General features: G+C 68.5%; 34 protein-coding genes and 1 pseudogene. 15 read left to right on the forward strand and 20 right to left on the reverse strand.

Annotated features, from left to right (window positions below; all coding sequences use genetic code 11):
* Positions 1–128: 128 nt before the first annotated feature.
* The 9 genes and pseudogenes from ahcY to cofD form a co-directional block, all read right to left on the reverse strand.
* Complete coding sequence (gene ahcY, locus QH195_RS30115) at positions 129–1,610, reverse strand: adenosylhomocysteinase (protein ID WP_280437866.1); 1,482 nt, start codon at positions 1,608–1,610, stop codon at positions 129–131.
* A 202-nt stretch (positions 1,611–1,812) separates the two neighbouring features.
* Positions 1,813–2,982, reverse strand: coding sequence for an alkane 1-monooxygenase (locus QH195_RS30120; RefSeq protein WP_280424367.1), 1,170 nt, complete (start codon positions 2,980–2,982; stop codon positions 1,813–1,815).
* Positions 2,983–3,197: 215 nt separating this feature from the next.
* Positions 3,198–3,833, reverse strand: a complete 636-nt coding sequence (locus QH195_RS30125) for a TetR/AcrR family transcriptional regulator (RefSeq protein WP_280424366.1) — start codon at positions 3,831–3,833, stop codon at positions 3,198–3,200.
* Between the two features lie 41 nt (positions 3,834–3,874).
* Positions 3,875–4,057 (reverse strand): rubredoxin, encoded by a 183-nt coding sequence (locus QH195_RS30130; RefSeq protein ID WP_280437867.1) that lies wholly within the window; start codon positions 4,055–4,057, stop codon positions 3,875–3,877.
* A gap of 49 nt (positions 4,058–4,106) precedes the next feature.
* Positions 4,107–4,268, reverse strand: a pseudogene (locus tag QH195_RS30135) (rubredoxin); the annotation flags it as partial.
* Positions 4,265–5,500, reverse strand: a complete 1,236-nt coding sequence (locus QH195_RS30140) for an alkane 1-monooxygenase (protein WP_280437868.1) — start codon at positions 5,498–5,500, stop codon at positions 4,265–4,267. The gene QH195_RS30140 and the pseudogene QH195_RS30135, both read right to left, overlap by 4 nt.
* A 576-nt stretch (positions 5,501–6,076) precedes the next feature.
* The gene (locus QH195_RS30145) at positions 6,077–6,598 is read right to left on the reverse strand and encodes an NUDIX hydrolase (protein WP_280437869.1); all 522 of its coding nucleotides are present in this window, start codon (positions 6,596–6,598) and stop codon (positions 6,077–6,079) included.
* Positions 6,595–7,962, reverse strand: a complete 1,368-nt coding sequence (locus QH195_RS30150; protein ID WP_280437870.1) for a coenzyme F420-0:L-glutamate ligase — start codon at positions 7,960–7,962, stop codon at positions 6,595–6,597. Before QH195_RS30150 ends, QH195_RS30145 begins: the two co-directional genes overlap by 4 nt.
* A complete protein-coding gene (cofD, locus tag QH195_RS30155; RefSeq protein ID WP_280437871.1) occupies positions 7,959–8,957 on the reverse strand; it encodes a 2-phospho-L-lactate transferase in 999 nt (332 codons plus the stop codon). The genes QH195_RS30150 and cofD overlap by 4 nt, the downstream gene beginning before the upstream one ends.
* A 512-nt stretch (positions 8,958–9,469) precedes the next feature.
* On the opposite strand from cofD, the gene QH195_RS30160 reads away from it, so the two are divergent.
* From QH195_RS30160 to QH195_RS30190, 7 genes are all read left to right on the forward strand, one after another.
* A complete protein-coding gene (locus QH195_RS30160; protein ID WP_033243613.1) occupies positions 9,470–9,703 on the forward strand; it encodes a WhiB family transcriptional regulator in 234 nt (77 codons plus the stop codon).
* 86 nt (positions 9,704–9,789) lie between these two features.
* On the forward strand, positions 9,790–10,269 hold the full coding sequence (locus tag QH195_RS30165; RefSeq protein WP_280437872.1) for a metallopeptidase family protein: 480 nt from the start codon (positions 9,790–9,792) through the stop codon (positions 10,267–10,269).
* 102 nt (positions 10,270–10,371) lie between these two features.
* Positions 10,372–10,746: a DUF3499 domain-containing protein gene (locus tag QH195_RS30170; RefSeq protein WP_432278404.1), complete on the forward strand. Its 375-nt coding sequence runs from the start codon at positions 10,372–10,374 to the stop codon at positions 10,744–10,746.
* Between the two features lie 421 nt (positions 10,747–11,167).
* Positions 11,168–12,544 carry a phosphomannomutase/phosphoglucomutase gene (locus tag QH195_RS30175; RefSeq protein WP_280437873.1) on the forward strand — a complete coding sequence of 459 codons (1,377 nt, stop codon included), beginning with the start codon at positions 11,168–11,170 and terminating at the stop codon, positions 12,542–12,544.
* 117 nt (positions 12,545–12,661) lie between these two features.
* Positions 12,662–13,861 (forward strand): tobH protein, encoded by a 1,200-nt coding sequence (locus QH195_RS30180; protein WP_280424357.1) that lies wholly within the window; start codon positions 12,662–12,664, stop codon positions 13,859–13,861.
* Positions 13,861–15,069, forward strand: a complete 1,209-nt coding sequence (gene manA / locus QH195_RS30185) for a mannose-6-phosphate isomerase, class I (protein WP_280437874.1) — start codon at positions 13,861–13,863, stop codon at positions 15,067–15,069. Before QH195_RS30180 ends, manA begins: the two co-directional genes overlap by 1 nt.
* A 210-nt stretch (positions 15,070–15,279) precedes the next feature.
* Entirely contained in the window at positions 15,280–16,206 is a 927-nt protein-coding gene (locus QH195_RS30190; protein WP_280437875.1) for a cation diffusion facilitator family transporter, read from the forward strand.
* Here QH195_RS30190 and QH195_RS30195 read toward each other — a convergent pair.
* The 4 genes from QH195_RS30195 to QH195_RS30210 form a co-directional block, all read right to left on the reverse strand.
* Entirely contained in the window at positions 16,203–17,675 is a 1,473-nt protein-coding gene (locus tag QH195_RS30195) for a phytoene desaturase family protein (protein ID WP_280437876.1), read from the reverse strand. The genes QH195_RS30190 and QH195_RS30195 overlap by 4 nt on opposite strands.
* A 309-nt stretch (positions 17,676–17,984) precedes the next feature.
* A complete protein-coding gene (locus QH195_RS30200; RefSeq protein WP_280437877.1) occupies positions 17,985–19,280 on the reverse strand; it encodes a cytochrome P450 in 1,296 nt (431 codons plus the stop codon).
* 115 nt (positions 19,281–19,395) lie between these two features.
* On the reverse strand, positions 19,396–20,115 hold the full coding sequence (locus QH195_RS30205; protein WP_280437878.1) for a TIGR03089 family protein: 720 nt from the start codon (positions 20,113–20,115) through the stop codon (positions 19,396–19,398).
* A 48-nt stretch (positions 20,116–20,163) separates the two neighbouring features.
* A complete protein-coding gene (locus QH195_RS30210; protein ID WP_432278402.1) occupies positions 20,164–21,663 on the reverse strand; it encodes an LCP family protein in 1,500 nt (499 codons plus the stop codon).
* 128 nt (positions 21,664–21,791) lie between these two features.
* Here QH195_RS30210 and rfbD point away from each other — a divergent pair, with 128 nt between their 5' ends.
* The 3 genes from rfbD to QH195_RS30225 are packed head-to-tail and all read left to right on the forward strand — an operon-like array spanning position 21,792 to position 24,710.
* Positions 21,792–22,661, forward strand: a complete 870-nt coding sequence (rfbD, locus tag QH195_RS30215; RefSeq protein ID WP_280437880.1) for a dTDP-4-dehydrorhamnose reductase — start codon at positions 21,792–21,794, stop codon at positions 22,659–22,661.
* Positions 22,662–22,672: 11 nt separating this feature from the next.
* A complete protein-coding gene (locus tag QH195_RS30220) occupies positions 22,673–23,584 on the forward strand; it encodes a glycosyltransferase family 2 protein (RefSeq protein WP_280437881.1) in 912 nt (303 codons plus the stop codon).
* 52 nt (positions 23,585–23,636) lie between these two features.
* Positions 23,637–24,710, forward strand: coding sequence for an NDP-sugar synthase (locus QH195_RS30225; RefSeq protein ID WP_280424348.1), 1,074 nt, complete (start codon positions 23,637–23,639; stop codon positions 24,708–24,710).
* Positions 24,711–24,742: 32 nt separating this feature from the next.
* Here the strand turns inward: QH195_RS30225 and QH195_RS30230 are convergent, their stop codons facing one another.
* Complete coding sequence (locus QH195_RS30230; RefSeq protein WP_280437882.1) at positions 24,743–26,311, reverse strand: carboxylesterase/lipase family protein; 1,569 nt, start codon at positions 26,309–26,311, stop codon at positions 24,743–24,745.
* A 115-nt stretch (positions 26,312–26,426) separates the two neighbouring features.
* Here QH195_RS30230 and QH195_RS30235 point away from each other — a divergent pair, with 115 nt between their 5' ends.
* On the forward strand, positions 26,427–26,648 hold the full coding sequence (locus QH195_RS30235) for an FmdB family zinc ribbon protein (protein WP_280424346.1): 222 nt from the start codon (positions 26,427–26,429) through the stop codon (positions 26,646–26,648).
* Positions 26,649–26,736: 88 nt separating this feature from the next.
* Here QH195_RS30235 and QH195_RS30240 read toward each other — a convergent pair whose 3' ends face one another.
* The 4 genes from QH195_RS30240 to QH195_RS30255 form a co-directional block, all read right to left on the reverse strand.
* The gene (locus QH195_RS30240) at positions 26,737–27,039 is read right to left on the reverse strand and encodes a SelT/SelW/SelH family protein (protein WP_280437889.1); all 303 of its coding nucleotides are present in this window, start codon (positions 27,037–27,039) and stop codon (positions 26,737–26,739) included.
* 55 nt (positions 27,040–27,094) lie between these two features.
* Entirely contained in the window at positions 27,095–27,490 is a 396-nt protein-coding gene (locus tag QH195_RS30245; RefSeq protein ID WP_280437883.1) for a YchJ family protein, read from the reverse strand.
* A 49-nt stretch (positions 27,491–27,539) separates the two neighbouring features.
* Positions 27,540–27,896 carry a hypothetical protein gene (locus QH195_RS30250; RefSeq protein ID WP_280437884.1) on the reverse strand — a complete coding sequence of 119 codons (357 nt, stop codon included), beginning with the start codon at positions 27,894–27,896 and terminating at the stop codon, positions 27,540–27,542.
* 137 nt (positions 27,897–28,033) lie between these two features.
* Positions 28,034–30,412 (reverse strand): AAA family ATPase, encoded by a 2,379-nt coding sequence (locus QH195_RS30255; RefSeq protein WP_432278405.1) that lies wholly within the window; start codon positions 30,410–30,412, stop codon positions 28,034–28,036.
* Between the two features lie 668 nt (positions 30,413–31,080).
* On the opposite strand from QH195_RS30255, the gene QH195_RS30260 reads away from it, so the two are divergent.
* The 4 genes from QH195_RS30260 to QH195_RS30275 all read left to right on the forward strand — a co-directional run bounded on the left by QH195_RS30260 (position 31,081) and on the right by QH195_RS30275 (position 38,652).
* Positions 31,081–33,954, forward strand: coding sequence for a DUF5691 domain-containing protein (locus tag QH195_RS30260; protein ID WP_280437886.1), 2,874 nt, complete (start codon positions 31,081–31,083; stop codon positions 33,952–33,954).
* Positions 33,951–35,057: an ATP-binding protein gene (locus tag QH195_RS30265; protein WP_280424340.1), complete on the forward strand. Its 1,107-nt coding sequence runs from the start codon at positions 33,951–33,953 to the stop codon at positions 35,055–35,057. The genes QH195_RS30260 and QH195_RS30265 overlap by 4 nt, the downstream gene beginning before the upstream one ends.
* Before the next feature lie 74 nt (positions 35,058–35,131).
* The gene (locus QH195_RS30270; RefSeq protein WP_280437887.1) at positions 35,132–37,477 is read left to right on the forward strand and encodes a DUF5682 family protein; all 2,346 of its coding nucleotides are present in this window, start codon (positions 35,132–35,134) and stop codon (positions 37,475–37,477) included.
* Positions 37,474–38,652 carry a VWA domain-containing protein gene (locus QH195_RS30275; RefSeq protein WP_280437888.1) on the forward strand — a complete coding sequence of 393 codons (1,179 nt, stop codon included), beginning with the start codon at positions 37,474–37,476 and terminating at the stop codon, positions 38,650–38,652. The genes QH195_RS30270 and QH195_RS30275 overlap by 4 nt, the downstream gene beginning before the upstream one ends.
* Positions 38,653–38,779: 127 nt before the next feature.
* Here the strand turns inward: QH195_RS30275 and QH195_RS30280 are convergent, their stop codons facing one another.
* Positions 38,780–41,293 (reverse strand): ABC transporter permease, encoded by a 2,514-nt coding sequence (locus QH195_RS30280; RefSeq protein ID WP_280437890.1) that lies wholly within the window; start codon positions 41,291–41,293, stop codon positions 38,780–38,782.
* Positions 41,294–41,381: 88 nt separating this feature from the next.
* Positions 41,382–42,152: an ABC transporter ATP-binding protein gene (locus QH195_RS30285; protein ID WP_280421939.1), complete on the reverse strand. Its 771-nt coding sequence runs from the start codon at positions 42,150–42,152 to the stop codon at positions 41,382–41,384.
* Between the last annotated feature and the right edge of the window lie 309 nt (positions 42,153–42,461).

Raw genomic sequence — 42,461 nt, forward strand, 5'->3', positions numbered from 1 at the left:
CCCCCCCCCCCCCCCCCCCCCCCCCCCCCCCCCCCCCCCCCCCCCCCCCCCCCCCCCCCCCCCCCCCCCCCCCCCCCCCCCCCCCCCCCCCCCCCCCCCCCCCCCCGAGACCGGGAAAGGGCGCCGGGTCAGTAGCGGTAGTGCTCCGGCTTGTACGGGCCTTCGACATCGACATTGATGTATTCGGCCTGGTCCTTGGTGAGCTTGGTCAGTGTGCCGCCGAGGGCTTCCACGTGGATGCGGGCGACCTTCTCGTCGAGCACCTTCGGCAGGCGGTAGACCTCGTTGTCGTACTCCTCCGGCTTGGTCCACAGTTCGATCTGCGCGATCACCTGATTGGAGAAGCTGTTGCTCATCACGAACGACGGGTGACCGGTGGCGTTGCCCAGATTGAGCAGCCGCCCCTCGGACAGCACGATGATGGACTTACCGGAATCACCGAACGTCCACAGGTCGACCTGAGGTTTGATATTCAACTTCGTCGCGCCGGAACGCTCCAGGCCCGCCATATCGATTTCGTTGTCGAAATGGCCGATATTTCCGAGAATGGCCTGGTCCTTCATCGCCCGCATATGGTCGAGGGTGATGATGTCCTTGTTGCCGGTCGAGGTGATGACAATATCGGCGTGCCCGATGGCCTGTTCCACGGTCACCACGTCGTAGCCGTCCATCAGCGCCTGCAGGGCGTTGATGGGGTCGATCTCGGTGACCTGGACCCGGGCCCCCTGGCCGGCCAGCGATTCCGCGCAACCCTTGCCGACGTCACCGTAGCCGCAGATCAGCACCTTCTTACCGCCGATGAGGACATCGGTGCCGCGGTTGATCCCGTCGATCAGCGAATGCCGGGTGCCGTATTTGTTGTCGAACTTGGATTTGGTGACCGAGTCGTTGACATTGATCGCCGGGAAGGACAGCTCACCGGCCGCGGCGAACTGGTACAGCCGCAGGACACCGGTGGTGGTCTCCTCGGTGACACCCTTGACGCTCTCGGCGATGGCGGTCCATTTGCCTTTATCGGTTTCGAACCGCTCGCGCAGCAGGTTGATGAACACCTTGTACTCCGCGGAGTGCTCCTCGTCGGCAGGCGGCACCACACCCGCCTTCTCGAACTGCGCCCCGCGCAGCACCAGCATGGTGGCGTCGCCACCGTCGTCGAGGATCATATTGGCGGGCTCGCCCGGCCAGGTGAGCATCTGTTCGGCCGCCCACCAGTACTCCTCCAGGGTTTCGCCCTTCCAGGCGAATACCGGGGTGCCCTGCGGCTCCTCGACGGTGCCGTGCGGGCCGACCACGACGGCGGCCGCCGCGTGGTCCTGGGTGGAGAAGATATTGCAGGAGGCCCACCGCACCTGAGCGCCCAGTGCGGTGAGGGTTTCGATCAGCACGGCGGTCTGCACGGTCATATGCAGCGAGCCGGAGATCCGGGCACCTTTCAGCGGCGCGACGTCGGCGTATTCGTGGCGCAGGGCCATCAGCCCCGGCATCTCGTGTTCGGCCAGCCGGATCTCCTTGCGGCCGAAATCGGCCAGCGACAGATCCGCGACCTTGTATTCGACGCCGTTGCGGCTATCGGTGCTCAACGATGTGCGAGGCAATTCGGAGGTCGTCATCAGCGTGGATCAGCCTTCTCTCGGTTACGGCGTGAGCGAGTCGGGCCCGGAGGCGGCAGCGGAGCGTCACCACGCAGGGCCCTCGCTCAGGCCCGATAAACACGGTCTCGATCGCAAGGCTAGCCGGTTCGGCGTGGATGCGGCCCGGCTGTATCGGTTGGTGCCGGTACCGGGCGCGCGGCGCGCGGCGCACCTGCGGGACTCAGCCCGCGACCATGCCGGGGCCGGGCGATACGGCGGCCGCGGCCTGTCGTTTGCGGGGTGCGAGGTTGATCCGGGTGAGGTCGCCGTCGTAGTGCGCGAGCACCCGCTTGTCCATGACCCGGCGCCACAGCGGCGGGATCATCGCGAGGACCACCATCGCCGCGTACCCGGCGGGTAGTTGCGGAGCCTCGTCGGAACTGCGCAGCGTCTGGTAGCGCCGGCCGGGATTGGCGTGGTGGTCGCTGTGCCGCTGGAGATGGAACAGGAAGATATTGGTGACGAGGCGATCGCTGTTCCAGCTGTCGCGCGCCGTGCAGCGCCGGTACCGCCCGTTGGGTCGGCGCTCCCGGAGCAACCCGTAGTGCTCGATGTAGTTGACCGTTTCCAGCAGCCCGGCGCCCAGCACCGCCTGCAGCAGGAGGTAGGGCAGGATCTGCCAGCCGAAAACGAGCATCAGCGCCCCGAAGAGCACCACTGTCATCGCCCACGCCTGCAGGATGTGGTTGCGCGGGCTCCACCAGCCGGCTCCCGTCCGGCGCAATCGGTCGCGCTCCAGCCGAAGCGCGGAGCGGAATCCGCCGGCCACACTGCGCGGCAGGAATTCCCACAGACTCTCGCCGAACCGAGCGCTGGCGGGATCCTCCGGTGTCGCGACCCGGGCGTGGTGGCCGCGGTTGTGTTCTACGAAGAAATGGCCGTATCCGGATTGCGCCAGGGCGATCTTGGCCAGCCACCGTTCCAGGCGCTCGACCCGGTGCCCGAGTTCGTGGGCGGCGTTGATGCCGATCCCGGACACCAGGCCGAGGGTGACTGCGAGACCGATCTTGTCGACGATATCGAGTTCACTGCCGGCCCACAGGTATCCGGCCAGGGCGAGACCGATCAGCTGGATCGGCAGGAAGAGATACGTGCACCAGCGGTAGTAGCGGTCGTTGGAGAGGGTTTCGTAGTCCTCGTCGCGGGGGTTGGAACCGTCGTCGCCGACCAGCAGATCGAGCAACGGGATGAGCACCAGGACCATGATCGGCCCGGTCCACCAGAACACCTCGAGGCCGGTGTGCAGCACCAGCTGGGAGGGCAGCAGCGCGGTAGCCGGAGCGATCAGACCGAGGATCCACAGATGGCGTTTGGGATCGGCCGACCCGGCCGACTTGCCAACCAATTGCACGTTTGCCCCGCTATTGAATACCGAACTTCCAGCGGCCTACATATTCGCAGACTCGGTGTCTCCATTGCGTCGTTGTTCGACCCAAACGTGGTGACCGTTACACGCCGGAACCGTACCCTGACGCCGCATCCGGCCGACGAGCAGTCACCGACACAGCCGAAATCCCGGGAAACCGCAGGTGGTGACCCTCGACGTCCGGTAACGGTCGGGCCGGATCACCCCGCGGGGGTCTCCGATACCGCCCGCCCGGCGAGTACCGCGGCCACATAGGGGCCGAAGACCTGGCCGAGTTCGGCCGGTACGTCGTGTTCCGGCCCGGGTGGCGTGGGGATATAGCTGATCGCCAGCCGGACCAGGGCGTGGGCGAAGGTTTCGGCCTGGCCGCGGGTGAAGGCCACCCAGCTGCGCTGCATGACGCCGACGAGCCGTTCGGTGGCGTGCTCGATCAGCGGGCCGGCGTCGAGGGTGATGAGTCGCAGTAGGTCGAGTTTGACCTCGCCGAGCACCAGCGATTGCACCAGCGGGTCCTGGGCGGCGTCGTGGAAATAGCTCGCGAGACCGTCACGGATGGAAGCGTCGGCGTCACCGATATTGGCGGCGAGTGCCGTCTCGACATGGTCGACGAGATCGTCGGCCAAGCGGATGGCATAGGCCTCGGCCAGACCCTGACGCGAACCGAATTCGTTGTAGAGGGTCTGCCGGCTGACCCCGGCGCCGGCCGCCACATCGGTGAGTGTGATCTTGGACCAGTCCCGCTGTCCGAGAAGGTCACGCATCGCGTCCAGGATGGCTGTGCGCAGCAACTCACGCGCAGACCCCTGGACGAAATTCCGGGATCCGGTGCTCGGCATGGCAGCGACACTGACACGAACTACCTGCTCGAGTCAAAGTTTCAAGTTCGTTCGATTTCCACCATGGCGAAATCCGTCTTGGCCGCGCCGCAATCGGGACAGCTCCATTCGTCGGGAATCTCCGACCAGCGCGTACCGGGCGCAATACCGTCATCCGGCCAGCCGAGGGCCTCGTCGTATTCGAAACCGCATTGGACGCAGCGATACAGCTTGTAGTCGGTCATGATGCGATCGGTCCTTCCACCGGCCGCGGCCGCCCGGATGGTCCGGGGGCGGACACGGCTCGAAATCGATCTTCTCCCGGACCGCACAGTCCGGACAGCACCAGCTGTCGGGTACCGCCGACCACGGCGTACCCGGCGGAAACCCCTCCCGTGGCGCACCGACCCGCTCGTCGTAGACGTAGCCGCATACCGGGCAGCGATAGGCGTTCATCCCACTGCCCCCTTCGGGGCCGCGCGGCGCCCGGCGGGCAGCCGCCCGCGGACTTCCGGCCGGTGGTTGACGCGGGTGATGTCACCGCCGTAGAGGGCGAGGACACGTTGGTCCATCACTCGCCGCCACAGCGGCGGAAAATACGCCAGCACGATCATGCCCGCGTACCCGGCGGGCAGTTCCGGGGCCTGCTCCCATTTGCGCAGGGCCTGGTAGCGGCGGGTCGGAAAGGTGTGGTGATCGCTGTGCCGCTGGAGGTGGTAGAGGAAGATATTCGTCACCAGATGGTCGCTGTTCCAGCTGTGCACCGGCGCGGGACGTTCGTATCGGCCCGAGGGGGTGCGCTGCCGGGCCAGCCCGTAGTGCTCCAGATAGTTCACCGCCTCCAGCAGACCCACGCCCATCAGTGCCTGCAGGAGCAGAAAGGGCAGCAGTCCGGGACCGAATGCGGCGGTGAGCGCGGCGAACAACATCACGGTCAGCGACCAGGCGGTGAGCACGTCGTTGTGCCGGCCCCACAGACGCGCCCCCGTTCGCCGCAACCGAGTGCGCTCCAGACCCCAGGCCGAGCGCACACTGCCGAGCACCGAGCGCGGGAGAAAGGCCCAGAAACTCTCGCCGAACCGGGCGCTGGCCGGATCTTCGGGGGTGGCGACGCGGACATGGTGGCCGCGGTTGTGTTCTATGTAGAAGTGACCGTAGGCGGTCTGCGCCAGGGCGATCCTGGACAACCGCCGTTCCATCCCGACCTTCTTGTGCCCCAGTTCGTGCGCGGTATTGATCCCGATCCCGCCGACCACGCCGACGGTGAGCGCCAATCCGATCTTGTCGACCGGCATCAACCCGTCCGCGAGCCCGGGAACCGCCAGCCGGTCGGCGGTGACCAGGAAACAGAACATCACCAGCGTCGCGTACTGGAACGGCAGGTAGAGGTAGGTCAGGTAGCGGTAGTACTTGTCGTTCTCCAGCGCCGTCAGCACCTCGTCGGGCGGGCTGGACCCGTCCTGGCCGCACACCCGGTCCGCGAGCGGTATCACCAGGTACAGCAGCAGCGGGCCGAGCCAGAACAGGACATGGACCGGAGCCTGCCAGCCCAACGAGCCGAATATCCACGTCAGTGGGAGCCCGATGGTGAACAGTCCGGTGGGCGCGAACAGCCCCCAGAGCCACAGATAACGCTTGCGGTCACGCCAGGTTCGCGACGTGTTCGGGGTTCTGGATTCAGTGGTCACCGCCGCCTCGCTTCCTCCCGCCAACTGCTGTGACGCACGTAATATGCGCTACCGACGGTAGGCGCGCGGATGCCCCTGAGTGGATAGGGTTTACGGTTTCGGTAACCAGGCGATTTACGTTGACGCAGTTGTTATTCGGCGCGACCCGCCCCGGCGGAAGTGGGAACGACCGCCTGTTCGCCGCCGGTATCCACTCGCGTGGCCGTAACCAGGCCCGCCCACGGGGCTCGACACCCGGTCGGCGGGCGGCGGTCCGAGAACACACCGTGACAATCCCGGCGTGCCGCACGTGTTCGTGGCCCCGCACTCCTGCGGGGTTTCCGGATGGCAGCCGGCAGAGTGGTCGCGGGAGTGCGTGCTGCGGGTCTCGACCACGGCGCCCGCCGCGCAGGGAAACGCCGTCACGGCGTAACCGCCGACGAGCCGTGGGTCACCCCTGCACGGGGTAAGCCGTGGCCGAAGATTCCGCTTCTCCTGCCAAGAGAACAGTCGCCCGGTGCGTTTACCGGTCCGGCACGCCCACGTTCTCGGAGAAGAGCCCTGCGGGTCACGACGCGACCGACCGGATGGCTGCAATCAGGGCAAGAGCACGACGTCGGCATCCGGCGGCAGGGCATCCACCGGCCACCACCGCAGATCGGTGGATTCGGCACTGCGCACCGGCACCGCTCCCGGCGGGGCGGTGACCCGGAACAGCAGATCCAGATGCCGTGTCGGCACACCGAGGGAGCAGGTGATCGGATGCGCTTGGGCAGCATAGAGTTCCGGCTCGAGATACAACCCTTCGATACCGGATTCCTCGGTGGCCTCGCGGAGTGCGGCCGCCGCTACCGTCTCGTCGCCTTCCTCGCAGTGACCGCCGAGCTGGATCCAGCGCCCGACCCGCGGGTGCAGAGTCAGCAGGACCTCCCGGCCGTCGTGCGAGAAAACCACCGCCGACGCGGTGATATGCCCGGGCGCGTGTTCGCGCAGGCATCCGCGGGGCGCCGACCCGAGAAACGCCAGCATCGCCTCGCGCAGCGAGGCCTCGGGACCGCTGCCCGGTTTCCACCCGGTCAGTAGCTCGGTGGCCGAGGCGTGCAGTGATTCGGCGCTCACCGTTCCACCAGTCCCGCCGCCGGGTCCCGCGGGGGCCGAGGCGTCAACTCCTCGGTGGGATGACCGACGGCTATGGCGCCCAAGGGATTCCAGTCGTCGTCCAGGTCCAGAACCGCACGGGTGACCTCCGGTGCGAAGATGGTCGAACCGATCCAGCAGCTACCCAGCCCCTCGGCGGCCAGCGCAACCAGCAATCCCTGCACCGCGGCGCCCACCGCGACGGTGAACATGGTCTGTTCGGCGGTGCGGCGGCGCTCGTCCGGATAGTCGTGGGCGCCGTCGGGCACGCAGAACGGGATGATCACCTCCGGGGCGTCGAAAAGTATGCGCCCGCGGTTCACCCGGCGCTCCACTCGCTCGGCGTCCAGGCCATCGGCCAGGAGATCGGCCCGCCACTTCTCTGCCATGGCAGTGAGCAGCCGCTCGCGCCGGGCCCGGTCGCGCAACCAGACGAACCGCACCGGACGGGTGTGATGCGGCGCGGGGGCCGTCAACGCGACCGCGGTCGCCGCCCTGATCCGTTCCGGATCCACCGGGTCGGCGGTGAAACTGCGCACCGAACGCCGCAGCAGCACCGCTTCTTCCCGGCCGCGCTGCAGGGCTTCGGCCGTACCGAGCCAGAACAGATCGTCGGTCCCCGCACGAATGAGGTCGGTCGCGGTGGAACCGTCGTCGGTGAGTGTCAGACCGCGCACCACCGCCACCGGGACCGCACCCAGTTTGCCTTTCACCAGATCGGCGGCAGCGGCGAGTTCATCGGCAATCGCGACCTGGGTGACCTGCAGTTCGTTTCCCTGCCCGTCGACCGTGCCCGAATAGTCGTGCAAGACCCGCAATCCCGCCGAGCCGATCGCGACATCGGTCTGACCGTTGCGCCAGGCGCGACCCATCGTGTCGGTGACCACCACCGCCACGTTCACACCGAGCCGGGTGGCCAATGCCGAACGCAGTCCTTTCGCACTGCCGTCGGGGTCGGCGGGAAGCAGAACGAGCTCGCCGCGTTCGACATTGGACCCGTCCACTCCAGCGGCGGCCTGCACGATCCCGAGCCGGTTCTCGGTGATCGAGGTACGGCCGCGGCGGGCCACGATCCGCACCGATTCCTGCTCCACCAGCCGCCGCCGTGCCGCATCGCGCTCCTCCGGATCGGTTGGCGCGGCGACGATCCGCCCTTCCGCCTTGGCGACGATCTTGCTGGTGACCACCAGAATATCGCCGTCGGCCAGCCACGGAGCGCAGGTGGCGATATGTTCGGCGAGATCGTCACCGGGGCGGAATTCCGGTAATCCGGTGATCGGGAGAATTCGTAATTCCGCAGCCGCATGATCGGCAATTACCCCGGCGAACGACTCCGCATCCGTCACGGTTTCACTCCTGCCAGATCGAGGGCCGCACGTACCATTTCGGCGGTGGCCGGCGGGTCGGTCATCAACAGCGGGACACTACGCACCTGCACCCCGGGGACGTCGGCGGTATCGGTGGTGTGGATCAGCCAGCCATCGAGAATGCCGGTGGCCGAACGAGATCCGTAGTGCCGGCCGACCGCCTCCGCGGAGGTCTCCACACCGATCACCGACAGGCATTCGTCGGCCATACCGCGCAGCGGCTTCCCATCGATCACCGGCGATACGCCGATCACCGGAGCCGCGGTGGTCCGCAAGGCGCCCCGAATTCCGGGCACCGAGAGGATGGAACCCACGCTCACAACAGGGTTCGAGGGAGCCAGTAATACGATATCTGCATCGGCTATGAGTTCGATCACATTCGGTGCCGGCTTGGCTTCATCGGCCCCGATTGTGGCGAATCCGTGAGTTGGAACGTCGGCGCGGTACCGAACCCACCACTCCTGAAAATGGATCGCGCGGCGTTCGCTGGGGCTCTCCGGGTCGCTGATAACAACATGCGTTTCGCAGCGATCGTCGGTTGCCGGGATCAGTTCGACGCCCGGTTGCCACCGATTGCACAGCGCCTCGGTAACCGCCGAGAGTGGATAGCCCGCGCGTAACATTTCGGTGCGAACCAGATGTGTGGCGATATCCCGATCCCCCAGCCCGAACCAGTCCGGCTGGGCATGGTATTTCGCCAACTCTTCCTTCGCGTGCCAGGTTTCCCCCAGCCGGCCCCAGCCGCGCTCGGGGTCTATTCCGCCGCCGAGGGTATACATGCAGGTATCGAGGTCGGGGCAGATTCTCAACCCGTGCATCCAGACGTCATCGCCCACATTGACGATGGCCGAAACCTTCGCTTCGGGCAGCAGCTCCCGTACGCCCAACAGGAACCGCGCGCCACCGACTCCGCCGACCAGGACGACGATACGGGGACCATTGGCGGGCCCGATGTCCGCTTGTTGTGAAGTCACATCTGTACACCCTATGCGGCGCGGGAAATAGTGCGTCTTCCGCTATATTTGCCGCTCATTTGCTATTCGGGTCACAAGATCGACTCGGAATGCCGCGCGGGATAGTAACGGAATAGTGACGGTGGCTTGACCATCACACCCGGCGGCGTGTCTAATCACAGACATGTCATTCCGGACGGTGCTGGAAGTTCAAGGCACGAACGGAAACTCGAACAGATGTTCGAATTGGAATGACGGGCTCGGGGAAGTCCGCGAGACAACATCGCGGAGTTAGGCCGTCGATATGCGTGTGGATCGACGGAAAGAAATCATTCTGCGCTAACACACAGTGAGGAGGCGGAGCGATGGCCGAAGAACTGGCCCCGGCCGGCATTCCGGTGGGTGTATCGCGAACCGATTCCACAGCAGGCGCAGCACGAGGCGTCGCTGCTGACAACGGCTGGACCGATCGCGATCGGAGTGAGCGAGAATCGACGCCCCGGCTCAGCCTTATCGTGACCGGTTTCGACGAGATGTTCGACTCCATCGAGGAACAGTGGCAGGAACGCGCATTGTGCGCGGAAACCGATCCGGAGGCGTTCTTCCCGGAGAAGGGCGGATCCACACGCGAAGCCAAACGCATCTGCATGGGATGCGAGGTTCGCGACGAATGTCTGGAATACGCACTCGCACACGATGAACGATTCGGAATCTGGGGCGGCCTGTCGGAGCGGGAGCGCCGGCGCCTCAAGCGCGGTATCGGCTGACGACACCGCTCGCGTCGGTGCGCCCCGGAGCAGGTAGCCGGGGCGGGCCGTCGCGGTCGGCGATCGGTGTGACTAACGTTCGAGTCATGGCACGATCCCGCAATCGCAGACCCCCGACCGCCCGGTCGGTCAGCCGCCGCGGGCGCGGCGTGCGCGGACCCATGCTTCCCCCCACCGTCCCGGCCTGGCGCACCCGCGGCCAGAAATTCGATCGGCTCGTACTCGAGGCGTTCGCGCCGCTGGATACCCGTTGGCACGATCGCCTCACCAAGCTGGATATCGCCGTCGACGATGTCCCGAAAATTCGTCCACTGCACCCTGATTCGGTCACCTGGCCGGACGAGGTGGTCGCCGACGGCCCGGTCCCGCTGTCACGGCTCATCCCCGCCGGGGTGGACCGGCACGGCACTCCCATCCGCGCGCGCGTCGTACTGTTCCGCAAACCTCTCGAACTACGCGCGGGCGACCCGGACGATCTGGTCGACCTGCTGCGTGAAGTACTGGTCCAGCAGATCGCGACCTACCTCGGCGTCGACCCGGACATAATCGACCCGGAACCGGAATAAGGACACAAATCACACCCCGACGCGCCGTGCACAACCGGATCCGTGAGCGTGTCTGCCCCACCTGGCCCCGTGTCGCGGGTTACTCTCATCGACGTGATCTCCATGCGTCGTTGCTGCCGACCCGGCTGCAAGAATCCGGCCGTCGCGACGCTCACCTATGTTTACTCGGACTCCACCGCGGTGGTGGGTCCGCTGGCGACGGTAGCCGAACCCCATTCCTGGGACCTCTGCGGAACACATGCCTCCCGGATCACCGCCCCCAAGGGCTGGGATATGGTCCGGCACGAAGGCGGTTTCACCACAAGTCCCGACGACGACGACCTCACGGCGCTGGCCGAGGCCGTCCGCGAAGCGGGCCTACGCCGCCGCCCGCCCGAACCGGAGCAGCGCGGTTACCGCGAGCACACGCCTCCCCCGCGTCCCACCCGTACGGGGCGCCGCGGACATCTCCGGGTCCTTCCCGATCCACCGAGCTGATATCCGGCGCACCGGATTCCCACCGTGCCCGAACCGGACGGGTCCGACTGCGCCCATTCGACCGACGGATCTGCTCTGCCACACCGAACGCCTTGCTGCTTCGGACCTACACCCTCCGGTGCCACCCTGCGGGGCGCCGAGTCCAGCGGGTACCCGGCACAGCGAACTACCGGGTCGGCCCGCCGGGCGAGTCTCACCTCGGTCGCCCGCCCCAGGTTCTCGACCCGATCAGTGGCCGCGCCGCTGATCGGCGAGGTTCCGACAGGTTTCGGCCCTTTCCTTTGTTCAGCTCGCGAGAGGATTCAGCGCAGTTGCGAGTACCGCGGGCCGAACGCGGAAACCGATGCGGCCGAAAACCTCGGGGAGCCGGAGGCGAAGCCATGTATACAGCGCCGATAATGCACCTACTAGGGTGGTCCCCATGACAGTCGCCCGCCCTGCCGAGTCCGTGAACGCGGTGATCAAGGCCTACGACATCCGCGGCGTCGTCGGGGAACAACTCGATGCCGATTTCGTCCGGGACACCGGCTCCGCGTTCGCTCGGCTCATGCGGGCCGAAAACGCGCGGCGCATCGTGATCGGTCACGATATGCGCGCCTCGTCGCCGGAGCTGGTGGATGCATTCGCCGCGGGCGTCCTGGCCCAGGGGCTGGATGTGGTGCGGATCGGCCTGGCGTCCACCGACCAGCTGTACTTCGCCTCGGGCAAACTCGACTGCCCGGGCGCCATGTTCACCGCCAGCCACAACCCGGCCCGCTACAACGGCATCAAATTGTGCCGGGCACGGGCGTTGCCGGTCGGCCAGGACACCGGTCTCGCCACCATCGCCGAGGAACTCGTCAAAGGTGTGCCGGGTTACGACGGCGCACCGGGTAGCACCACGGAAACCGACCTGCTCGGGGATTACGCGGTGTTCCTGCGCGACCTCGTGGAGCTGGACGGCATCCGGCCGCTGACCGTCGCGGTGGACGCGGGTAACGGGATGGGCGGACATACCGTTCCCGCCGTACTCGGCGCCCTTCCTCAGGTGACGATCGTGCCGCTGTACTTCGAACTGGACGGGTCGTTCCCCAACCACGAGGCCAACCCGCTGGACCCGGCGAACCTGGTGGACCTGCAGAAACTGGTCCGGGAATCAGGGGCCGACATCGGGCTGGCGTTCGACGGTGACGCCGACCGCTGTTTCGTCGTCGACGAGCAGGGTGATCCGGTCTCGCCCTCGGCGATCACCGCGCTGGTCGCCGAGCGGGAACTCGCCAAGGAGCCCGGTGCCACGATCATCCACAATCTGATCACCTCGCGGTCGGTACCGGATCTGGTGACCGAACTGGGCGGCACTCCGGTGCGGTCGCGGGTGGGTCATTCGTTCATCAAACAACTCATGGCGAATACCGGGGCGGTTTTCGGCGGGGAGCATTCCGCGCACTACTACTTCCGCGATTTCTGGGGAGCGGATTCCGGCATGCTGGCCGCATTGCACGTGCTGGCCGCGCTCGGTGAGGACAAACGGCCCGTTTCGGAACTGATGGCGTCGTACACGGGGTATGCCGCCTCGGGCGAGATCAATTCGACCGTCGACGACGCGGCCGAACGCACCGGCGCGGTGCTCGACGCCTTCGCCGGGCGGGCGGTGGCGGTCGACCGCCTCGACGGGGTGACGGTGCAACTTCCCGAGGACGCCTGGTTCAACCTGCGCGCCTCCAATACCGAACCGCTACTGCGGCTCAACGTCGAAGCGCGCTGTCCGGAGGAAGTAGACGCACTCGTGACCGAGATTCTGCGCATCGTCCGCGCCTGACTGGAATAGTGGAAATACACACCGTGGATTCGCCCGTTCCAGGCCCGGTGTCCACGACCCGGGCGGTGGCGGCGGCCGAGACCGAAAACAGCGCGATGAGGGGAGGTGCCACGCCCGATGATCGCTGATACGCCGGTACTCGATCTGGACGATGCCGCAATGCTCGAGGCCGCCGATACCGGCGGCGCCCTCCGTTCCGCCGCATCCGGTGGCGCCCAGGTACGGGCCACCGCAGCGGCCGTGGCCGAGAACGCGCTCGCGGGCCTGGCCGGCCTGCAGCCACGCAGCCTGCTGCTGGTTTCCGGCGCCGGCCGGGCGGGCCGGGCGGCGGCACTGCTGGTGGCCGCGCTCGGCGACCGGGCCGGTTTGCCGCTGGTTCCGGTGAGCACCGTGCCCTCCTGGGCCGGTCCGCTGGATGTAGTGCTCGTCAGCGGTGACGATGCCGGGGACCCCCGGCTGATCGATGCGGTGGACCGGGCGGTGCGCCGCGGCGCCGAGGTGGTCGTGGCGGCACCGAACGAAGGCCCGCTGCGGGCCGCGGCGGCCGGACGTGCCACCGTGCTGGAACCGCGGGTGCCGGTGCTCGACGCCAACCGGCTGCTGCGCTACCTCGCCACCGGGATCGCGGTTCTGCGGACGATCGTCCCCGCCCGGTCGGCAGGCGAACTGCCCGATCTCGCCGATCTCGCCGATGTACTCGATACCGAAGCGCTGCGCGACGGGCCCCAGCACGAGGTGTTCCACAACCCCGCCAAGAACCTGGCCGCCCGCACGCAGCAACGCGGGCTGATCCTGGCCGGCGACAGCCCCGCGACCACCGAACTCGCGGTGCACGCCGCGGAGGTACTGCTGCAGTCCGCGGGCCGGACCGCGACCGCCGTGGACCTGTCGGTCGCCGTGGCCGCGCTGCCCCAACTGGTGGATGCGGCCACCGCCGCCGCACCCGACTACGACCCGCTGTTCCACGATGAGCAGCTCGACGGCCCGCCGCCGGTCGAGAAGAAGCGGGTCTTCCTGTGCAGCACCGATACCGATACCCCGGCCGCACGGCGCAAACTCGCGCTCTTCGGGGGCGCCGGCGGCGGAACCGTCGACGCCGACCTGGTCACGGCCGATATCGAGACGGTCCCGGCGGACCCCTCCCGTGCCGAATCGGGCGAACCGGCCCCGGAACCGCCCGCCCACGCCGGCGGGGAGCTGGAACGCCTTGCGGTACTGGCGCTGCGCTGGGAGATGACGGCTGCCTACCTGCGGCTCATCGGCGGCCGGGCGGTCGCGACCGGCGATCCGGACCGGTACGACGGGGGACACTACTAGTGCACGAACTCGTAGGTGCGCTGCGCTCGTACGCCTGGGGTTCACGCACCGCGCTCGCCGAACTCTGCGGCCGCCCTGTCCCTTCCGCGCATCCGGAAGCCGAGCTGTGGTTCGGCGCCCATCCCGCCGACCCCGCCTATATCCGTACCGAACGAGGTAAACGCTCGCTGCTCGAGGTGGTCTCGGCCGAACCCGGCCGCGAACTCGGCGCCGCCGCGACCCGTTTCGACGGCCGGCTGCCGTTTCTGCTGAAAATCCTGGCCGCCGAGGAACCGCTGTCGCTGCAGGCACATCCGAGCGCGCAGCAGGCGGCAGCCGGTTTCGCCCGGGAGAACCGCACCGGGGTGCCGCTGGATTCGCCCATGCGCAACTATCGCGACGACAGCCACAAGCCCGAACTCGTCGTCGCATTGGAACGTTTCGAGGCACTGGCCGGTTTCCGGGATCCACTGCGCACGGTGCAACTGTTCCGCGCGCTGGACGTTCCCGAGCTCGGGCAATATGCCGATCTACTCGCCGCACAACCCGATTCCGACGGCCTGCGCACCCTGTTCACCAGCTGGATCACCCTGCCGAACACGGTGCTGGACACACTCCTGCCGGCCGTCCTGGACGGTTGCGTGCGCTATCTGTCCAGCCCGGAACGCGAATTCGCGCCGGTCGCCCAGACCACCCTCGAACTCGCCGAAAGCTATCCGGGTGACGCCGGCGTGCTGGCCTCGCTGCTGCTGAACCGGATCACCCTGCAACCCGGGCAGGGCTTGTTCCTCGCCGCCGGCAACCTGCACGCCTACCTGCGCGGCGTCGCGGTCGAGATCATGGCGAACTCGGACAATGTCCTACGCGGTGGGCTCACCCCGAAACACGTCGATGTACCGGAACTGCTGAAAGTCCTGGATTTCGAACCCATCGACCTGCCGCTGGTCCTGCCCGAACCGGCCGGTGACGGTTCGGTGCGCTACCGCACGCCCGCCCCCGAATTCGCATTGCGCCGTTTCGATATCACCGAAGGGTCGGCGCTGGTTCCGCTCACCCATGCCGGTCCCGGCATCGTCCTGTGTACCGCCGGTTCGGCCCACCTGCTCGACGGTGTTTCGGAGGTCCGGCTCGACCGCGGGACCGCCGCGTGGATCTCGGCCACCGACACCGATATCCGCGCCCGCGCGGCCGACGGCCCGGTCACCCTTTTCTGCGCCTGCGTGGGATGAGCCGGGGATCCACCGCGGCCCAGCGGTATACGCTTCGGCCGAATATCGGTCGGCAACGCCGCGCGCGTCGTGCCCACGCCGGCCGGTCGAGACTTACGGAAATGTTCACCGCCCCGGTGCCGAGTTCAGCGGGGCCCTTATAGGGTTGACGCCTGAGGGCCTCAACCCAGCGGCGCCGCAGGCGCCGCCGATCAACACAGAGGGTGGCAGATGTCGGCTGGTGGAAGTAAGAAGGCGATTGTTGCCGCGTTGACGGCAAATGCCGGGATCGCGGTGGCGAAGTTCGTGGGTGCGGGGATCACCGGGTCCGCGTCGATGCTGGCCGAGGGTGTGCACTCCGTCGCCGATACCGCCAATCAGGGGTTGCTGCTGTTCGGGCAGAACCGGGCGCAACAGGAGGCCGACGAGCTGCACCCGTTCGGGTACGGGCGCAGCCGATACTTCTATTCCTTCGTAGTGGCCCTGGTGTTGTTCACCTTGGGTTCGGTGTACGCCCTGTACGAGGGTATTCACAAGATCCAGCATCCCGAGGAACTCAGCTCGCCCATCGTGGCCGTCGTGATCCTCGTGATCGCCATCGGGCTGGAGGTCTACAGTTTCACGACCGCGGTCCGCGAGTCCAAGCCGCTCAAAGGCCGGGCGAGCTGGTGGCAGTTCATCCGTAACTCGCGCAGCCCGGAACTGCCGGTGGTGCTGCTGGAGGATACCGGCGCGCTGGTCGGCCTGGTGCTGGCGCTGGGCGGTGTCGGGCTGACCATGCTGACGGGCGATCCGGTCTGGGACGGTGTCGGGACCCTGGCCATCGGCGCACTGCTCGGAATCATCGCGATCATCCTGATCATCGAGATGCACAGCCTGCTGATCGGTGAAGGTGCGACGGCGGAGGAGGATCGCGCCATCCGCGACAGCATCGCCGACGGTACGACGATAGACCGGCTCATCCATATGAAGACCCAGTACATCGGCCCGGAAGAGTTGCTGGTGGCGGCCAAGGTCGCGGTGGTGCCCGGTCTGGATATCGATCGGATCGCGGCGGGTATCGACGAGGCCGAGGCCCGGATCCGGACCGCGGTTCCGACGGCGCGGGTCATCTACCTGGAACCCGATCTGTACCGGGAGCCCGCCGGTACGGCCTAACCGCCCGGCATGGTTTCGGTATTCGCGCCTGCCAGCTCGAGCGGGTCGGTGCGAATATCGAAAACCGTGCGCAGCGCATGCGCGGCGGCGTGCGTACCGGCCATTCCGTGCACCCCGCCGCCCGGCGGGGTGGCCGAGGAGCACAGGTAGACGCCGGGCAGACCGGTGGTGTGCGGATTCCAGCGGGGGACGGGGCGGAACACGGTCTGCATGAGAGTCATCGCGCCGGCGCCTATATCTCCGCCCACGTAGTTCGCGTTGTATGCGGGTAGTTCGGCGGCCGTGTAGACATGTTTCGCCAGAATCAGGTCCCGGAACCCGGGGGCGAATCGCTCGATCTGGCCGATGATCTGCTCACTGATATCGCGATCCGATCCGTTCGGGACGTGGGCGTAGGCATACAGGGTGTGCTTTCCCGCCGGGGCACGACCGGGGTCGACGACACCGGGCTGGATGACCAGCGTGTACGGCCGGTCGGTATGTATCCCCGCGGCGACCGCGTGCTCGGCGGCCATGACCTCGGCCCGGCTGCCCACCAGGTGCAGGGTGCCCGCTTCGGCGCAGTCAGGCGCCTGCCACGGCACCGGACCGGACAGGGCGAAATCGACCTTGCAGGAGCCCGGGCCGTAGCGCACGTTGCCCAGCAGACGGCGGTATCCGGCGGGCAGCCGGTCACCGCCGATACGTACGAGTTCGGCCGGGGAGGTATCACACAGCACCGCCCGGACCGAACCGAATTCCGCCAGCGAATCCACCCGATGACCGGTGATCACCCGGCCACCCCGGCGGCGTAGTTCCGCGGCGAGCGCGTCCACGATCGCCTGACTACCGCCGCGCGGGACAGGCCAGCCACCGACATGCGCCAGGGTCGCCAACAGCAGCCCGGCGCCGACGGCCGGCAATGCCCGCGGCGGCCGGACCGCATGCGCGGCGACCCCGGTGAACAGGGCCGGAGCGATCTCTCCGGTGAATCGGGTGTTCCAGAACGGCGACCCCTGTTCGAACATGCGCAGACCGAACCGGACCGCCGCCGGGGACAGCGGTACCCGCCGCATATTCGACATCGCGGTATCCACCACGGCCGGCCAGTCGTCGACCAGCGGCCCGAACAGGCTCCGCCAGGCTTTACCGTCGCGCCCGAGCTCGGCCACGGTGCGATCCAGATCCCGCCACGCCACCCCCGCGACCCCGGAATCGAGTGGATGCGCGTACGAAGCGGCGGGGGTGAGCAGTTCCACCCCGTGCGCGGCCAGGTCGAAGGCCCGGAAGAACGGTGACGCATACGCCATGGGATGCGCACCGGCGCAGATATCGTGCCGGAACCCGGGCAAGGTGACCTCGGCGGTCCGGCAACCGCCCCCGACGGTCTCCCCTGCCTCGTGCACCTCGACGTCGAGCCCGGCGCCGGCCAGGATCACCGCCGCCGCAAGCCCGTTGGGTCCGGACCCCACCACGACGACATCAGCCATGACCCGAGTCTATGTTTATCGGCACGCCGACGCGGGCGCCTATCCGATGTCTCGTCGAATCCGTCCACCGGGCGCGTCGGATGCGGTGTACGACCGGCGATTGTGAACAGCACGGTCCGATCGTCGGGTCGACCGCGGCGCCGGCAGGACGTGTGGTGGTGGTTGTTTCCGCCGGCGTATTTGTGGTCGGGTGCTGACCGGCGGAGCGGCGACCTCCGTTGCGGGTGCGGAGCCCGGCCGCAATGGTCGGAACCGCCGGACTGCCCGATATTCGCCGACGCGGTGTTGTGCCCGACCGCCCTGCCCGGTTCAGACCCGGGTGCGGGCCCGGGCACCGGTGTGGGCGGGCAGGTGGGAGTAGCCGTGCAGGGTGAACAGTGGCCGGCGCGTCGGTGGGTCGGTGAGTCGCAGGTCGGGGAATGTTTCGGTGAGCGCGCGCAGAGCGTGGGTGGCTTCCGTCCGGGCCAGGCCGGCGCCGAGGCAGACGTGGATTCCGCTGCTGAAGCCGAGGTGGTTCTTGGCGTTTTCCCGGGTGATATCGAAACGGGCAGGGTCGGGGAAAACGGCAGGGTCACGGTTGGCGCCGGCCAGGGAGAGCACCACTGTCGAGCCCGGGCGCAACCGGCGGCCGGCGATTTCGAGGTCGGTACGGGCGATCCGGGCGGTGGTCTGCACTGGTGCGTCGATGCGCAGGACCTCTTCGACCGCGTTCGGCCAGAGGTCCGGTTCGGCGCGGAGCCGGTCCAGTTGGTCCGGGTGCTGGAGCAGCCAGACGATACCTTTGCCGATGAGGTTGACCGTGGTCTCGAAACCCGCGCCCATGAGCAAGGTGGCCGAAGTGCAGAGTTCGTGGTCGGACAGGTCCCCCGCGGTGACCAGGCTGCTGAGGATATCGTCGCCGGGTCGGGCGCGTAGCCGCTCGATATGGTCGAGCAGATAGGCGTGCACCCGCTCGGAGGCCTTCATTGCCCTGCTGTGCGCCTGCCAGGAGATCCCCAGGTCGAGCAGCGGGCTTATATCGTCGCCCCACTGCAGGAACATCTCGCGATCCGAATCGGGGAAGCCGAGCATTTCGGAGATGATGGCGATCGGCACCTGGGACGCGAACCGGGTCACCAGATCGGTGGGCCCGTTGTCGGGCAGGGCGGCGAGCAGTTCGTCGGTGACGCTCGCGATCCGGTCTTGCAGCCGGGCCACCGCACGCGGGGTGAAGGCGGCGGCGACGGGTTTGCGCATCCGGGTGTGTTCGGGTTGGTCGATCATCAACATGGACGGCGGGTCCACGGGGTTGGGCGGCACCGGCCGACGCTGCAGCAGTTCCCGCACCCGGCCGGGCATGGGGACCAGTTCGGGCATTCCCGTCCCGAAACGATTGTCCCGCAGTATCTCCCGGCACAGGTCGTGGTCGAAGGTGATCCACGCCGAGGTGACCCGATGCAGACCGCCCGCGCCGCGCATCTCCTCGATCAACGCGTACGGGTTCTCGATACCTTCCGGACCGCCGTTGAGCCGGGCGAAGGGATCGCCTTGCCGGAGCTTGACCTTCTTGGCCGCCCGGACCAGTCCGTGATGGTTGACCCACCGATACAGATACTGCGGTTTCATCCGAACCCCTCCGTCGCTGCTCCGTCGCATCCCTGCCGACGTTACGCAGAACACAGTCCCGGCGGTACCTGCCGGAGTCGGATTCCGGCACCTACCGTGGTAGGAGTCCGGACGTTCAGAGAACCCGGGTGACCCGTTCGGTCTCGATGCGCCGATCCCGTTGCGCCGGATCGGGATCGGCGACTTGTACCAGCGACGCGCCCGCGACCAGTACCGCGAGGTACCGGTCGATCAACTCCTCGGCGGTATCCCAGCTACCGGTCGACAGCACCCGGTCGGTTTCCGAGAGTCCCTGCCGGGCCGCGGATTTCCGGGCCAGGGTGAGTACCTCCGGCACCGGCATGCCGTCCAGCGCGACCCCTGTCCCACCGGGGCGGAACTGGTCGCCGTGGACGCGGACCGCCGTCGCGTAGTCGGTGACGCCGAGCGGCAGATCACGCACCGGCGCCCCCATGGGGTCGAGGGAAAGCGCCGCGACCTCGGGGGCATCTTCGGTTTCCGCGAGCCGGTCGGCGGCGGCGAAAACCAGTTCCGCGTCGGGGTCCGGTTGCAGCACCACCTCGGTCCCGGCCCACCAGCAGCCGAGCAGGACCGCCGCGGTCTGCCAGTGGGCGGGTAGCAGGACCGCCACCCGCGCCCCGGGGGTAAGGCCGAATTCGTCGCGGATCAAGTTGGCGGTTTTGGCCGCCCAATTGGCCAGGGTGAGCGCGGACAGCTCGATACGCGCGCCGGTGGCGTCGTCGTACCAGGTGATCCGGGGTGCGGCGGGTTCGCGTTCCAGAATCGGCTCGAGTACCGCTTCGGGGAGGGTCGTGGCCTGCTCTACGTCACGCATCATCTGCTTTCTGCGTCCAATTCCTCAGCGTCCGATTCACACCGGCGTTCAGTTCACACAGGTGGGTCCGTCCTCGGCCGCCGCGATGGGCGGTGCGGGGGGCACCGGGGTGGCCGATGTCGACGTTCCGCCGAAATCGATCACGTCCTCGCTGCCGGATCCGGGGCCAGCGTAGTCGCTTGCCAGCACCACGCTCACCGTCCCCGGCGCCAGCGAGGCGTCCGCGACGACCGGGATACCGCCGAGCGCCGCGGCCACCGCCGCCGCCTCGCGATCTGTCTCGGAGGCGGCGAGCACCTGGCTTTGCCAAGCCGTCCCGTCCGCATAGTTACCCACCTCGCCGGGGAGATAACCGAGCGCCGTGAGTTCCTGCGATACCGCACCGGCCAGACCGGACACCGAGGTCGAATTGAAGACGTCGACCTGCACTGTTCCCGGTTCCGCGGCCTGCGTCGCGGAAGTGGTCGTGCCGGGATCGTCGCTACCGGCTTCCTCGCCGACCAGTCCCGCGACATAGTCCTGCACCTCACCGGGTTCGACCCGCACCACCGATTCCCCGTTCGAGGTGGTGCCGTTGAGGTCGGCGACGGGAATGGTCTCGAAGGTGACCTCGCCGGCGGACAGATCCTGGAGTTGGTTCAGGAACGCCAGCAGATCCCAGTCCTCGTCGAGCACGATGGTGCGGCCCACGGCGTCGCTGAGTTCGCGTAACCGGGTGGGGTTGCTCAAGGTGTCGGTACTGATCACCTGGTGGACGAGCTGGGCCATGAAGACCTGCTGGCGGACGATCCGGTCCAGATCGCCGCGTTCGAGATTGTGCCGCTGCCGGACGAAGCTCAAGGCCTGCGGGCCGTCCAGTTTCTGGCGGCCGGCGGGGAAATACGCACCGGACAGCGGTTCGTCGACCGGTTGGCGCAGGCAGACGTCCACACCGCCGACCGCGTCGGTGAGCAGCACGAACCCGAGCAGACTGACTTCGGCGTAGTGATCGACGGTGATACCGGTGAGCCCCGCCACCGAACTGATCAGCGCCTGCCGGCCGCGCTGCGTGGATTTCTCCTCGGCGGCTTCCGGCGTGGAACCATCGGCGAGCATATCGTCCTGGGCGGCCTGTTTGGTGATCCCGTACGCGGAGTTGATCTTGCCCTTGCCCAGCCCCGGGATATCGACATAGGCATCACGCGGAATCGAGATCGCGGTGGCCGAGCTGCCGTCGTTGGGCACCCGCACCAGCACGATGGTGTCGGTGTTCGTGCCGATCTCGTCACCGGCGTGCAGCATCGCGCGTTCGGCCTCGGTGAGCGGATTACCCTTCGCGTCGGTACGCGAATCCACGCCCACCAGCAGGATGTCCACGGCGCCGTCGCGGTGCCCACCGAGCCCGAGATCGCTGATGCGTTCGATATTCGACACCAGCGAATCCACGCCCCGCCAGGCGAACCCGGTACCCACCAGCACAATCAGAGCAACCGACGCGACGAATACCCGCGCCGGACTCCACAACGTCGGCTCCCCACGCTGCGCCACCTTTGAACTTCCTCTCCCCATACGGACCGGTCGAGGACCCCGATCCACTTCGCGTACGCCGTCGAAACACCTTCCGCTCCACGCAGGCTAACCAACGGCAGCCCGGGTGACACCGATTCGGCCCATCGACGGCGTGCCAGACTGGGCCGGTGAACGATGTCGTACCGCCCGGAACGGACCGCACCGACCGGCTCGTGATCACCGGGGCCGGCGGCCAGGTGGGCCGCGAACTGCTCCGGCTGGTGCCCGCCGCCCGCGCCTATTCGCGCTCCCGGCTCGACATCACCGACCCGGCCGCCGTGGAATCGGTACTGCGCCCGGGCGATATCGTCGTCAATTGTGCCGCGTACACCGCGGTCGATCGGGCCGAATCGGACCCCGAGGCGGCCTTCGCCGGCAATGCGACCGGTCCCGCTGTCCTGGCGGCCGCCTGTGCCCGGGTGGGCGCCCGGCTCATCCATCTCTCCACCGACTATGTGTTCCCCGGCACCGCGACGGCACCGTACGAGCCGGGCGACCCGACCGGACCCGGCACCGTCTACGGCCGCTCCAAACTCGCCGGGGAACACGCGGTACGCGAGCACTGCCCGGATGCCCATATCGTTCGCACGGCCTGGGTGTATCGCGGCGCCGACAGCGATTTCGTCGCCACCATGCGGCGGCTGGAACGGGAACGCGACACGGTGAACGTGGTGACCGACCAGGTCGGTTCCCCCACCTACGCCGCCGATCTCGCCGCCGGTCTGCTCGAACTCGCCGGTCGCCCCGCGGCGCCTGCTGTGCTGCATGCCACGAATTCGGGCCGGGCGAGCTGGTTCGAGGTGGCGCGCGCGGTTTTCGCCGGTATCGGCGCCGACCCCGGGCGCGTGCGGCCCTGCACATCCGCGGAATTCCCCCGGCCCGCACCCCGCCCCGCCTTCTCCGTTCTGTCCGGCGCCGCCTGGCGCGACGCGGGCCTGACCCCATTGCGCCCCTGGGAATCCGCGCTCACCGAGGCATTGACCAGGACCGCCCGTTAGGGTGGGGCGCTGTGAGCGCTTCCGATACCCCGGGTCAACCGCATGACCGGCCACGACTGGCCGTGGTCACGGTCACGTATTCACCGGGCGAACATCTCGAGCATTTCATCAGCACCCTGAGCACGGCGACGGCGGACAAACCACAGGTCATCCTGGCCGACAACGGTTCGACCGACGGCGTCCCGGAACTGGTCGCCGAGGCCAACGCCCATGTGCGTTTCCTATCGACCGGCGGGAACATCGGTTACGGCGGTGCCATCAACCGGGCCGTCGCCGAACTGGACCCCGGCCTCGAATACGTGCTGATCGCCAACCCCGATATCCGCTGGGGCAACGACTCCATCGACATCATGCTCGAAGCCGCCGGGCGCTGGCCCCGCGCGGGCGCCATCGGCCCGCTGGTCCGGGAACCGGACGGCAGCGTCTACCCCTCCGCCCGGTCGGTGCCCGGCCTGCTCGACGGCGCCGGTCACGCGATCCTGGGCGCCATCTGGAAAACCAATCCGTGGACCCGCCGTTACCGGCAGGAGAACGAGGAGATCTCCGAACGGGCGGTCGGCTGGCTGTCCGGATCGTGCCTGCTGGTGCGCCGGGAAGCATTCGACTCCATCGACGGTTTCGACTCCCGCTACTTCATGTACATGGAAGACGTCGACTTCGGCGACCGGATGGGCAAGGCCGGCTGGCACAACGTTTTCGTCCCGGACGCCGAGGTCACCCACGCCAAAGGGCACGCCGCCGGTCGTAACCCGGAGAAGATGCTGCCCGCCCACCACGCCAGCGCCTACCGGTTCCAGGCCGACCGGCATCCGCACTGGTGGCAAGCGCCGCTGCGCTGGGCGTTACGTGCCGGACTTGCGATCCGCTGCCGCATTGCGGTTCGATCCGCACTGCGTGCCCGGCAGCAGGAACTCGCCGGCTGACCGGACCCGCAGCGGCCCGGGTCGCGAGGAACGGATGGAACAAGGGAGCTCCATGGCATCACAAGCAGACGCGGTCATCCTGGTCGGCGGCAAGGGTACGCGGTTGCGGCCGCTGACCCTGTCGGCGCCGAAACCGATGCTGCCGACCGCGGGGGTGCCGTTCCTGACCCATCTGCTGTCCCGTATCGCCGCGGCCGGACTCACCCATGTGGTGCTCGGCACGTCCTACAAGGCGGAGGTCTTCGAGGAGCATTTCGGTGACGGGGCCGATCTCGGTCTGCAGATCGAATACGTCACCGAAACCGAACCGCTGGGCACCGGCGGCGGTATCCGCAATGTGCTGCCCCGGCTCACCGCCGACAACGTGATGGTCTTCAACGGTGACGTGCTGGGCGGCACCGACCTGCGGGCCATTCTGGAGACCCATGAGACCAGCCAGGCCGATGTCACCCTGCATCTCGTGCGGGTGAGCGACCCCCGGGCGTTCGGATGTGTACCCACCGATGCGGACGGACGGGTCACCGCGTTCCTGGAGAAAACCCAGGATCCGCCGACCGACCAGATCAACGCCGGTTGCTACGTGTTCCGGCGCGAATACATCGAGAAGATCCCGGCCGGGCGCCCGGTATCGGTCGAGCGTGAGGTGTTCCCGGCGCTGCTCACCGAGGGCGCCCGGGTGCAGGGCCACGTCGACACCTCGTACTGGCGCGATATGGGAACCCCGGAGGATTTCGTCCGCGGTTCGGCCGACCTGGTGCGCGGTATCGCCCCGTCGCCGGTCCTGCCCGGGCAGCGTGGCGAATCGCTCGTCCACGAGGGCGCCGGGGTGGCACCCGGAGCATTGCTGATCGGCGGTACGGTGGTCGGCCGCGGCGCCGAAGTGGGGGCCGGTGCCCGCCTCGACGGCGCCATCCTGTTCGACGGCGCCAAAGTGGAAGCGGGCGCCACGGTGGAACGCTCGATCATCGGATTCGGCGCCCGCATCGGGCCCCGCGCGCTGATCCGCGACGGGGTCATCGGGGACGGGGCCAGTATCGGGGCGCGGTGTGAACTGCTGCGTGGTGCCCGGGTGTGGCCGGGTGTGGAGATTCCCGACGGCGGTATTCGGTACTCGACGGACGTGTAGCGGCGTTTCGGCAGGGAGTGGACGCCGACAGCTCAGGCGAAACCTACGGCGCGTTCACCCCAGGCGGTGAGCAGCTCACCTTCCGGGTCCGGGACCACGCGATCTACGGTGTCGATGAGCAGCGTTTCCCGGGATTCCGGGTGATAGGGCGGCCAGTGCTTGGAACCGTCGAGCGCGGCGGGCACCCCGTGCGCGGCGAAGGCAAGCCAGCGGCGCATCATCCGGCCCGAGACCTCGGTGGCCTGCCGGCGGCCGCCCAGCCAGAACGTCGGGTCGTGGTCGAAGGTGCCGAAGTTGCCGAAAATGTAGGGCAGCTCCGTGGCGTGGCCGGCGCCGACGCGGGCGGCGCGCAGCATGGGGGTCGCGTGGTCGAAGCGGTACATCCAGGTCCGGGAATGCTGAGCATGGCCGTCGGCCACCCACAGGGCGGGCATCCGGAACGCGGCGTCGGTGGACATGGCCAGGGCGCCGCGCGGCTTGGCGAGGTCGGGGTATACGCGAGTGATCTCCGCGATCCGCTCCGCGGACAGGTCGGGATGACCGGCTTGGACCTGCTCGAGCATGGTGTTCACCGCTTCCGGGGTGACCGGCATGATCGGCGAACGGAACAGCCGGAACAGCGATGCCTCGTCCTTGTTGGTGCCGATGATGAGCGGTACCCGATGCGAGCGGCCGTCACGGAACCGGTCGGTGGGATAACCCGGTAGCAGATCCTCGTCCACCACCGGAGCCGCGGCGAGCGTACCGGGGGCCTGCAACGGAACCTCGTCGATCAGCACCGCGGCCGCCCGCACAATCCGCTCGATCGGGCAGGTGAGCAGTTCGGCCGCGCGTGACCTCGGCAGTTCCGCCAATTCCAGGAAACGTTGCGCCACCCCGGCCGCGCGTTCCCGGCCGTAGACGGCGGTCGCGGGCGGGCTCTGCGCGATGGCGCGCTGGAACAGGCCCGCGGCCCGGGGCGCGGTGAGCAACGCGGTGACACAGCCGGCGCCGGAGGATTCACCGAACAGGGTCACATTTCCGGGGTCGCCGCCGAAACCGGCGATATTGTCGCGGACCCATTCCAAGGCGGCGAGCTGATCGAGCAACCCCAGATTCGGCACGAATTCGTCGTGCAGCGAGGACAGGTCCAGGAAACCGAAGGCCCCGACCCGGTAGTTCACCGTGACGACCACGACATCGCCGGTCGCGGCCAGGTTGGCGCCGTCGTAGACAGCCTGCGCGGCCGAACCCAGGCAGTAGGCCCCGCCGTGCAACCACACCATGACCGGCCGCGGCTCGTCGGCGGTCGCGGCCGGCGCCCAGACGTTCAACCACAGACAGTCCTCACCCATCGACAGCGATCGGTCCATGGGGACGGTGTTGTCCATATCCTGCGGGGCGACCTGCCCGAAGGCCACGCAATCGCGGATCCCGTCCCAGGGATCCGGTGCCCGCGGCGGCCGGAACCGGCGCGGACCCGCGGGCGCGGCGGCATAGGGGATCCCCCGCCAGACCGATACCGCGTCCTCCCGGGTTCCCCGGACCGCACCGAACTCGGTCCGGGCGACCGGCGCGGACCCGTCCACCCCAGGCGTTACCTCGAAGCACTGGACATTCATCACAGACCTCCTCTACCTGTGCATTCGAGGGTACGACCGAAGTGGTTACAACTCGGTTCCAGAATTGTCGCGTTGCGCCGGAAAAACCGATTCGCGGCATCTCTAGAATTCCGGCATGCCGAGTTACGAATTCCGGTGCCGCAGCTGCGGCAATACCTTCGAGGTCAACCGTCCGATGGCACAGGCGTCCGAGCCGGCGGTCTGCCCGGATGGTCACGACGACACCGTGAAACTGCTCACCACATTCGCGACGACCGGCCGGGCCACTGCGCCGGCGGTCTCGGCGCCCGCCCCCGCGGGCGGCGGCGGATGCTGTGGTGGAGGCTGCTGCGCCTGATCCCGGGTCCCACCGAGCTCCCGGCTCCGAGCGCGAACGGGGTCTTCAGCAGTCCCCGCCGGGCCGCGCCGATAGACGGGCCTCCGGCTCAGCCTCCTGGTGTCTCCGTGGTCCCGGCCTGCCCACGGTCGATATGGCCCAGATCGCGCGCCGGAGCGATGCGATCACGGACACGCTGCTTGAGTACCGCGATATCGGGAAAGCCACCGTCGGCTTTGCGCTCCCATACCTGAGCGCCGTCGACGGTGATCCGGAAGACTCCGCCTTCGCCGGGTATCAACGCGACCTCGCCGATATCGGTGCCGAAGGTGGTCAGCAATTCCTGCGCCATCCAGCTCGCCCGTAGCAGCCAGCGGCACTGAGTGCAGTATTCGATGGCGATACGCGGCATGGCGTGCAGACTACCGGTGGCCGAGCGCAGGAGCCGGGCGAGTACGCGGCCGGGCTCATTCGCCGATATCACCGTCGACGTAGCACCACGCTCCGTCGACACGGGTGAACCGGCTGGTCTCGTGCAACCGGCCGCGACCGCCGGGATCGCGGTAATGGGCGGTGAATTCCACCGTTCCGGATTGCTCGAACGGGCCGCCCCCGGTAATCGCGTGGATCTCCAGGAACAGCCAGCGCCGATCGGGATCGAGGTCCAGCCGCTCCGGCCGGGTGCCGGGATACCAGGACCGGCGCAGGTAGGCGGTGTCGCCGAGCGCGAACGCGGTGAACCGGGAACGCATCAGCGCTTCGGCGCTCGGGGCCGGGCGGCCGGCCAGCAGCGGACCGCAGCACTCGGCGAACACCTCGCCGCGGCGACAGGGGCACGGTTTCGAATCGTCCACGCCTGACAATTCTGCGCCGTCCGCGCAGACCGGGGTCCGGGCCGGGTCCACCGGCGGATCAACGGCGGACCGCGGCGAGCTCGGCGGCGATTCGCGCGGTCTCCTCTCGCCACCGGCGCAGTTCCGAGACACCCGGCGCCAGCTCGGCGTCGTGATGATGCGCGGCATGGGACAGGGCGGTCCACAGCGCGGCGGTCCGCGCCGCGCCGGACGGGTCGGCGATGACCCGCAGAGCCAGCAGCTGCGCGCGCATCGGACAGCGCGCGAGGTCGGGCTCGGTTCGCGCCCACAGCTCGTCCACCGATTGTTCGAGCGCGATACGCAGAATCCAGGCAGTCGCCCGGGACCACACCGCTCCGGCGGCGGGTACCGAACCGTCCAGCAATCGGTCGACCACCGCCAGCCGTTCGGCCACTGTGGGCCGCGGGGCCTGGGGTTCGACAGGTCGCCGGCTCGGACCGACCCGCCCCTGGGGATCGGGCTTTCCACCGCGACGATCCCGCCGCCTGACCCGTCGCCGCGACGCGCGCCCGGCGGGCTCTGATCCACTCGTCATCCGGCCAGCCAGTTCACGAAGCGTTCGGTATCGGCGATCAGTTCGGAAAGGTCCCGCGCGATCGGGATATGCGCGCCGGCGGTGGCGTCGCGGACGACCTCGACCGCCCATCTTCCTTCTTTGGCCAGCCGCTTGTTCAGATCCTCGATCCGCCGTCCGGGACCGAGGACCGCGAGCGTGACCATGGCCCGGGTGGACTGGGCGGTATCGATCCGCCGCTGCACCTCACGATGGTCCATACCGTCGGTGAGCAGGATCCGTTTCGCACGCGCCAGGCTGGCCGCCTCGAGAGCCGAGCGGCAACAGCTGGCCACCAGCTCGTCGGATATGGCCCGCGGCAGCTGCGGGGTACGCAGCAGGGCGCGGGCGTCGTCGAGGTAGCGGTGCACCGGATCGCTGGACAACCGGATCTCGACCACCGAACGTTCCCGGCGCTGTACTTCGAGGATCCGGGCGTCGATCTGCATCCGGCGCACTGCCTCGGCGAGCCGGTCGTCGTGGGTGAAGACCACCACCTGCCGTTCCCATGCCACGGTCGCGAGGACGCGGGCCAGACCGTCCACCTTCGCCGGATCCATTGCCTGCACGGGATCGTCGATCACGACGAAACGGAACGGGCTGGCGGCCACGGTGGCCCGGGGCAGAAACAGGGCCAGGCCGAGGGCGTGCAGTTCCCCTTGGCTCATCACGCCGAGGGCGGCCCCGTCCACCTCGTCCACGGTCACGTCGAGCTGGACCCGGCGGGCGGTATTCGCGTTGCCCTGTAACCGGATTCCGCCGAGCTCGACATTGCTCTGCTGCCGCAGGCTCTGCCACACCCACCGAGCGGTACCGGCCAGCGGGGCGAGCCGCTCGTCGCGCACGTGGGCGGTGGCCGATTTCAACCAGACCTCGGCGGCCCGCGCGGTGTGCAGTTCCGCCGCCCGCGCGTGCACGCCCCGGGCGAGTTCGAGCCAACTACGCAGGCGCGGCACCAACGGTGTCCAGGCCTGCTCGAGGCGGTCCAGTTCCTTCGCGGCACGCTGCCGCAGGAAACCGAGTTCACCGTACAACCGCTCGAGTACGGCACCGAGAGCGTCCGGATCCGGGTCGGGGCATTCGGTCAGCCGGCGCCACTGGGCCCAGATCTCGGCCAGGGCCCCGGTTTCGAGGTAGGCCGGTTCCGCCGTGACGAGTTCCGCGGGTGCGCGCCCGATCGCAGCACGCAGTTCGGCCAGCACATCGCTCAGTCCGGCACGAGCGCTTACCAGGTCCGCTGTTCGCTCGGCGAGTTCGCTGACGGCAGCGGCCGTTTCGGACAACCACCGCCGGTCCAGGCTCCCGCGGCCGCACACCGGGCAGGGGCATGCACTGCCGGACGCGAGCGCCGGATCGGATACTCCGCCGATGCGGTTGCGGCCCCCGGCCTGGGGTTTCGTTGTTTCGGCCCCGGCAGCAGAACCGCCGGCGTCCTCACCGAATTCCGGGTGTGCCGGGTCCGCGCCGGTTTCCGGCTCGGCCACATGGGCGTACGCGATCCGAAGCAGATCGAGAATCCGCAGATCGGTGGCCGATTCGGGTGAGGTTGCCGCCGCAACTGCGCTCTGGGCGGCACGGAGCCGGTCGAGCAACTGCTCGACCCGGGCAACAGGGGGTAGTTCGAGAGCCAGCACGGCGCGCAGGGCGGTCGGCTCCGGTCCGACGGCGGTATCGGACAGCAGACGTTCCAGCGCCGCGAGGTCGGGTTCGGGCCGGCGCAGAATCCGTTCGGTCTGCGCGGCCCGCGGGTCCGCGATACCGGGCAGCTCGGCCAGTAGCAGCTGCCGTTCCCGCCGGGCGGTTCGCGCCGCGCTCTCCATTTCCAGACGCACGGAACGGATGTGTTCGTGCGCCGCGATGAGTTCGTCCAGACCGAGCAGCTGATGCAGCGCGTCGAACAACTCGCTGGGTTTCCCGTCGACCAAAGCGCCGAGTTCGCTGTAGGACAGGAACGGCCGATACAACTCCATCGGCGGCGCCCACCCGCCGGCGGGGAATACGGTGTCGGGTGCGCCGGTCCGGCGCTGAACCCATTCGCCCGCGGTGAGCGGTTCGCCCTCGGACCACACCCGGGCGATCGTCAGCGCCGGCTCGGGGCCGTCGGTACGCAACTCCAATTCGATCCGGACCGGGCCGCGACGATGCAGATTGCGCCAGCCTTCGCGCCAGGCGGCGGATCGGCCGTCCCAGCGCCGATTCGCACCCGTGAGTGCCAGTTCGGCGGCCTCGGCGAAACTGGATTTCCCGCTGCCGTTACGACCGGTGACCAGGGTGAGTCCGGGCCCGGGTGGTAATTCCAGCACCGCTTCGGGACCGATCCCGCGGAACCCCTCGACACGGATGGCACGCAGGAACATACCGCTGAGATCGAAGGCGCTGTCTTCCGCTGGAGGCGCCGGGTCACCGGTCGTCGCGGCAGCGGCGAGAGCTGCCCGGACGATCTGGGCGACCTCGGCCGGCAGATCCGGTTCCGCCTCGAGTTGCCGGATGATCAGATCCCCCGGCCGGATCGGGCTCCGCTCGGATTTCGCACCCACAGATTCCACGACTTCTCCACCCCCTCGGGACCACACGCGCTCCCCGGCCCCAGGTGTGATCGAACGATCGAAAGCTGTGCCGAACGCTACCGGATAACGGCCCGCTCGTGCAGCGCGGAGGGGATCCACGCGTCCGGGACGGTACGCCGGTGGCGTTTTCCGAACCGGCTACGCGAGAAATGGAGGCGAACCTGCCCGCGGGGATGGGATCTGGTCATCGGCCGATCCGACTCCGGCCGATGGCCACCCCTCGCCAACCCCGTCGGGCAGCTCGTTGGTGTCACCCTGCAGGGGTGGCTCGGCCTGGCCGAACAGGACAGAATGCCAGAGGTCACCGGATTACGCAAGCGGAAGCGTACGCGAATACCTCTCGGCGACAACCTCTTCCACAATGACCCGGCGTACGACGTTCGTGTCGGTGCGGTGCGATACAAATCTTCGAACCGAGAAAACGGGGGCACGATGATCGAACGACACGGACTCACCGGATGACGCCGCGGTGGCCGGAGAACCAGGTGACAGCGCTCGCGCCGGATACGAGTTCACTCACCGCCGCACGCAAACTCGACGGCGAATGGTCGGGCACCGGATGGCGCGGGACCGCTCTGTGGGGATCGTGCGCAGGCAGCGGCCGGACGCCTTACCAGACGATTGTCGATCTGTCCGGCCCCGCCTTCCGGTGCACCTGCCCGAGCCGGAAGTTCCCCTGCAAACATGCATTGTCGTTACTGCTGCTGTGGTCGGCGGGAACAGTGGACGAAACCGGCGAAACGGCCGATTTCGCCGCCGAGTGGATCGATCGCCGGATGTCGGCGGCCGCCGCACCGAAGAAGAATCGCGTACCGAGCGCGGCCGCGGTACAGCAACGGCACGAGCGAGTCGTCTCCGGCGCGGTCGAACTCGAAACCTGGCTCACCGACCAGGTCCGCACCGGGCTGGCCCAGACGGACCGCTCCCCCGCCGCGTTCGAAGCCGTGGCCGCGCGCATGATCGACGCGCAGGCACCCGGTATCGCCGCCGCGTTGCGCCGCCTGCCGGCGGCGGTCGTCGGGCGGTCGAACTGGCCGGAAGTGGTGCTGGGCCGTTTCGCCTGGCTGCGGCTGCTGCTGGCGGCCCACACGAAACTGGATAAGCTCGCGGCGCCGTCGGCCGCCACCGTCCGCGCCCATATCGGTTATCCGACGGCGGCGGAGTCCGTACTCGCCGAACCGGAGGTGCGCGACCGGTGGGTCACGCTGGGAATGCGCACCCGTGAAGAGGAAGGACTGCACACCCGCCGCAGCTGGTTGTACGGGGTACGCACCGGCCGCTGGGCAGTGCTGATCGACCATTCCCACGGTTCGCCGGCATTCACCACAGAGGTCCCGCCGGTCGGCCTGGTAACGGAATCCGGCCTGCACTTCTATCCCGGGGCCGCGCCGCTGCGCGCCCTGGCCGGCCGGGCCGGTGCGGGCGCTTCGTCCGGGCCCACCCCGGATGCCGGCGCAATCGCGGCCATGTCCGGCGCCGGCAGCATCGCCGACGCGTTGGGCGAATTCGCCAAGGCCGCCGCGGCCGACCCCTGGCTGGAATCCTGGCCGGTGCTGCTGCGCACCGTCGTCCCGACCGAGCGGGCCGGCGATTGGGTGCTCGCCGAACCGGACGGCACCGCGATACCTCTCGTGGAACCCGCCGAGGCGTGGCCGCTCCTGGCATTGTCCGGGGGCCGTCCCGTCACCGTTTTCGGCCTCTGGACCGGGCGGGCGCTGGAAGCCGTATCGGTGCTCGCCGGTGGGGAGTACCACGATGCCGGTCCCGTTGCCGATTCCGCGCATACCGCCTTCACCGCCACTCCGGAAGCGGCCTCGATCGCCTTGCTCGGCACGGCCCGGGGCGGCCCCGCGCTCCCGCCGCTTCCCGGCCCTGTCGGCGCGGCCGCAGCGGCATTACCCGACGCGGACGCGGCCCGCCGGCTGCTGGCCGCCACCGCTCTGGAAATCTCCTGGTCGCGTGGCGGATACGTACCCTTGCACGCCGAGTTGCCCACAGCGCCCGCCGCCGAGGATCCCCGGCCGATACTGCCCCGGGCCGCGGCCGACCGGTTGGCCCTGTTGATAGAAACCCGGCCGGAATACCTCCCGGAATGGTTCTCCGCCGCCGCACCGCACGACTACCGCGCACCGGATCGACTGGCCGGGCAACTGCTCGACTTCGCCGCTCGCGACAGCGAACTCCGGGAGGCGGCCCTACGACTCGCCGGCGCCCGGGGCCGCTGGCTCGCCGGCCGGATTCCGCGCTGGCACGCTCTGGTCCGGCGCGATACCGCGCAACCGGAGCCGAGCGACGAAACCTGGCGGCTGGGGCTGCCACCGGAACGGCTCCAGTGGCTGGCCACACTCCGCCACCGCGACCCCGCCGCCGCGCGCGACACCCTCGAGGCGGCCTGGCCACGCGAATCCGGCGCGCCGAAGGCCGAACTGCTGGCTGTTCTGTCCGACGGCCTGGGTCCCGCGGACGAGGCCCTGCTCGAACGTGCCCTGCGCGACCGCCGCGGCGATGTGCGGCGCACGGCCGCCGGCTTGCTCGCCCGGTTACCCGATTCGGCCTTCGCCGCCCGGATGTCCGCACGGGCCACAGCATGGCTGAAATACGCGACCGATGGGCCGCAGCAGACCGCCGAGCTGATGGTGGACATTCCGGAAACCCTGGACGAGGACAGTGTCCGCGACGGTTTCACCGACAACACTGCGGAATTCGGCTACCGCTGGAACGGCCGGCCCGACCTGAGTGCGGCCCGGCTGCGCAGACTCGTGGCCAACCTCCCGCTCCACCGGTGGGCCGCGACACTGGGACCCCCGGACCGGGCTGTGGCGACGCGCATCGACGACCGGTTCCGCCAGCCGCTTTTCGACGGCTGGATGGACGCGACGCTCATCCAGCGTGATCCCGTTTGGGCTGCCGCCCTGTTCGCCGCGGGAACGCCCTCGAACGCGGCGATTCTGCGCCGCCGGGAGTTGTTCGCCCTCATCCCGGCGGCCGACCAGGCGCGCCACCTGGTCCGGCTGGATGCCTCGTGGCTGTCCGAAATCGAATCGCTGTTACCTGCCGTGGCCCGGCCGTGGCCGCCGGAAGTCGGCCGGCACCTGCTGCATCTCTTCGCCGAGCGGGCCCGGACCGCGGAACGTCGCCCGGGCGCACCGGGGACTCTTCCGGCCGCCCACCGTTCACTGCTGCACACCGCCGCCCGCCATATGCCGCCCGACTGCGGAAAAGCAGCCGAGGCGGTGGCGAGCCGCTGCGCCGACAGCGATTGGGCGACGGCGCTCGATCTGCTCGCCCACGAACTCCACCAACGATCCGTAATGCTCGAGGAGCTGACGTGACCACCACCGAAACCGCCCCGTCCGCACCGCTGCTGCGTCCGCACGCGGAACAGGCATTCGCCGGCGAATTGAACGCACTCGCCGCCGCCGACGACCGGCCCCGCCCGCCGTCGTGGAAACTGTCGCCGTGGGCCGTGGTGACCTACCTGCTCGGCGGCACCCTGGACGACGGTACGGTGATCAGCCCCAAGTACGTCGGCCCGCGCCGGCTCATGGAGGTCGCGGTGGCCACCCTCGCCACCGACCGAGCGCTCCTGCTGCTCGGCGTTCCCGGTACCGCGAAGACGTGGGTTTCCGAACATCTTTCGGCGGCCGTGAGCGGGTCGTCCACCCTGCTGGTCCAGGGCACCTCGGGCACCGCCGAGGAAGCCGTCCGGTACGGCTGGAACTACGCCCGGCTGCTCGCCGAGGGTCCCAGCGACGCCGCTCTGGTGGCCTCGCCGGTGCTCACCGCCATGCGTACGGGAGCCATCGCGCGGCTCGAGGAATTGACCCGGATCCCTTCCGATGTGCAGGACGCGTTGATCACCATCCTGTCCGAGAAAACCCTGCCGATCCCCGAACTCGGGACAGAGGTCCAGGCCGCCAAGGGATTCAACCTCATCGCCACCGCCAACGACCGCGACCGCGGCGTGAACGAACTGTCCTCGGCCTTGCGCCGCCGGTTCAATACCGTGGTCCTGCCGCTTCCCGGCAGCGAGGGCGAAGAGATCGATATCGTCACTCGCCGAGTCGCGCAACTGGGATCGGCGCTGGAGCTGCCCGAGGTGCCGGCAGCCGCCGAGGAGGTGCGCCGGGTGGTGCGGATCTTCCGGGAGTTGCGCGCGGGTATCACGGCCGACGGCCGCACCAAACTCAAATCACCGTCGGGCACACTGTCGACCGCCGAGGCCATCTCGGTGATCACCAACGGGATGGCGCTGGCGGCGCATTTCGGTGACGGTGTCCTACGGGCGGCCGATATCGCGGGCGCCGTGATCGGATCGGTGATCAAGGATCCGGTGGCCGATTCGGTGGTATGGACGGAATACCTCGAGGCCGTGATCCGCGAACGCGACGAATGGTCCGATTTCTATCGCGCCTGCCGGGAGATCACCGGATGAGCGAGTCAAGCCCGGAGACGGTAGTAGCGCAGCGTAACCACGCAGGGCCCTCGCCCATCCGCGACAGACACAGCATGAGCGAATCAGGCCCGGAGACGGTAGTAGCGCAGCGTAACCATACCGACCACAGCACGAGCGAGCCCGGCGAGACCCGGGTCTATGGAATACGGCACCACGGGCCTGGTTCGGCTCGTTCGCTGCGCTCGGCGCTCGAGGAATTCCGGCCGGATATGGTCCTGATCGAAGGTCCGGCCGACGCGGACCCGCTGGTCGCCCATATAGCCGCCGAGACCATGGAACCGCCCGTAGCGCTCTTGGGTTACGTCGCCGACGAACCGGCGCGCGCGGCGTTCTGGCCGTACGCGGTGTTCTCCCCGGAGTGGCAGGCGCTGCGATACGCCGTCGGAAACGGTATCCCGGTGCGATTCTGCGACCTGCCCGCGGCGATGGCACTGGCCGTCGAAGACAACGGTGGCGGCCGTGACGCCCTCGCCGAACTCGCCGCCGCGGGCGGCTACGACGACGCGGAACGCTGGTGGGACGCGGTGGTCGAGTCCAGCACAGACGCCGGAATCTTCCCCGCCGTCGCCGATGCCATGGCAGCCCTGCGCGAAACCGCGCTCAGCGAACCGTTCTCCGAAGATCACATGCTCGGCGGCTCCGCCCAGGGTGACGACTCGACAGCTTCCAGCAGTCACGCTCCCGGAGGCGGAGCAAGCCCGGAACCGCTGGTCCTCGACCGGCACACACTTGTCCGCGAGGCGTATATGCGGCAGGTGCTGCGGCAGGCCCGCAAGGACGGTGCCCGCCGGATAGCTGTCGTCTGCGGCGCGTGGCATGCGCCCGCGCTGTGCGATCCGCTCGGGCCGGTGAACGCGGATCAGCGTCTGCTGAAAGGCCTGCCGAAGGTCAAGGCGAGGCTGACCTGGGTCCCGTGGACGCATTCCCGCCTCGCTGCGGCTTCCGGCTACGGCGCGGGTGTCACCTCCCCCGGTTGGTACCACCATCTGTTCACCGCGACCGAACACCCGATCGCCTCCTGGCTCACCAGGGTCGCGCGTCTGCTGCGCAGTCACGATCTGCCGGTGTCCAGTGCGCATGTCATCGAGGCCGTCCGGCTGGCGGAAACCCTTGCCACCCTGCGTTCCCGGCCATTGGCCGGATTGTCCGAGGTCACCGAGGCAACGCGGGCGGTCCTGTGCGAGGGCGACGATACGGTGTTGCGACTGGTCGGTGCCGAACTGGTGGTAGGTGAGGCGCTCGGCGCGGTCCCGGCCGATACACCCACGGTGCCGTTGGAGGCCGATCTACGGGCACAGGCCCGCTCGCTGCGACTGAAGCAGGAAGCTCTGTCCCGCACCCTGGACCTGGATCTGCGCAAGGACCGCGATACCGCCAAATCACGGTTACTGCATCGGCTGCGGCTACTCGGTGTGCACTGGGGTGTTCCCGCGACCGGCACGATCGGTTCGACCGGGACGTTCCGGGAGACCTGGGAACTGCGCTGGGAACAGGAATTCGCGGTGCGGGTGATCGAAGCAGCCCGCTGGGGTACCACCGTGCGGGCGGCCGCCGAGGCGAAGATCCTCGATACCGCGGGCCGGGCCGGCAGCGGTGTGGCCGAACTGACCGACGCCCTGGAATTCGCGCTGCTGGCCGAGCTACCGGGTGCCCTCGACGGCCTGATCCGCCGGCTCGGTTCCGCGGCCGCGATCGACCACGACATCACCCATCTGCTCACCGCGCTACCGGGGGTGCTGCGCACCCTGCGCTACGGCGATGTGCGCGGTACCGATACCTCGGCACTGGCCCGGGTGGCCGACAGCATGCTGATACGGATCTGCGCCGGACTCCCGGCGGCGGTCACCGGTCTCGGCGACGATACCGCCGCCACCCTGCGCGCACAGCTCGATGCGGTGAACACCGCGATACACACCCGCGACGACACCGAATCCACCGAACGATGGCTGGCGGCACTGACGCGGCTGGCGGACCGGCCGGATATCCACGGGTTGCTGACCGGCCGGGTGGTCCGGCTGCTCTGCGACGCCGGCCGGTTCGAAACGGACGAGGCCGCCCGCAGGCTGGCCGCGGCACTGTCGATCGGCAATACCGCGTCCGCGAAGGCGGCGTGGATCGACGGTTTCGTCGGCGGCCGGGGGCTGGTGCTGGTTCACGACCGAGTCCTGCTGCGTCTGGTCGACGACTGGCTCGCCGGACTCACCGCCGACCAGTTCATGGAAGTGGTACCACTGCTACGCCGTACGTTCGGTGCCTTCGAGCCGGGAGAACGCCGGGCCATCGGTACGGCCGTCCGTAACCCCCGCCCGGGTACCCAGGCCGCGCCCGCCGAGATCGATACCGAGCGCGGCGCACTCGTATTACGCACTGTGGCAGATATTTTGGGGGTACCGGCATGAACAGCACCGCATCGCACCCTGTCCCGGATCAGGAAAGGCTGCGCCGGTGGCGGCTCGTCCTCGGTTCCGCCGCCGATCCCGCGCTCGGCGAGCTCGCCGGAGCAGACGATGCGGCCGTCGACAAGGCGCTGGGAGCTGTGTACGACTCGGATCGCGGGAGCGGCCGGTCGGGCGGTGACCGGTCCGGTGGCCTCGGCGGGTCGGCACCCCGGGTGGCCCGCTGGCTCGGCGATATCCGCACCTATTTTCCGTCGACCGTGGTCGAGGTGATGCAGCGCGATGCGGTGGAACGGCTCGGCCTCACCCAGTTGTTGCTCGAACCCGAACTCATGGAGGCGGTCGAACCGGACGTTCATCTGGTCGGCACGCTGCTCGGCCTGAACCGGGTGATCCCGGAGACCACCAAATCGACCGCCCGGATGGTGGTCGGCAAGGTAGTGAAGGAAATCGAGGAGCGGATCGCCGCGCGCACCGTCGCCGCGGTGAGCGGCGCGCTCAACCGGGCCACGCGCACCACCCGGCCCAAACCCCGCGATATCGATTTCGATCGCACCATCCGCAAGAACCTGGCCAACTATCTTCCCGAACAGCGCACCATCATCGCCGAACATCTCGTCGGATACGGTCGGCGGTCACAGGCGGTGCACCGGGACGTGATCCTGGCCATCGATCAATCCGGGTCGATGGCCTCCAGTGTCGTGTATTCCTCGGTGTTCGGCGCGGTCCTGGCTTCCATGCGGTCGCTGCGCACTTCGCTCGTGGTCTTCGATACGGAGGTCGTCGATCTCACCGATAAGCTCAGCGACCCGGTCGATGTACTGTTCGGCACCCAACTCGGCGGCGGTACCTACATCAATCGCGCCATCGCCTACTGCCAATCGCTCATCACGCGCCCCGCCGACAGCCTGTTCTTCCTGATCTCCGATCTCTACGAGGGCGGCGTCCGGGCAGAGATGCTGCGCCGGATCAACGCGATGAAGGAATCCGGTGTCCAGGTGGTGGTGCTGCTGGCGCTCTCCGACGACGGCGCGCCGTCCTACGATCGCGAGAACGCCGCCGCTCTGGCCGCACTCGGCGTTCCCGCCTTCGCCTGCACCCCGGACCGTTTCCCTGACCTATTGGCCGACGCCCTCAACCGCGGCGACCTCCGGAATTGGGGCACCGACACGCAATAACACGGTCCGGTTCCCCGGTCATGGCATGCCCCGGTCACTCGGCAGTCCGCCGAGGCGGCGGTCGCCATCCCGGGTTCGAGGCCGAACGGCCCCGAACCCGGGATGCTGGATGCGGCCCGCCAGCGGTTCAGATATCGGCGATGGCGGCCAGCGGTGGCGTGCGTGCGGCACGTACCGCGGGCCAGAGCGCGGCCAGCACACCCACCACCGCGGAACCGATCAGCATGTACACCAGCTGATCCCATGGAACGGCGATCTGGTCCAGGCCGAGATCCCGCAGAGTACGCAGGAATCCGACGCCGAGACCCAGTCCCAGTACCGCACCGACCAGCGCACCGAAGACCGCGATGAGCATGGATTCCAGATAGATGGTGCGCCGCACCTGCGACCGCTGGGTACCGACCGCGCGCAACATACCGATTTCGCGTCGTCGTTCCACCACCGACAGCGCGAGCGTATTGACGATCCCGAGCACCGCGATCACCACCGCCAGGGCCAGCAGGCCGTACAGAATCGCCAGCATACTGTTGATCTGCTTCGCGTTCTCGCCCTTGAACTCCTCGCGGTCCTGCACCTGCACGATCACGAATTCCTCGGTGGCCCGCTCCAGGTCGGTTCGCATCGCCGCCAGATCGGCACCGGGTGCCGCCTTGATCAGCACCGCGGCCTCGGTCCGCATGGATACCGGCATCGCCTTCTCGTAGACCGCGGACGGCACGATCAGCGGCCCCAGTACCTGCGAATCCGCGTAGACACCGGCCACCGTCAGCGGGATCTCGGCACCACCCAGGGTGCTGATCACCAGCTGTTCACCGGCACCGACCCCGTGCTCGGTCGCCTCGTCCTCGCCGAGCAGAATTTCCGAATCACCCAGCGACGGTGTACCGCTGAGCATTTCGATATTCACGACCTGTTCGAGCGGGCCGTCCGGCGAGGTACCGAATTCGTCGTCGTCACCGATCTTCAGCGCTACTCCGCGCAAGCCGACGACATCGGCGGCCGCGGGTACCTTCTCCCGGACCGCATCGCTCGCACCGGTCGGCACCCCCATCATCGGCGGTCCGGCGAGGACATAGTCGGCTTCCACGCCCTGATCGACGAGCCGGGAGATGCTGACCTTCGCCGATTCGCCGAGCATCCCGATCGCGGTGACCAGCATCAGTCCGAGGGTCAGCGCGAATGCGGTGGCCGCGGTGCGCCGCGGATTGCGGATCGCGTTGTTGCGCGCCATCTGGCCGATCGGGCCGAACGGCCGGATCAGCCAGCCGAGGCCGGCCAGCACGGGTCGCGATAGTGCCGGGGCGGCGAACAGCACCGCGAGGATCAGTCCCAGCGCGCCCACCCCGACGACCGCCGCCGCTCCGCCGCCGGTGTTCCGTGAACCGAGCACCACCAGCACCACGCCCGCGACCGCCAGCACCACGCCCGCGACCGTGCGGCCCCGCAGCGAGTCCCCGGCAGAAGCGAACTCCTCCCGCATCGCCTGCACCGGCGGAATCCGGGAGGCCCGCCGGGCCGGCGCGTATGCGCTCACCACGGTCACCAGCAGCCCGACCGCGAACGCCACCAGTACCGTGCGCGGCAGGACGGCCATGGTTCCGGTCGGCAGGCCGAGATCGAAGGCGTTCAGCACCGCGGCCAGCCCGTAGGCCAGCGCGATTCCCGCGAGCAGCCCGAGCAGGCTGCCGATGACACCGACGATCAATGCCTCGGCGACCACCGAGCGGCCCACCTGCCCGCGGCCGGCGCCCACGGCCCGCAGCAGTGCCAGTTCCCGCAGACGCTGCGCCACCAGCATGGAGAAGGTGTTGTAGATGATGAAGGTGCCGACGATCAGCGCGATCGCGCCGAACGCGAGCAGGAAGTAGTTCAGGAAGTTCAGTGCCTCGGAGATCTCGGCCTTCATCTCCGCGCGGACCTGATCGCCGTTCTGCGCCTTGTAGTCCGGGTAGAGCATGGACAGCCGGTCGCGCAGCGTATCGCCGGGGATACCCTCGGCCGCGATATCGAGGTAGGCGACGTGCGTACCGTCCGTGAACAGTTCCCTGGCCTGGGCCTCGGTGAACTGCACACCGATGAAACCGCCGGTATCGGTGGCCGGAGCGTACAGTCCGGCGACGGTCACATCGATCGGGCCGCCGTGCGAGGGCACCAGAACCTTGGTGCGATCCCCCACCGCGAGCCCGGCGCGTTCGGCGGCACCGGTGTTGAGTGCGATCTGCCCCGGTTCGGCCGGCGGCGCGCCCGCGACGAACGGGTCCGGTTGGGCGACCGATCGCTCGGGTGGCAGATAGGCCAGCCCGAAGCTCGGTGCCCCGCCGGTCTGCACGGCTTTCTTTCCGGCCGGGTCGAGCAGCACCACCGACCCCTCGATACCGGGTGCCACGGTCCGGACCCCGTCCATGGCGGCCACATCGTCGGCCACGTCCTGCGGGATACCCGGGGACTGCCGTTCCTCGGGACTCAGCCGGACATCGACCCCGGCGGCCTCGCCTGCGAAGATTCCGTCGAAAGTGCGCTGCAGCGTATCGGTGAAGACGAAGGATCCCGCGATGAACGCGGTCCCGAGCACCACGGACAGCAGGGTGAGCGCCAACCGGACCTTGTGCGCGGCGAGATTGCGCAGGGCGACGGTGCGCATCGGATGTGCGGCCACTATCGGGTCTCCACTGTCTTGCGGGGGCGTCCCGCACCCCGGTCGGCCCGGCGAATGGTTACGCGCTGGTCGTTCACCGGACCTCCAGTGCCTTCATCCGGTCCAGCACGGTCTCGGCGGTAGGGTCGCGCATCTCGTCGACGATCCGGCCGTCGGCCAGGAAGATCACCCGGTCCGCGTACGCGGCGGCGGCGGGTTCGTGCGTGACGATGACGACCGTCTGGCCGAATTCGTCCACCGCGGCCCGCAGAATCGACAGCACCTCACCGGAGGACCGCGAGTCCAGGTTGCCGGTCGGCTCGTCCCCGAAGATGATCTCCGGTTTACCGGCCAGTGCCCGGGCACACGCGACCCGCTGCTGCTGCCCACCGGACAATTCGCTGGGCCGGTGGCCGAGCCGGTCCTCCAGACCCAGTCGCTTCAGCACGGTGGCCAGCCACTCGGCTTCGGGGCGGCGACCGGCGATATCGAGCGGCAGGGTGATGTTTTCCAGCGCGGTCAGCGTCGGGACCAGGTTGAACGCCTGGAAGACGAAACCGATCCGGTCCCGCCGCAGCGCCGTCATCTCCTTGTCGGAGAGGTCGGTGAGTTCGGTATCGCCGATCCGCACCTGTCCCGAACTCGCCGCGTCCAAGCCGGCCAGACAGTGCATCAGGGTGGATTTACCCGAGCCCGACGGCCCCATGATTGCGGTGAATTCCCCGCGGGTGAGATCGACCGATACCGCGTCCAGGGCCGTGACCCGGGTATCCCCGGACCCGTACACCTTGGTGAGTTCGATGGCACCGGCGGCGACAGCGGACCCGGGACCGGCCGAGTCCGTATCGACAGCATGAGCAGTCATGGGTCCAGTCTGTCGGGCCGCGCGCTGCCGCGCCATCCGGGATGCCCCTGACCCCGGTCCCCGCACCGTCGTCCTCTGGTAGCGGGGCCGATCATCCGGCAGCTTCGAGTGGCCGGGCTGCGAGGCACCTGTGCCGCCCTGTGCTGGTAGGCCGACGTCTATCCGAACCGTGCCCAGCGGGGGGGCCCCCGGGGGGGGGGGCGGACCACACAGAGAAAGTTGGGGCGCCGGCAACCCCGGAACAAAAAACGGGGGGGGGGGGGGCGGGGGGGGGGGGTGATAAAGGTAAAGAGCCCCCCCCCGGGGTTT

The sequence above is a fragment of the Nocardia carnea genome, from assembly GCF_029868855.1.
Classification (GTDB): domain Bacteria; phylum Actinomycetota; class Actinomycetes; order Mycobacteriales; family Mycobacteriaceae; genus Nocardia; species Nocardia carnea_A.

Excerpts from the sequence above, each read along its gene's own strand:
- ahcY (WP_280437866.1), bottom strand. The coding sequence starts at position 1,610 with ATGACGACCTCCGAATTGCCTCGCACATCGTTGAGCACCGATAGCCGC.
- QH195_RS30125 (WP_280424366.1), bottom strand. The coding sequence starts at position 3,833 with ATGCCGAGCACCGGATCCCGGAATTTCGTCCAGGGGTCTGCGCGTGAG.
- QH195_RS30130 (WP_280437867.1), bottom strand. The coding sequence starts at position 4,057 with ATGACCGACTACAAGCTGTATCGCTGCGTCCAATGCGGTTTCGAATAC.
- QH195_RS30160 (WP_033243613.1), top strand. The coding sequence starts at position 9,470 with ATGTTCGACTCCATCGAGGAACAGTGGCAGGAACGCGCATTGTGCGCG.
- QH195_RS30165 (WP_280437872.1), top strand. The coding sequence starts at position 9,790 with ATGGCACGATCCCGCAATCGCAGACCCCCGACCGCCCGGTCGGTCAGC.
- QH195_RS30170 (WP_432278404.1), top strand. The coding sequence starts at position 10,372 with ATGCGTCGTTGCTGCCGACCCGGCTGCAAGAATCCGGCCGTCGCGACG.
- QH195_RS30175 (WP_280437873.1), top strand. The coding sequence starts at position 11,168 with ATGACAGTCGCCCGCCCTGCCGAGTCCGTGAACGCGGTGATCAAGGCC.
- QH195_RS30180 (WP_280424357.1), top strand. The coding sequence starts at position 12,662 with ATGATCGCTGATACGCCGGTACTCGATCTGGACGATGCCGCAATGCTC.
- QH195_RS30190 (WP_280437875.1), top strand. The coding sequence starts at position 15,280 with ATGTCGGCTGGTGGAAGTAAGAAGGCGATTGTTGCCGCGTTGACGGCA.
- QH195_RS30195 (WP_280437876.1), bottom strand. The coding sequence starts at position 17,675 with ATGGCTGATGTCGTCGTGGTGGGGTCCGGACCCAACGGGCTTGCGGCG.
- QH195_RS30200 (WP_280437877.1), bottom strand. The coding sequence starts at position 19,280 with ATGAAACCGCAGTATCTGTATCGGTGGGTCAACCATCACGGACTGGTC.
- QH195_RS30205 (WP_280437878.1), bottom strand. The coding sequence starts at position 20,115 with ATGCGTGACGTAGAGCAGGCCACGACCCTCCCCGAAGCGGTACTCGAG.
- QH195_RS30210 (WP_432278402.1), bottom strand. The coding sequence starts at position 21,663 with ATGGGGAGAGGAAGTTCAAAGGTGGCGCAGCGTGGGGAGCCGACGTTG.
- QH195_RS30225 (WP_280424348.1), top strand. The coding sequence starts at position 23,637 with ATGGCATCACAAGCAGACGCGGTCATCCTGGTCGGCGGCAAGGGTACG.
- QH195_RS30230 (WP_280437882.1), bottom strand. The coding sequence starts at position 26,311 with ATGAATGTCCAGTGCTTCGAGGTAACGCCTGGGGTGGACGGGTCCGCG.
- QH195_RS30235 (WP_280424346.1), top strand. The coding sequence starts at position 26,427 with ATGCCGAGTTACGAATTCCGGTGCCGCAGCTGCGGCAATACCTTCGAG.
- QH195_RS30240 (WP_280437889.1), bottom strand. The coding sequence starts at position 27,039 with ATGCCGCGTATCGCCATCGAATACTGCACTCAGTGCCGCTGGCTGCTA.
- QH195_RS30255 (WP_432278405.1), bottom strand. The coding sequence starts at position 30,412 with ATGTTCCTGCGTGCCATCCGTGTCGAGGGGTTCCGCGGGATCGGTCCC.
- QH195_RS30260 (WP_280437886.1), top strand. The coding sequence starts at position 31,081 with ATGACGCCGCGGTGGCCGGAGAACCAGGTGACAGCGCTCGCGCCGGAT.
- QH195_RS30270 (WP_280437887.1), top strand. The coding sequence starts at position 35,132 with ATGAGCGAATCAGGCCCGGAGACGGTAGTAGCGCAGCGTAACCATACC.
- QH195_RS30275 (WP_280437888.1), top strand. The coding sequence starts at position 37,474 with ATGAACAGCACCGCATCGCACCCTGTCCCGGATCAGGAAAGGCTGCGC.
- QH195_RS30280 (WP_280437890.1), bottom strand. The coding sequence starts at position 41,293 with ATGCGCACCGTCGCCCTGCGCAATCTCGCCGCGCACAAGGTCCGGTTG.
- QH195_RS30285 (WP_280421939.1), bottom strand. The coding sequence starts at position 42,152 with ATGACTGCTCATGCTGTCGATACGGACTCGGCCGGTCCCGGGTCCGCT.